The sequence below is a fragment of the Methylobacterium jeotgali genome, from assembly GCF_022179345.1.
Lineage (GTDB): Bacteria > Pseudomonadota > Alphaproteobacteria > Rhizobiales > Beijerinckiaceae > Methylobacterium > Methylobacterium jeotgali.
The window spans coordinates 1-56,189 of record NZ_BPQR01000030.1 but is presented as its reverse complement, the minus strand read 5'-3'; the positions used below and the strand labels follow the sequence as shown (position 1 = coordinate 56,189).

56 protein-coding genes and 1 tRNA gene (1 of these 57 running past the window's edge) are annotated in these 56,189 nt (G+C 69.5%); 38 read left to right on the top strand and 19 right to left on the bottom strand.

Annotation, left to right across the window (positions count from 1 at the left end):
* From MFF04_RS09195 to MFF04_RS09155, 9 genes are all read left to right on the top strand, one after another.
* Positions 1-190, top strand: the final stretch of a protein-coding gene (locus MFF04_RS09195; RefSeq protein WP_238275245.1) for an SPOR domain-containing protein. 1,205 nt of this gene lie to the left of the window's left edge; 190 of the gene's 1,395 nt are visible here — the last part of the coding sequence; its start codon lies off the left edge, out of view; its stop codon occupies positions 188-190.
* 36 nt (positions 191-226) lie between these two features.
* Positions 227-1,234: a beta-N-acetylhexosaminidase gene (gene nagZ, locus MFF04_RS09190; RefSeq protein WP_238275244.1), complete on the top strand. Its 1,008-nt coding sequence runs from the start codon at positions 227-229 to the stop codon at positions 1,232-1,234.
* 181 nt (positions 1,235-1,415) lie between these two features.
* Positions 1,416-1,685: a twin-arginine translocase TatA/TatE family subunit gene (locus MFF04_RS09185; protein WP_238275243.1), complete on the top strand. Its 270-nt coding sequence runs from the start codon at positions 1,416-1,418 to the stop codon at positions 1,683-1,685.
* Between the two features lie 96 nt (positions 1,686-1,781).
* A complete protein-coding gene (tatB, locus tag MFF04_RS09180; RefSeq protein WP_238275242.1) occupies positions 1,782-2,288 on the top strand; it encodes a Sec-independent protein translocase protein TatB in 507 nt (168 codons plus the stop codon).
* A 3-nt stretch (positions 2,289-2,291) separates the two neighbouring features.
* Positions 2,292-3,098 (top strand): twin-arginine translocase subunit TatC, encoded by an 807-nt coding sequence (gene tatC / locus MFF04_RS09175; protein WP_238275241.1) that lies wholly within the window; start codon positions 2,292-2,294, stop codon positions 3,096-3,098.
* Between the two features lie 66 nt (positions 3,099-3,164).
* Complete coding sequence (gene serS / locus MFF04_RS09170) at positions 3,165-4,463, top strand: serine--tRNA ligase (RefSeq protein WP_238275240.1); 1,299 nt, start codon at positions 3,165-3,167, stop codon at positions 4,461-4,463.
* Positions 4,463-5,227, top strand: a complete 765-nt coding sequence (gene surE, locus MFF04_RS09165) for a 5'/3'-nucleotidase SurE (RefSeq protein ID WP_238275239.1) — start codon at positions 4,463-4,465, stop codon at positions 5,225-5,227. The genes serS and surE overlap by 1 nt, the downstream gene beginning before the upstream one ends.
* 48 nt (positions 5,228-5,275) lie before the next feature.
* The gene (locus tag MFF04_RS09160; RefSeq protein ID WP_238275237.1) at positions 5,276-5,959 is read left to right on the top strand and encodes a protein-L-isoaspartate O-methyltransferase family protein; all 684 of its coding nucleotides are present in this window, start codon (positions 5,276-5,278) and stop codon (positions 5,957-5,959) included.
* Positions 5,960-6,225: 266 nt separating this feature from the next.
* Positions 6,226-7,629 carry a peptidoglycan DD-metalloendopeptidase family protein gene (locus MFF04_RS09155; protein WP_238275235.1) on the top strand — a complete coding sequence of 468 codons (1,404 nt, stop codon included), beginning with the start codon at positions 6,226-6,228 and terminating at the stop codon, positions 7,627-7,629.
* A gap of 59 nt (positions 7,630-7,688) precedes the next feature.
* Here the strand turns inward: MFF04_RS09155 and MFF04_RS09150 are convergent, their stop codons facing one another.
* On the bottom strand, positions 7,689-8,204 hold the full coding sequence (locus MFF04_RS09150; protein WP_502692901.1) for a YidB family protein: 516 nt from the start codon (positions 8,202-8,204) through the stop codon (positions 7,689-7,691).
* The gene (locus tag MFF04_RS09145) at positions 8,114-8,995 is read right to left on the bottom strand and encodes an ATP-binding protein (protein WP_238275232.1); all 882 of its coding nucleotides are present in this window, start codon (positions 8,993-8,995) and stop codon (positions 8,114-8,116) included. Before MFF04_RS09145 ends, MFF04_RS09150 begins: the two co-directional genes overlap by 91 nt.
* Before the next feature lie 156 nt (positions 8,996-9,151).
* On the opposite strand from MFF04_RS09145, the gene MFF04_RS09140 reads away from it, so the two are divergent.
* From MFF04_RS09140 to MFF04_RS09105, 8 genes are all read left to right on the top strand, one after another.
* Positions 9,152-9,904, top strand: coding sequence for a GGDEF domain-containing protein (locus tag MFF04_RS09140; RefSeq protein WP_238275231.1), 753 nt, complete (start codon positions 9,152-9,154; stop codon positions 9,902-9,904).
* 184 nt (positions 9,905-10,088) lie between these two features.
* On the top strand, positions 10,089-10,421 hold the full coding sequence (gene yajC, locus MFF04_RS09135; protein ID WP_238275230.1) for a preprotein translocase subunit YajC: 333 nt from the start codon (positions 10,089-10,091) through the stop codon (positions 10,419-10,421).
* Positions 10,422-10,486: 65 nt separating this feature from the next.
* Positions 10,487-12,094, top strand: a complete 1,608-nt coding sequence (gene secD, locus MFF04_RS09130; RefSeq protein ID WP_238275229.1) for a protein translocase subunit SecD — start codon at positions 10,487-10,489, stop codon at positions 12,092-12,094.
* Between the two features lie 53 nt (positions 12,095-12,147).
* Positions 12,148-13,089: a protein translocase subunit SecF gene (gene secF / locus MFF04_RS09125; protein WP_238275228.1), complete on the top strand. Its 942-nt coding sequence runs from the start codon at positions 12,148-12,150 to the stop codon at positions 13,087-13,089.
* Between the two features lie 25 nt (positions 13,090-13,114).
* A complete protein-coding gene (locus MFF04_RS09120; protein ID WP_238275227.1) occupies positions 13,115-13,507 on the top strand; it encodes an Mth938-like domain-containing protein in 393 nt (130 codons plus the stop codon).
* Positions 13,504-14,382, top strand: coding sequence for a phytoene/squalene synthase family protein (locus MFF04_RS09115; protein ID WP_238275226.1), 879 nt, complete (start codon positions 13,504-13,506; stop codon positions 14,380-14,382). Before MFF04_RS09120 ends, MFF04_RS09115 begins: the two co-directional genes overlap by 4 nt.
* 140 nt (positions 14,383-14,522) lie before the next feature.
* Positions 14,523-16,241 carry an L-lactate permease gene (locus MFF04_RS09110; protein WP_238275225.1) on the top strand — a complete coding sequence of 573 codons (1,719 nt, stop codon included), beginning with the start codon at positions 14,523-14,525 and terminating at the stop codon, positions 16,239-16,241.
* Between the two features lie 152 nt (positions 16,242-16,393).
* Complete coding sequence (locus tag MFF04_RS09105) at positions 16,394-16,921, top strand: GNAT family N-acetyltransferase (RefSeq protein WP_238275223.1); 528 nt, start codon at positions 16,394-16,396, stop codon at positions 16,919-16,921.
* 6 nt (positions 16,922-16,927) lie between these two features.
* Here the strand turns inward: MFF04_RS09105 and trmFO are convergent, their stop codons facing one another.
* The gene (gene trmFO / locus MFF04_RS09100; protein ID WP_238275221.1) at positions 16,928-18,355 is read right to left on the bottom strand and encodes a methylenetetrahydrofolate--tRNA-(uracil(54)-C(5))-methyltransferase (FADH(2)-oxidizing) TrmFO; all 1,428 of its coding nucleotides are present in this window, start codon (positions 18,353-18,355) and stop codon (positions 16,928-16,930) included.
* 152 nt (positions 18,356-18,507) lie between these two features.
* Here trmFO and MFF04_RS09095 point away from each other — a divergent pair, with 152 nt between their 5' ends.
* Both MFF04_RS09095 and MFF04_RS09090 read left to right on the top strand, forming a co-directional pair.
* Complete coding sequence (locus tag MFF04_RS09095) at positions 18,508-19,056, top strand: sigma-70 family RNA polymerase sigma factor (protein WP_238275219.1); 549 nt, start codon at positions 18,508-18,510, stop codon at positions 19,054-19,056.
* A complete protein-coding gene (locus tag MFF04_RS09090) occupies positions 19,053-19,769 on the top strand; it encodes an anti-sigma factor (RefSeq protein ID WP_238275217.1) in 717 nt (238 codons plus the stop codon). The genes MFF04_RS09095 and MFF04_RS09090 overlap by 4 nt, the downstream gene beginning before the upstream one ends.
* Before the next feature lie 74 nt (positions 19,770-19,843).
* Here the strand turns inward: MFF04_RS09090 and MFF04_RS09085 are convergent, their stop codons facing one another.
* The 3 genes from MFF04_RS09085 to uvrA all read right to left on the bottom strand — a co-directional run bounded on the left by MFF04_RS09085 (position 19,844) and on the right by uvrA (position 25,138).
* A complete protein-coding gene (locus tag MFF04_RS09085) occupies positions 19,844-20,410 on the bottom strand; it encodes a fasciclin domain-containing protein (protein ID WP_238275216.1) in 567 nt (188 codons plus the stop codon).
* Positions 20,411-20,593: 183 nt separating this feature from the next.
* On the bottom strand, positions 20,594-21,553 hold the full coding sequence (locus MFF04_RS09080) for a transporter family protein (RefSeq protein ID WP_238275214.1): 960 nt from the start codon (positions 21,551-21,553) through the stop codon (positions 20,594-20,596).
* Between the two features lie 453 nt (positions 21,554-22,006).
* Positions 22,007-25,138: an excinuclease ABC subunit UvrA gene (gene uvrA / locus MFF04_RS09075; RefSeq protein WP_441338606.1), complete on the bottom strand. Its 3,132-nt coding sequence runs from the start codon at positions 25,136-25,138 to the stop codon at positions 22,007-22,009.
* A 348-nt stretch (positions 25,139-25,486) separates the two neighbouring features.
* Here uvrA and MFF04_RS09070 point away from each other — a divergent pair, with 348 nt between their 5' ends.
* Positions 25,487-27,526 (top strand): methyl-accepting chemotaxis protein, encoded by a 2,040-nt coding sequence (locus tag MFF04_RS09070; RefSeq protein WP_238275212.1) that lies wholly within the window; start codon positions 25,487-25,489, stop codon positions 27,524-27,526.
* Positions 27,527-27,562: 36 nt separating this feature from the next.
* Here the strand turns inward: MFF04_RS09070 and MFF04_RS09065 are convergent, their stop codons facing one another.
* The gene (locus MFF04_RS09065) at positions 27,563-28,360 is read right to left on the bottom strand and encodes a Crp/Fnr family transcriptional regulator (RefSeq protein WP_238275210.1); all 798 of its coding nucleotides are present in this window, start codon (positions 28,358-28,360) and stop codon (positions 27,563-27,565) included.
* 166 nt (positions 28,361-28,526) lie between these two features.
* The gene (locus MFF04_RS09060; RefSeq protein ID WP_238275209.1) at positions 28,527-29,375 is read right to left on the bottom strand and encodes a glycoside hydrolase family 25 protein; all 849 of its coding nucleotides are present in this window, start codon (positions 29,373-29,375) and stop codon (positions 28,527-28,529) included.
* A gap of 193 nt (positions 29,376-29,568) precedes the next feature.
* Here MFF04_RS09060 and MFF04_RS09055 point away from each other — a divergent pair, with 193 nt between their 5' ends.
* A complete protein-coding gene (locus MFF04_RS09055) occupies positions 29,569-30,012 on the top strand; it encodes a DUF488 domain-containing protein (protein ID WP_238275208.1) in 444 nt (147 codons plus the stop codon).
* A 3-nt stretch (positions 30,013-30,015) separates the two neighbouring features.
* On the opposite strand, the gene MFF04_RS09050 is transcribed toward MFF04_RS09055, so the two are convergent.
* Complete coding sequence (locus tag MFF04_RS09050; RefSeq protein WP_238275207.1) at positions 30,016-30,207, bottom strand: hypothetical protein; 192 nt, start codon at positions 30,205-30,207, stop codon at positions 30,016-30,018.
* Between the two features lie 181 nt (positions 30,208-30,388).
* Here MFF04_RS09050 and MFF04_RS09045 point away from each other — a divergent pair, with 181 nt between their 5' ends.
* On the top strand, positions 30,389-30,661 hold the full coding sequence (locus tag MFF04_RS09045; protein ID WP_238275206.1) for a hypothetical protein: 273 nt from the start codon (positions 30,389-30,391) through the stop codon (positions 30,659-30,661).
* A gap of 34 nt (positions 30,662-30,695) precedes the next feature.
* Here MFF04_RS09045 and MFF04_RS09040 read toward each other — a convergent pair whose 3' ends face one another.
* Entirely contained in the window at positions 30,696-30,848 is a 153-nt protein-coding gene (locus tag MFF04_RS09040; RefSeq protein WP_238275205.1) for a hypothetical protein, read from the bottom strand.
* Between the two features lie 243 nt (positions 30,849-31,091).
* On the opposite strand from MFF04_RS09040, the gene MFF04_RS09035 reads away from it, so the two are divergent.
* Complete coding sequence (locus tag MFF04_RS09035) at positions 31,092-32,156, top strand: zinc-binding metallopeptidase family protein (RefSeq protein WP_238275204.1); 1,065 nt, start codon at positions 31,092-31,094, stop codon at positions 32,154-32,156.
* A gap of 25 nt (positions 32,157-32,181) precedes the next feature.
* Here the strand turns inward: MFF04_RS09035 and MFF04_RS09030 are convergent, their stop codons facing one another.
* The 3 genes from MFF04_RS09030 to MFF04_RS09020 form a co-directional block, all read right to left on the bottom strand.
* A complete protein-coding gene (locus MFF04_RS09030) occupies positions 32,182-32,640 on the bottom strand; it encodes a hypothetical protein (protein WP_238275203.1) in 459 nt (152 codons plus the stop codon).
* A 129-nt stretch (positions 32,641-32,769) separates the two neighbouring features.
* On the bottom strand, positions 32,770-33,012 hold the full coding sequence (locus tag MFF04_RS09025; protein WP_238275201.1) for a DUF6894 family protein: 243 nt from the start codon (positions 33,010-33,012) through the stop codon (positions 32,770-32,772).
* A 188-nt stretch (positions 33,013-33,200) separates the two neighbouring features.
* Entirely contained in the window at positions 33,201-33,578 is a 378-nt protein-coding gene (locus MFF04_RS09020; RefSeq protein WP_238275199.1) for a hypothetical protein, read from the bottom strand.
* Between the two features lie 624 nt (positions 33,579-34,202).
* Between MFF04_RS09020 and MFF04_RS09015 the strand changes: the two genes are divergently transcribed.
* From MFF04_RS09015 to MFF04_RS08950, 14 genes are all read left to right on the top strand, one after another.
* Positions 34,203-34,379, top strand: coding sequence for a hypothetical protein (locus MFF04_RS09015; protein ID WP_238275198.1), 177 nt, complete (start codon positions 34,203-34,205; stop codon positions 34,377-34,379).
* Positions 34,380-35,331: 952 nt separating this feature from the next.
* Positions 35,332-35,904 (top strand): recombinase family protein, encoded by a 573-nt coding sequence (locus MFF04_RS09010; protein WP_238275197.1) that lies wholly within the window; start codon positions 35,332-35,334, stop codon positions 35,902-35,904.
* Positions 35,905-35,987: 83 nt separating this feature from the next.
* Positions 35,988-38,444, top strand: coding sequence for an Ig-like domain-containing protein (locus MFF04_RS09005; RefSeq protein WP_238275195.1), 2,457 nt, complete (start codon positions 35,988-35,990; stop codon positions 38,442-38,444).
* Positions 38,445-38,894: 450 nt separating this feature from the next.
* On the top strand, positions 38,895-39,308 hold the full coding sequence (locus MFF04_RS09000) for a hypothetical protein (RefSeq protein ID WP_238275194.1): 414 nt from the start codon (positions 38,895-38,897) through the stop codon (positions 39,306-39,308).
* A gap of 52 nt (positions 39,309-39,360) precedes the next feature.
* A complete protein-coding gene (locus MFF04_RS08995; RefSeq protein ID WP_238275192.1) occupies positions 39,361-39,813 on the top strand; it encodes a Rha family transcriptional regulator in 453 nt (150 codons plus the stop codon).
* A gap of 212 nt (positions 39,814-40,025) precedes the next feature.
* Positions 40,026-40,226, top strand: a complete 201-nt coding sequence (locus tag MFF04_RS08990; RefSeq protein ID WP_238275190.1) for a hypothetical protein — start codon at positions 40,026-40,028, stop codon at positions 40,224-40,226.
* A gap of 203 nt (positions 40,227-40,429) precedes the next feature.
* Positions 40,430-40,816: a hypothetical protein gene (locus MFF04_RS08985; protein WP_238275189.1), complete on the top strand. Its 387-nt coding sequence runs from the start codon at positions 40,430-40,432 to the stop codon at positions 40,814-40,816.
* 241 nt (positions 40,817-41,057) lie between these two features.
* Complete coding sequence (locus MFF04_RS08980; RefSeq protein ID WP_238275188.1) at positions 41,058-42,182, top strand: hypothetical protein; 1,125 nt, start codon at positions 41,058-41,060, stop codon at positions 42,180-42,182.
* 145 nt (positions 42,183-42,327) lie between these two features.
* Positions 42,328-42,591 (top strand): hypothetical protein, encoded by a 264-nt coding sequence (locus MFF04_RS08975; protein ID WP_238275187.1) that lies wholly within the window; start codon positions 42,328-42,330, stop codon positions 42,589-42,591.
* A gap of 7 nt (positions 42,592-42,598) precedes the next feature.
* Positions 42,599-43,051, top strand: a complete 453-nt coding sequence (locus tag MFF04_RS08970; RefSeq protein ID WP_238275186.1) for a hypothetical protein — start codon at positions 42,599-42,601, stop codon at positions 43,049-43,051.
* A gap of 185 nt (positions 43,052-43,236) precedes the next feature.
* Positions 43,237-43,764: a virion core protein, T7 gp14 family gene (locus MFF04_RS08965; RefSeq protein WP_238275185.1), complete on the top strand. Its 528-nt coding sequence runs from the start codon at positions 43,237-43,239 to the stop codon at positions 43,762-43,764.
* A 137-nt stretch (positions 43,765-43,901) separates the two neighbouring features.
* On the top strand, positions 43,902-46,313 hold the full coding sequence (locus MFF04_RS08960; RefSeq protein WP_238275184.1) for a hypothetical protein: 2,412 nt from the start codon (positions 43,902-43,904) through the stop codon (positions 46,311-46,313).
* A 272-nt stretch (positions 46,314-46,585) separates the two neighbouring features.
* On the top strand, positions 46,586-50,380 hold the full coding sequence (locus tag MFF04_RS08955; protein ID WP_238275183.1) for a hypothetical protein: 3,795 nt from the start codon (positions 46,586-46,588) through the stop codon (positions 50,378-50,380).
* An 89-nt stretch (positions 50,381-50,469) separates the two neighbouring features.
* The gene (locus MFF04_RS08950) at positions 50,470-50,868 is read left to right on the top strand and encodes an RNase H family protein (RefSeq protein ID WP_238275182.1); all 399 of its coding nucleotides are present in this window, start codon (positions 50,470-50,472) and stop codon (positions 50,866-50,868) included.
* A gap of 16 nt (positions 50,869-50,884) precedes the next feature.
* Here MFF04_RS08950 and MFF04_RS08945 read toward each other — a convergent pair whose 3' ends face one another.
* From MFF04_RS08945 to MFF04_RS08930, 4 genes are all read right to left on the bottom strand, one after another.
* Positions 50,885-51,793 carry an AbiTii domain-containing protein gene (locus MFF04_RS08945; protein ID WP_238275180.1) on the bottom strand — a complete coding sequence of 303 codons (909 nt, stop codon included), beginning with the start codon at positions 51,791-51,793 and terminating at the stop codon, positions 50,885-50,887.
* A gap of 33 nt (positions 51,794-51,826) precedes the next feature.
* On the bottom strand, positions 51,827-53,410 hold the full coding sequence (locus MFF04_RS08940; protein ID WP_238275178.1) for a site-specific integrase: 1,584 nt from the start codon (positions 53,408-53,410) through the stop codon (positions 51,827-51,829).
* Between the two features lie 82 nt (positions 53,411-53,492).
* Positions 53,493-53,577, bottom strand: a tRNA-Leu gene (locus MFF04_RS08935).
* A gap of 83 nt (positions 53,578-53,660) precedes the next feature.
* On the bottom strand, positions 53,661-53,963 hold the full coding sequence (locus tag MFF04_RS08930) for a FliM/FliN family flagellar motor switch protein (protein ID WP_238275176.1): 303 nt from the start codon (positions 53,961-53,963) through the stop codon (positions 53,661-53,663).
* A 66-nt stretch (positions 53,964-54,029) separates the two neighbouring features.
* Between MFF04_RS08930 and lipB the strand changes: the two genes are divergently transcribed.
* Entirely contained in the window at positions 54,030-54,749 is a 720-nt protein-coding gene (lipB, locus tag MFF04_RS08925) for a lipoyl(octanoyl) transferase LipB (RefSeq protein ID WP_238275174.1), read from the top strand.
* Positions 54,750-54,831: 82 nt separating this feature from the next.
* Here the strand turns inward: lipB and MFF04_RS08920 are convergent, their stop codons facing one another.
* Positions 54,832-55,719: a cation diffusion facilitator family transporter gene (locus MFF04_RS08920; protein ID WP_238275173.1), complete on the bottom strand. Its 888-nt coding sequence runs from the start codon at positions 55,717-55,719 to the stop codon at positions 54,832-54,834.
* 81 nt (positions 55,720-55,800) lie between these two features.
* Positions 55,801-56,025, bottom strand: a complete 225-nt coding sequence (locus MFF04_RS08915; protein ID WP_238275171.1) for a hypothetical protein — start codon at positions 56,023-56,025, stop codon at positions 55,801-55,803.
* Between the last annotated feature and the right edge of the window lie 164 nt (positions 56,026-56,189).

Below are 56,189 nucleotides of genomic sequence, written 5' to 3'. Positions count from 1 at the left end.
GGCCGCCTTCAGGCAGATGCAGGCGAAGTATACGCAGCTCGCCGGCAAGCCCGCCCTGATCCGCGAGGCCGAGGTCAACGGCAAGACCATCTTCCGCGTCCGCGTCGGGCCGCTGGAGAAGGCCGAGGCGACGAGCCTCTGCGCCCAGTTGCAGGGCCAGGGCGGCCAGTGCTTCGTCGCCAAGAACTGACGGGCCATCGGTCGTGACCGTGACCGGAGGACGCCGATGACCGTCTCCGCCCTGATCCTCGGCTGCTCCGGCAGGAGCCTGACGGCCGAGGAGACCGCCTTCTTCCGCGCCGTGAAGCCCTGGGGCTTCATCCTGTTCCGCCGCAACATCGGCACGCCGGACGAGGTCCGCGCCCTGACCGCGGCGCTTCGCGACACGGTCGGGCGCGCGGATGCGCCGGTCCTCGTCGATCAGGAGGGCGGCCGGGTGCAGCGGATGGGCCCGCCGCACTGGCCGGTCTACCCGCCGGGGGGCCGCTTCGCCGGGTTCGGCCGCGAGGCCGCCGCCATGGCCCGCCTCGGCGCGCGGCTGATGGCCCACGACCTCGCCGAGGTCGGCATCAACGTCGACTGCGCCCCCGTCCTCGACGTGCCCTCCGAGGGCTCCCACGACATCATCGGCGACCGGGCCTACGGCCGCGAGCCCGACGCGGTGGCCGAGATCGGTCGCGCGGTGGCCGAGGGGCTGATGGAGGGCGGCGTCCTGCCCGTCGTCAAGCACATGCCCGGCCACGGCCGCGCCGCGTGCGACAGCCACAAGGATCTGCCCGTCGTCGACGCGCCCCGCGACGCCCTGGAGGCGCGGGACTTCCGCCCCTTCCGGGCCCTCGCCGACCTGCCGCTGGCGATGAGCGCGCATGTCGTGTTCACGGCGATCGATCCGGAGCGTCCGGCGACCCAGTCGGCGACGGTGATCCGCGAGATCGTGCGCGGCGCCATCGGCTTCGACGGTCTCCTGATGACCGACGACCTCTCGATGCACGCCCTGACCGGACCGTTCCGGGCCCGCACGGAGGCCGCCTTCCGGGCCGGCATCGACGTGGCGCTCCATTGCAACGGCGAGCGCGCCGAGATGGAGGCGGTGGCCGAGGGCGCGCCCGCGCTCGCCGGCGAGAGCCTGCGGCGGGCCGAGCGGGCGCTGGCGCTCCTCGCGACGCGGGCGAAGGGGTTCGACGTCGCGCAGGCCCGCGCCCGGTTCGAGGCGGGACTTTCCGCCGCGGCCTGAGCCGCCCTACGCAGAATGGCTTAAAGGCGCGGGGTGACAGAGGCGGGATGGCGCGGCCGCCTCCGCTTGTGTTCATGCGCGCCCGTCCCTAGGTTCCCCGGACCCTTTTATGGACGACGGCCCCGTGAGAGGAGCGCCGAGCCGACGCGCTCAGGCCTCCGGGACGTCAGGAGAATTCGTCATGGGTACCTGGGGTATCGGGCACTGGATCGTCGTCGCGGTCGTGGTGATGCTGCTGTTCGGCCGCGGCAAGATCTCCGAGCTGATGGGCGATGCCGCCAAGGGCATCAAGGCCTTCAAGAAGGGCATGGCCGAGGACGACACGCCGCCGGCGCGCCCGGCGGCGAGCGAGCCGGTCCGCACCATCCCGCACGCCGAGACCGCGCCGGGCACCGCGATCCCCGCGAGCCACGTCGCCCCGCAGCCGCAGGGCGCCGACAAGCCGGTCTGAGGGCGGGGTTCTCCCACGCCCGCGATGGTGTAAGGCGGGGCAGGGGGCCTGGAGCGGGCCGCCCGATCTCCGAGCACGGCGAGGCCGTCGAAGACCATGCTGGACATGAGCTGGGGCGAGGTGATGCTGATCGGCGGCGTCGCCCTCATCGTCATCGGGCCGAAGGACCTGCCCAAGGCCCTGCGCACCATGGGCCAGGTGACGGGCAAGCTGCGGCGCATGGCCGGCGAGTTCCGCGTCCAGTTCGACGAGGCGGTCCGCGAGGCCGACCTTGAGGAGGTCCGCAAGGAGGTGGACGGCCTGCGCCGCACGACCTCCAGCGCCGCCTCCGGCTTCAATCCGGTCCAGACCATCCGCGACGAGCTGAAGGGCGCCGTCGAGGCCCGCCAGGCCCCGCCGGCCGCCGCTGCGCCGGAGCCTTCCGCGTCCTCGATCCTGGCCGAGGCGGACGCGACGCCCGCCGATCCGCCGCCCGCCCCGGCGCCCCGCCGCAGCCTCGCCGACGCGATGGCCGGGCTGAAGGCGCAGGAGGCCGCATCCGGCGGCCGCTACGACATCCCGAGGCCGGGTCCCGGTACGGCCGTCGCCCCCACGGACGCCTGAGAGATGCCCGCAGTGGACGAGGCCGACGAGGCCGACATCGAGGCCTCGCGCGCGCCGCTGATCGAGCATCTGATCGAGCTGCGCTCCCGGCTGATCAAGTCGCTCATCGCCTTCCTGGCGATGTTCTTCGCGTGCTTCTTCTTCTCGCGGCCGATCTACAACATCCTCGTCCACCCCTACGTCTCGGTGGTGGGCGCCCAGAACGCCGAGCTGATCGCCACGCACTTCCTCGAGCAGGTGTTCACGAACATCAAGCTCAGCGCCTTCGGGGCGGGCTTCCTCGCCTTTCCGGTGATCGCGACGCAGCTCTACGCCTTCGTGGCGCCGGGGCTCTACCGCAACGAGCGGCAGGCCTTCCTGCCCTACCTCATCGCCACGCCGGTGTTCTTCTTGCTGGGCGCGCTCGTCGTCTACTTCCTGGCGATGCCGCTGCTGATCCAGTTCTCAGTCTCGCTCCAGCAGATCGGGCAGCCGGGCGAGGCCACCATCAAGCTCCTGCCGAAGGTGGACGAGTACCTCTCGCTCATCATGGCGCTGATCTTCGCCTTCGGCCTCGCCTTCCAGATGCCGGTGATCCTGACGCTGCTCGGCCAGATCGGCATCATCGACGCGAAGTTCCTGCGGGAGAAGCGGCGCTACGCCATCGTCGCGGTCTTTGTGGTCGCCGCGGTGCTGACGCCGCCGGACGTGATCTCGCAGCTCGCGCTCGCCGTGCCCATGGTGCTCCTCTACGAGGCCTCGGTGTTCTCGGTGGCCCGCGTCGAGCGCCTGCGCGCCGCCCGCCGCGCCGCGATGGGGCTCGACCCCTAAGGGCGCGGCCTTGCCCGGCCCGGCCCGATGCGGCAAAGCGGACCGCCCGCCCCACCGAGCCGCCTCATGCACGACATCCGCGCCATCCGCGAGAACCCGGACGCCTTCGACCGCGACCTGAAGCGGCGCGGCCTCGACCCGCTGGCGGCGGAGCTGATCGCGCTCGACGACGCGCGCAAGGGCGCCGTCTCGGCGGCGCAGGCCAACCAGGAGCGCCGGAACGCGCTGGCCAAGGAGATCGGCGGCGCCAAGAAGGCCAGGGACGAGGCGCGGGCCGCCGAACTCATGGCCGAGGTCGCCCGCCTCAAGGACGAGGGCCCGACCCTGGAGGCCGCGCAAGCCGAGGCCGGCAAGGCCCTGGACGACCGTCTCGCCGCCATCCCGAACCGGCCGCTCGACAGCGTGCCCGAGGGCGCCGACGAGCACGGCAACGTGGAGTACCGCCGCTTCGAGCCGGCGACGCCGTGGCTCACCGGCGGCAAGCAGCATTTCGAGATCGGCGAGGCCTCCGGCCTCATGGATTTCGAGGCGGCCGCCAGGCTCTCCGGCTCCCGCTTCGTGGTGCTGAAGGGCGGGCTTGCCCGGCTGGAGCGGGCGCTCGGCCAGTTCATGCTCGACACCCACACGAGCGAGCACGGCTACACCGAGGTGGCGCCGCCGATCCTCGTGCGGGACGAGGCGATGTTCGGCACGGCGCAGTTGCCGAAATTTCGCGACGATCAGTTCGCGGCCGGCGACGGCTTCTGGCTCATCCCAACCGCAGAGGTCCCTCTCACCAACCTCGTCCGCGAGAGCATCCTCGCGGAGGACGAGCTGCCCCTGCGCTTCACGGCGCTCACGCCCTGCTTCCGCGCGGAGGCCGGGGCGGCGGGGCGGGACACGCGGGGGATGCTGCGCCAGCACCAGTTCAACAAGGTCGAGCTGGTCTCGATCACCGCGCCGGAGCGCTCGGCCGAGGAGCACGAGCGGATGCTCGACTGCGCCGAGACCGTTCTGAAGCGGCTGGAGCTGCCCTTCCGCACCATGACGCTCTGCACCGGCGACATGGGATTTGCATCGCAGAAGACCTACGACATCGAGGTCTGGATGCCGGGACAGAACACCTTCCGCGAGATCTCCTCCTGCTCCGTCTGCGGCGACTTCCAGGCGCGGCGCATGAACGCGCGCTACCGGGGCAAGGACGGCAAGCCCGCCTTCGTGCACACGCTCAACGGCTCCGGCGTCGCCGTCGGCCGGGCGCTGATCGCGGTGATGGAGAACTACCAGAACCCGGACGGCAGCGTCACGATCCCGACGGTGCTCCAGCCCTACATGGGCGGCCTGAACCGCATCGAGGGAGCCAAGCTCCAGGAAGGATCGCGCTGATGCGCATTCTCGTCACCAACGACGACGGCATCCACGCGCCGGGCCTCGCGACGCTCGAGGAGATCGCCCAAAAGCTCTCCGACGACGTCTGGACGGTGGCGCCGGAGAGCGACCAGTCCGGCGTCTCGCACTCGCTCTCCCTCAACGATCCGCTGCGCCTGCGCCAGATCTCGGAGAAGCGCTTCGCCGTGAAGGGCACGCCTTCCGACTGCGTGATCATGGGCGTGCGCCACATCCTCAAGGATCACGGGCCCGATCTGATCCTGTCCGGCGTCAACCGCGGGCAGAACGTCGCCGAGGACGTGACCTATTCCGGCACCATCGCCGGGGCGATGGAGGGCACCATCCTCGGGGTGCGCTCGATCGCGATGAGCCAGGCCTACGGGCCGGGCGGGCGCACCGGCATCAAGTGGGCCTGCGCGGCCCATCACGGGCCGGCCGTCGTGCGGCGCATCCTGGAGGTCGGGATCGAGCCCGGCATCCTCGTCAACGTCAACTTCCCGGACTGCGAGCCCGGCGCGGTCGCAGGCATCGCGGTCGCCGCGCAGGGGCAGCGCAACCAGGCGCTGCTCGCCATCGACGCCCGCACGGACGGGCGCGGCAACCCCTATTTCTGGCTCGCCTTCGCCAAGGCCCGCTTCGAGCCCGGCAACGGCAGCGATCTCAAGGCCATCGCCGAGAACCGCATCTCGATCACGCCGCTGCGCCTCGACCTCACCGACGAGCCGACGCTGACGCGATTCGCGCAGGCCTTCGCGGAGTAGCGACGCGGTCCTGGCCTTCACCACGGCCTACGTGCCAAGCTCTCCCGCGTGAGCGACGACGCCAGCATCGACGGTCCGGCCTCCTACGACGAGGCAGAGGAGGACGCCGCCTTCGTGCTGGCGCTGCGCGAGCGGGGCGTGCGCGACACCGGCGTGCTGCGCGCCATGGAGCGGGTGCCCCGCGCCCGCTTCGCGCCGCCCGACCATCGCGACCTCGCCCGCCGTGACATGGCCCTGCCGCTGCCTTGCGGGGCGACGATGACGGCGCCGACGCTGGTCGCGACCATGCTGGTGATGCTGGGCCCGGTCGCGGGCGCCCGCATCCTGGAGATCGGGACCGGGTCGGGCTACGTCGCGGCGCTGCTCGCAGGGCTCGGCGCGGCCCAGGTCGTGAGCCTGGAGCGCTATGCGGGCCTCGCCGCGCAGGCGGCGCGGGCGCTCGCCGAGGAGCCCTCCGTCCGGGTGATGCAGGGCGACGGCCTCGCGCCGCTCGGAGCGCGCCACGGCACGGACGGCTTCGAGCGCATCCTCGCCAACGGCGCCGTCGAGCGGGTGCCGCAGACCTGGCTCGACGCGCTGGCGCCGGGCGGGCGCCTCGTGGCGCCGCTCGCCACCCGCAGCAGCAGCCGGCTGATCCTGATCGAGCGGGGGGAGGGGGGAAGCTTCCGCGAGACCCTCGGGCCGCCGCTGCGGCTGCCGCCGCTGTTGCCGGGGCTGGCGCGGGTGCTGTGAAACGAAGCGGCCCCGCCACGAGGGGCGTGGCGGGGCCGGTCGGTCTCGTCGCGGCCGATACGCAACGCGGCTCGCGAGACCGGCACCCTCGCAGGAAGAGGTTAGCTTAGTCTTGCCGCGCGCACGACGACCGCAGGTCGAAACGGGACCGCGGCGCGGCCGCATCAGTCGATCCGGCGCGGAAACGGCGATCTCGAAAACGGTTGCTTAACCTGAATCCCGTTTGAATGGCGCATCAAGGTTGCGTCAGGCAAACGGGTGCGTCGATGCGGGTTCGCGGAGCTAATCGGGGCTTGAGGACGCTGTCGCGTCTCGCGCTCGTCGGGGTGATCGGCAGCGCCGCCGCGGCCTGCTCCTCGGACGCCTCGCGTCTGAGCGACCCCTTCACCAATCCGTTCGCGTCGAACGAGCCGGCCGCCACGGGCAGCCTGCCCGACGCGACGCCGCCCTCGGCGCCGCCGATCCGCACCGGGCGCATCCAGTCCGAGGCGCTGGCGGCGCCCGCGCAGGTGGCGATCTCGCCGCGCCCGGTCGCGAGCGCGCCGAGCCTGGCGAGCCCCGCCCCGGCGACCCGCGTCGCCTCCGTCGGGCAGGCCGGCTGGAGCGCGCAGGGCGGCACCACCATCACCGTCGGCCCCGGCGACAGCCTGAACCAGATCTCGACCCGCTTCGGCGTGCCGGGCTCGGCGATCCTCTCGGCCAACGGGCTGAGCAACGCCTCGCAGGTCACTGCCGGCCGGCAGATCGTGGTGCCCGTCTACAACGCCTCCGGCATGAACCCCGGCGGCATGTCCGCCCGCGCCGTGCCGGCCGCCCCGCAGGAGCGCATCCAGGCGACGAAGGACGCCGCGAAGAAGCAGGCCGAGGAGCGCCGGGTCGCCGACAAGGCCTCCGACGACAAGCGCGCCCAGGCCAAGGCCACCGAGGAGCGGCTTCGCAAGGAGGCCGCCCGCAAGGAGGAGCCCAAGGACGAGGGCAAGCGCCACGTCCGTCCGGGCCAGACCGCCAAGGCCGAGGCAAAGACCGAGACGAAGACCGTCAAGACCGAGTCGAAGCCCGATCCGAAGGCCGAGGCCGCCCGCAAGAAGGAGGAGGCCCGCCTCGCCGAGGCCAAGGCCGCCAAGGAGAGCGCCAAGGCGGACGCCGCCAAGAAGCTCGCCGAGGCCAAGGCCGCCAAGGAGAACGCCCAGAAGGCCGCCAAGGCCGAGGCGGAGACGAAGGCCGAGCCCGTGAAGGCGGCGGCCGCCGCTCCGGCCAAGCCCGCCGAGCCCGTGAGCACCGGCTCGGTCGCGGCCGCCTCCGACCAGTCCTTCCGCTGGCCCGCCAAGGGCCGGGTGATCTCGGGCTACGGCTCCTCGGGCAACGAGGGCATCAACATCGCCGTGCCCGAGGGCACGCCGGTGAAGGCCGCCGAGGAGGGCACCGTCGCCTATGCCGGCTCCGACGTGAAGGGCTACGGCAAGCTCGTGCTCGTGCGCCACTCGAACGGCTACGTCTCGGCCTACGCCCATAACGGCGAGATCGACGTGAAGCCCGGCGAGAAGGTCAAGCGCGGCCAGACCATCGCCAAGTCCGGCGCCACGGGCAACGTGACGTCGCCGCAGATCCACTTCGAGATCCGCAAGGGCGGCGCGCCCATCGACCCGATGAGCCAGCTCGCCAGCAACTGAGCGGCGAACCGGCGCGAGGCTTCGGACGGCGGCCCGGCGACGGGCCGCCGTTTCCGCGTTCAGGCGGCGGGCTTCGGGGTCTGGAGCGTGCCCTCGGGGCTCTGCTGGTCCACCGCCTCGGGCAGCAGCTTGGCGAGAAGCGCCAGGAAGTCGTCCGGCGGGATGCCGAGCCTCTGGGCGATGGCCTGCGCCTGCTCGGTGCCGAGCACCCGGCGCAGGTCCTCGGTGGTGATCGGCTGGTTGGGGCCGCGACCGAGCCAGGAGTTCACCTGCTGGCCGTAGCCCGACTGCTGGAGCTTGTTCAGCAGCCCCTGCACGCCGCCCGGCAGCGCCGCCTCCAGGATGCCCGGCAGGGCCGAGGCGACGATGCCGCCGACGCTGCCGCCGAGCGAGTTCTTGATGGTGTCGATCAGGCTCATCGGGCCCCTCCGCTCACGCCTAGGGGCAGGAAGGTTAGGGCCGAACGCGCGCGCGGCGAGGGGCGTCAGTCGAGCCGCTGCCCGAGGCGTCCGGCGAGGTCCTGGATGAACTGGAAGGCGGTGCGGCCCGAGCGCGAGCCGCGGGTCGTCGACCATTCCAGCGCCTCGGCCCGCAGCCGGTCGGCATCGACGGCGAGCCCGTAGCGGGCGACGTAGGCGCGGATCATGGCGAGATACTCGTCCTGGCTGCACTTGTGGAAGCCGAGCCAGAGGCCGAATCGGTCGGAGAGCGAGACCTTCTCCTCCACCGCCTCGCCGGGGTTGATCGCCGTGGAGCGCTCGTTCTCGACCATCTCGCGGGCGAGGAGATGCCGCCGGTTCGAGGTCGCGTAGAACAGCACGTTGTCCGGCCTTCCCTCGATGCCGCCGTCGAGCGCCGTCTTCAGCGACTTGTAGGAGGTGTCGTCGGCGTCGAACGAGAGGTCGTCGCAGAACACCACCCAGCGGTGCGGATCGGCCCGCAGCAGCGCCATCAGGTCGGGCAGCGCCTCGATGTCCTCGCGATGGATCTCGACGAGCTTCATCGGCCGCGCGCCCTCGGGCCTCGCGGCGTTGATCTCGGCGTGCACCGCCTTCACGAGCGAGGACTTGCCCATGCCCCGCGCGCCCCAGAGGAGCGCGTTGTTGGCCGGCAGGCCGGCGGCGAAGCGGGCGGTGTTCTCGGCGAGCGTATCGCGGTTGCGGTCGATGCCGGTGAGGAGCCCCATCTCGACGCGGGAGACCTTCGGGACCGGCACGAGCCGCCGCTCCGGCCCCCAGAGGAAGGCATCGGCGGCCTCGGTGTCCACGACGGGCTCCGGCCGGGGCGCCGCCCGCTCCAGGGCGGTGGCGATGCGCTCGAGGAGCGGAAGCAGGGTGGCCAGGGCCGGGTCGTTCGATGCCGTCATCGTCGCGTGTCCTGAGAGCGGCGCCCGACCGCCGCGGGGGCTCCTTAGAGCAGGCTTGAGCAGCGGGAAACCTCGCGTTAGCGATCGGGCCGCGAGGGCGCTGCAACGCAGCCTTCACCGCGATCCGCTACGACGGAACGCCGCAGAGGGGCGGGGATGATCGCAGCGCTCAGAAAATCCGCGATCGAGACCGCCATGGCCATCGCCGGCTCCGTGACGATCGCGGCCGGCACGGTCACCCTGCTCGACCTCGGCGACCTGAGGATCACCGTGATCCTCTCGGTGCTCTGCCCGCTGATCCTCGCCCCGCCGATCTGCTTCTGGAACCACCGCCGGGCGGCGAAGACGGAGGAGCTCTACGCCCGGCTGGCGCTGGCCAATGCCGAGTTGACCCGGATGATGCGGCGCCTCGAGGACGCGGCGCACCGGGACGGCATGACCGGCCTCCTCAACCGGTCGGCGTTCTTCGCCGCGCTGGAGCCGCTCTGCGCGGAGACCGGCGGGGCGATGGTGATGATCGACGCCGACCGCTTCAAGGCCATCAACGACACCCACGGCCACGCGGCCGGCGACGCCGCGGTGATGGCGATCGCCCATGTGCTCGCCGCCCTCGCGAGAGAGGGGGCCCTGACGGCGCGGATCGGCGGCGAGGAGTTCGCGGTCTTCCTTCCGGAGGCCGGGGAGGGCGAGGCGGCCGAGCTCGCCGAGCGGGTCCGGGCCGCGATCGCGGCGGCCGGGCGCACCGGCTCCCTGGCCGCGGTGGGGCTGACGGTGAGCCTCGGCGTCGCAGCCGCGCGGGCCGGCGTCGGGGTCGACCGGCTCTACCGCGCCGCCGACGCCGCGCTCTACCGGTCGAAGCAGGCGGGTCGCGACCGCACGAGCCGCTTCGGCGGGGACCTCGCCGCCTGACGGCGGGCGGGTGGCGAAGCCCGGAGAAACGCGCGTCGCCGGGGACCGGCTGTTTCGACGCGTCCGCCGTCGTTGCTTTCGGGTCGCCCGTGGCTATAGTCCGCGCGCTTTTCGGCAGAGCCCCGATGACGCCCCGCGACCGGCGGCGGCGCGGGCCTGAACGCATCTTGAGGAGTCTCCACGCGTGATCACCCCCGCCTTCGCCCAGGGGGCCGGCGCTGCCGGCGGCATGGACGTCGCCCTTCAGCTGGTGCCGTTCGTCCTCATCTTCGTGATCATGTACTTCCTGATCCTCCGCCCGCAGCAGAAGCGGGTCAAGGACCATCAGGCGCTGGTCAAGGGCGTGCGCCGGGACGACACCGTCGTCACCAACGGCGGCCTCGTCGGGCGCGTCACCAAGGTCACCGACGATTCCTCCGAGATCGAGGTCGAGATCGCCCCGAACGTGCGGGTGCGCGTGGTGCGCACGATGATCTCCGAGGTCCGCGTCAAGGGCGGACCGGTCAAGGCCGCCTGAGGCCCGTATCGTAGGCGCCCGGGAGACGTGGAACCCGGGCCGACAGACCTCGTCAGGACCGGCGGATGCTGCGCTTCTCCAAGGCCAAGATCTTCGCGACGCTCGCCGTCATCCTCGTGGGCCTCAGCCTCGCGGTGCCGAGCTTCTTCTCGCCCGAGCAGCGCAAGGGCTTCATGGCGAGCCTGCCGGCCTGGGTGCCGCACTGGATCGTGCCGACCCGCGCCATCGTGCTCGGCCTCGATCTCCAGGGCGGCTCGCAGCTGCTGCTCGAGGTCGACCAGGGGGAGCTCGTCGCCTCCCAGGCGAAGGCGCTGCGCGACGACATCCGCCGCATCCTCCAGCAGGAGCAGGTGCGGGCCGACGGCGGCATCCAGCTCCAGCCCCGCGGCGCGCAGGTGCGCATCAGCGACGCGGCCGCCCGCGCCAAGGTGCTGCCGAAGCTCCAGGAGCTGGCGCAGCCGATCTCGAACCCCCTCGTCGGCCAGTCGGGCGGCCGCACCGTCGACGTCGCCGAGCAGCCGGACGGGCTGATCCGCCTGACGCTGACGGACGCCGGCATCAACGACCGCACCCGCCGGGCCGTCAGCCAGGGCATCGAGGTCATCCGGCGCCGCCTCGACTCGACGGGCACCACCGAGCCCTCGATCCAGCAGCAGGGCGCCGAGCGCATCCTGATCCAGGTGCCAGGCGAGCAGAACCCGGAGCGCCTCGAGAAGCTCCTCGGCTCGACGGCGAAGCTCGAGTTCCGGATGCTCTCCGACTCCGCCTCCGGCGACGTCGACCTGCTACCCTCGCGGGACGAGAAGGGCGCCAAGGTGCCCGTGGAGCGCCGGGTGATGGCCGATGGCGGCGACCTCACGGACGCTCAGCCTGCCTTCGACCAGCAGTCCCACGAGCCGATGGTGAGCTTCAAGTTCAACCTGAAGGGCGCCCAGCGCTTCGGGCAGGCGACCTCGGAGAACGTCGGCCGCCGCATGGCGATCGTACTCGACAACGAGGTGATCTCGGCCCCCGTGATCCGCACCGCCATCACCGGCGGCTCCGGCCAGATCACCGGGAACTTCTCGGTCCAGCAGGCCAACGACCTCTCGGTGCTGCTGCGGGCCGGCGCGCTGCCGGCGAAGTTCACCGTGGTCGAGCGCCGCGTCGTCGGCCCGGGCCTCGGGCGCGACTCGATCGAGGCCGGCAAGATGGCGACGCTGGTGGCCGCCGGCCTCGTCGTCGCCTTCATGTTCGCGACCTACGGCACCTTCGGCTTCATCGCCAACATCGCCCTCATGGTCCATGTCGGCCTCATCCTCGGCCTGATGTCGGTGCTGGAGGCGACGATGACGCTGCCCGGCATCGCCGGCATCGTGCTCACCATCGGCACGGCCGTCGACTCGAACGTGCTGATCTACGAGCGCATGCGCGAGGAGAGCCGCGCCGGCCGCTCGCTGATCTCGGCGCTGCAAGCCGGCTTCGACCGTGCCTTCGCGACGATCATCGACTCGAACTCCACCATGGCGATCGCCGCGCTGATCCTGTTCTTCCTCGGCTCCGGTCCGGTGAAGGGCTTCGCGGTGGTCTTCATCCTCGGCATCCTCACCACCGTGATCACGGCGGTGACTCTGACCCGGATGATGATCGCCCTGTGGTACAGGTACGCCCGGCCGAAGGCCCTGCCGTTCTAGAGCGCTCACGCCGCTCCGAACCTGGCCCGCCCGAGAGACACCGAGACCCGATCATGCGCCTGCTCCGCCTCTGGCCCGACGAGTCGCACTTCGACTTCATGCGATTCCGTCACCTGACCTTCCCGCTCTCGGCGGCGATCTCGGTGGCGACGGTGGTGCTGTTCCTGACGATGGGCCTCAACTTCGGCATCGACTTCAAGGGCGGCACGCTCGTCGAGCTGCAGGCGAAGTCCGGCCAGGCGGACGTGGCCTCCGTGCGCCACACCGCCAACGGCTTCGGCTTCGGCGAGTCCGAGGTTCAGGAGCTCGGCGGCCAGGGCAACATCCTGGTGCGCTTCCCCCTCCAGCCCGGCGAGCAGGGCCAGACGGCGGTGATGAACAAGGCGCATGCCGCCTTCGACGCCGACTACGAGTTCCGCCGCACCGAGACGGTCGGGCCCCGCGTCTCCGGCGAGCTGGTGCAGTCGGGCACGCTCGGCGTCGTGCTCTCGGTGGTGGCGGTGTTCCTCTACCTCTGGTTCCGCTTCGAACGGGAGCTGGCGCTCGGCGCCATCGTCGGCACGCTCCACGACATCGTGCTCACGGTCGGGATCTTCATCATCACCCGCATCGAGTTCAACATGACCTCGATCGCCGCGATCCTGACCATCGTCGGCTACTCGCTCAACGAGACCGTGGTGGTCTTCGACCGCACCCGCGAGCTGATGCGCCGCTACAAGAGCATCCCCGTGGTCGAGCTGCTCAACCTCTCGATCAACTCCACCATGTCGCGCACGGTGATGACCTCGATCTCCACCGCCCTGTCGCTGGCCGCCCTGGTGCTGTTCGGCGGCGAGGCGATCCGGGGCTTCGCGGTGGTGATGCTCTGCGGCGTCGTGATCTGCACCTACTCGGCGATCTTCGTCTCGACGCCGGTGCTGATCTATCTCGGCCTTCAGCTCTCCGGCGCCCGCAGCGCGGCGGGCCGGGCCGGCGTGCCGCAGCCGGCCGAGTAGCTCAAACGCGATCGAGCCCCGCCGCATGGCCGAGCCCACCCACGGCGATCTCCAGGGATTCGTCCCCGGCCGCTACCCGATCGACACCTACGGCGCCGGCGGCTTCCGCTTCGCCGACATGTCGCATCGCGGCTCGATCCTGGCGATGCCCCATGGCATCCAGGCGTGGAGTCCCGAGAGCGCGGCCGAGATCGACCGCGCGTCCCTGCGGGCGGTGCGCGAGGCGGCCGGCGGCGTCGAGCTGCTCCTTCTCGGCACCGGCCTCGACATCGTGCCGCTGCCCGCGGAGCTGCGCGCCTGGCTCAAGGAGGCCGGCATCGGCCTCGACGTGATGCAGACGGGGGCGGCCGCGCGCACCTACAACATCCTCATGGCGGAGAACCGCAAGGTCGCCGCCGCCCTGATCGCCGTCGCGTGAGCGAGGGCGCGGCGTCCCCCGGCAGGGACCTCGGCTTCGCCCTCGCCCATTGCGAGGCTCTGGTGCGCGAGGGCGACCCGGACCGCTACGTCGCGACGCTGTTCGCCCCGGCCGCGTTCCGCCCGCACCTCTTCGCGCTCACCGCCTTCAGCCTGACGATCGCGCGGGTGCGGGAGGCCGCCTCCAACCCGATGGCCGGCGAGATCCGCCTGCAATGGTGGCGCGACGCCCTCCAGGGCGAGGCCCGCGGCGACGTGCGGGCGAACCCCGTCGCGGCGGCGCTGGAGGACGCCATCGTCCGGCGCCGGCTCGGCCGCCGCCCCTTCGTCGACCTGATCGACGCCCGCGTCTTCGACCTCTACGACGACCCGATGCCGAGGCTGAACGACCTCGAGGGCTACTGCGGCGAGACCGCCTCGGCGCTGTTCCGCCTGGGCGCCCTGGTGCTCTGCGACGGCAGCGAGCCGGGCGGTGCGGCCGCCGCCGGGCACGCGGGCGTCGCCTACGGGCTCACCGGGCTCCTCCGGGCGCTGCCCTGGCACGCCCGCTCCGGCCAGGTCTACCTGCCGGCCGACCTGCTCGCCCGCTACGGGGTCACCCGCGAGGACATCGTCACCGGCCGCGGCGGACCGGGCTTGAAGGGCGCCTGCACGGAGCTGAGGACCATCGCCCGCCGGCATCTGGCCGCCTACGAGGCCGCCCGCGACACGATCGCGCCCGCCGCCCGCGCCGCTTTCCTGCCGCTCGCTCTTGTGCCGGCGTATCTCGATGCCATGGACCGTGCCGGATACGACCCGCTGTCGAGCGTCGTCGAGATCCCCCGCTGGCGCCGGGCCTGGCGGCTGTGGCGCGCCTGGCGCCGGCGGGGCCCCTGAGACCTCGCCGCACCGGTGAGACAGAAACCGCGGTTTCCAATGCATTCAGAATGGGATCGCGTTGAGCGCCCCAAGGCCCTCTGTTAGCAGAGCTTGACCGCTCCCCGCCAAGAGGGAGCCGCTCAGGAGGAGCCGCGCCCGTGGAAACCTGGAACCAAGTCTACGATCCATTCGGCAACGTGTGGCTGTCCACGTTCGCCGCCTCGATCCCGGTCATCGCCCTGCTCGGCATGATCGCCAGCGGCAAGGTGAAGGCGCATATCGCCGCCGTCCTCTCGCTGGTCATCGCGCTGCTCGTGGCCATCGTCGGTTTCGGCATGCCCACGGGCCTCGCCACCCGCGCCGCCATCCTCGGCATGGTAACGGGCTTCTTCCCGATCGGCTGGATCATCCTCAACGTCATCTTCCTCTACCGCCTGACGGTGGAGAAGGGCTGGTTCGCCATCCTCCAGCAGTCGGTCGCCGGCATTACGGCGGACCGGCGAATCCAGCTTCTGCTCGTGGCCTTCGCCTTCGGCGCCTTCTTCGAGGGCGCGGGCGGCTTCGGAACCCCCGTGGCGGTGACGGGCGCCATCCTGATCGGCCTCGGCTTCTCGCCGCTCGCGGCCTCGGGCCTCTCGCTGATCGCCAACACCGCGCCGGTGGCCTACGGGGCGCTCGGCGCGCCGATCCAGGGCCTCGCCTCGGTGACGGGGTACGACCCCTACATCCTCGGCGCGATGATCGGCCGGCAGCTGCCGTTCTTCTCAGTGATCGTGCCGTTCTGGCTGATCTGGGTGTTCGCGGGCTTCCGCGGCATGATGAAGATCTGGCCGCCGATCCTGGTCTGCGGCGCCTCCTTCGCGCTGGCCCAGTTCCTGATCTCGAACTACGTCAACCCGTGGATCGTCGACATCGGCGCCTCGCTGGTCTCGATGGGCGCGCTGGTGCTGTTCCTGAAGTTCTGGCAGCCCGCCGAGGTCTGGACCTCGCCCGCGCTGCGTGGCAACGACCCCTCGATCGGCTACCTCGAGCGGAACCGCCCCCAGGCGCTCGGCGCCGGCGTGCCCGGCGACATGCCCCCGGTCCATGTCGGCGGCCGCACCGCCTCCTCCCACGAGATCATGATGGCCTGGGTGCCGTGGATCATCCTCTCGGTGGTGGTCGCGATCTGGGGCACCGGCTGGTTCAAGGGCATCGTGAACCCGATCTTCACCTGGAAGTACGAGGTGCCCGGCCTGCACAACGTCATCATGAAGGTGCCCCCGGTGGAGGCGAAGCCCAAGGCCGAGGCCGCGGTCTTCATGTTCACCTACATGTCCTACACCGGCACCGGCGTGCTGATCGCGGCGATCATCTCGGGCTTCATCATGAAGTTCTCGCCGGCGCGCCTGTTCAAGGCCTACATCGAGACGATCTGGGTGCTGCGCTACTCGCTCATCACCATCGCCGCGATGCTGGCGCTCGGCGTGCTCACCCGCTACGCGGGCGTCGACGCCACCCTCGGCCTCGCCTTCGCCGGAACGGGCATCCTCTACCCGTTCTTCGGGACCCTGCTCGGCTGGCTCGGCGTGGCGCTGACGGGCTCGGACACGGCCTCGAACGTGCTCTTCGGCGGTCTGCAGAAGATCACCTCCGAGCAGCTCGGCCTATCCGGCATCCTGATGGCCTCGGCGAACTCCTCGGGCGGCGTCATGGGCAAGATGATCGACGCCCAGTCGATCGTCGTGGCCTCGACCGCCACCGGCTATTTCGGCCAGGAAGGCAAGATCCTGCGCTTCGTGTTCTGGCACTCGATCGTGCTGGCGAGCCTCGTGGGCGGCCTGGTGATGCTCCAGGCCTACGTCTCGCCCTTCACGAAGATGGTCATCCATCCCTGATCGCGCGCCGGCCGTCCGGCCGGCTCGCCCACCAAGACGCGCCCTCGGACCCCGGTCCGGGGGCGCTTGCGTTTTTGGGACGGCCTCCCGGGATGAAAGGCGCGTCGCCGGCGTGCCTACACGCCCGCGGCCGGCGCCCCACCTGTTCGAGAATGATCTTCCGCCGCGCGCGCCCCGACAGCCTCGCAGACCTGCCGCCGGTCGAGACCCTGCGCCTGACGGTTCGACCCCTCGCGGCTGAGGATGCCGAGGTCCTGCGCCGCCTCACCGACGACCCGGCCATCACCGGCGCCGTCGACTTCCTGCCCGCCCCCTTCACCCTCGAGGACGCGCAGGGACTCATCGCCAGCGGCCGGCGGGGCACCGACGTCTTCCTCGGTGCCCGCGCGCGGAAGGACGGCACCCTGGTCGGCGTCGTCGGAGCGCATCTGCGCGGTCCCGGAACGATCGAGATCGGCTACTGGATCGGCGGGGCCGCGCGGGGGCGCGGCTACGGCACGGAGGCCGTGGCGGGGGTTCTGGTGGCGCTGCGCCAGCGCTTCCCGAAGCGGGGCGTGCTCGCCGAGTGCCGGCCCGAGAACACCGCCTCCTGGGGCCTTCTGACGAAGCTCGGCTTCCACGAGACCGGCGCCGAGGGCCACCGGCCGGGCCGGCGCGTGCTCGCCCTCGAAGGAACGTGAGAGGGCCTACTCCGCGGCCGCCGGCAGCACGCCCTGCGCCGCCATCCAGGCGGCGAGATCCTCCCGCGCCCGGTCGGTGAGGGCCCGCTTCTTCAGCGCCGCCTTCTCAGGGCCGCGCAGGCGCCGGCCGGTCTCGTTGCGTGGCGCCCGCTCCAGGGGCGGGAAGAGGCCGAAGTTGACGTTCATAGGCTGGAAGGAGCGGGGCGTCCCCTCGTCCTCGACGGCGATGTGGCCGCCGGTGATGTGGGCAAGCAGCGCCCCGAGGGCCGTGGTCTGCGGCAGGGGATCGAGCGCCTGCCCCCGTGCCTCGGCGAGCGCGTAGCGGCCGGCCATCAGCCCGACGGCGGCGCTCTCCACGTAGCCCTCGCAGCCGGTGATCTGCCCGGCGAAGCGCAAGGACGGCCGCGCCTTCAGCCGCAGCCCTGCGTCGAGGAGGCGGGGGCTGTCGAGATAGGTGTTGCGGTGGAGGCCCCCGAGCCGCGCGAACTCGGCGTTCTCCAGGCCCGGGATCGTGCGGAAGATGCGGGTCTGCTCGCCGTAGGTCAGCTTCGTCTGGAAGCCGACCATGTTGTAGAGGGTGCCCAGCGCGTTGTCCTGGCGGAGCTGGACGATGGCGCAGGCCTTCACGGTCGGGTCGTGCGGGTTGGTGAGGCCGACGGGCTTCATCGGCCCGTGCCGAAGCGTCTCGGGGCCGCGCTCGGCCATGACCTCGATCGGCAGGCAGCCGTCGAAGTAGGGGGTCGAGGCCTCCCACTCCTTGAAGCGCGTCTTCTCGCCGGCCACGAGAGCCGCGACGAAGGCGTCGTACTGCTCCCGATCGAGGGGGCAGTTGATGTAGTCCGCCCCCGAGCCGCCCGGCCCCGCCTTGTCGTAGCGGGACTGGAACCAAGCCTTGCCCATGTCGATCGAGTCGCGATGCACGATCGGCGCGATGGCATCGAAGAAGGCGAGCGATTCCGCCCCCGTCAGCCCGCGGATCGCCTCGGCCAGCGCCGGGGCGGTGAGGGGGCCGGTGGCGACGATGCACGGCCCCCATTCCTCCGGCGGCAGGCCCTCGACCTCCCCGCGGGCGATCGTCACCAGCGGATGGTCCTCGAGCGCCTTCGTCACGGCCCGGGAGAAGCCGTCGCGGTCGACGGCGAGGGCGCCGCCGGCCGGCACCTGATGCCGGTCGGCGCAGGCGAGGATCAGCGAGCCGAGGCTGCGCATCTCCTGATGCAGCAGGCCCACGGCGTTGCCGTTGGCATCGTCGGAGCGGAAGGAGTTCGAGCAGACGAGCTCGGCCAGCCCGTCCGTCCGGTGGGCGTCGGTGCGCCGCTCGGGGCGCATCTCGTGTAGGATCACGGCATGGCCGCCCCCGGCGAGCTGCCAGGCGGCCTCGGACCCCGCAAGGCCGCCGCCGACGACATGGATGGGTTCGCGCGCGCTCGTCATCGGGCAGGGATAGTCCCCGCCGCCGGCCCGATCAACGCGCCGAGCGGGCCGCATCCGCGAGGCGGGATATGACTCGGCGTGCGAATGCTGGTTAAAAAGCGCGCGAAGCCGAGCGGAAGATCGGTACGGGCGGGGGAGCGCAGGTGGCGTCCGTGAGCGGAGACGACGAGTTCGCACGCCTTCTCGGCGCTGTCGCGAGCGGCGATCAGGCGGCGCTGCGGGCGCTCTACGATGGCGCCGGCCCGAAACTGTTCGGGGTGATCCTGCGTATCCAACGGGACAGGCGCGCGGCCGAGGACGTGCTCCAGGAGGTGTTCCTGGCGGTCTGGCAGAGTGCGGGTGGCTACCGGCCCGAGGGAGGCCGCGCGCTCTCCTGGCTCTGCGCGATCGCACGCAATCGCGCCATCGACTCGGTGCGCCGTCGCGACGCGACGCAGGCGCCCGCCCCGGACGAGGAGGATTGGTTGGAACGGCTGGCGGATCCGAGCGACGGAGAGCGGTCCTTCCTCGATCGCGACGCGCTCTCCGCGTGCCTCGCCCGGCTGGAGCCCCGGCAGCGGGACTGCGTCGTGCTGGCCTATTGCGAGGGCTACTCCCGCGAGGAGCTGGCGCAGCGCTTCGGCAGCCCCGTCAACACCGTGAAGACCTGGCTGCACCGCTCGCTGGCCGCCCTCAAGGATTGTCTCGGAGCGATCGCATGAGCGATCCCGACGATCTCGCCGCCGCCGAGTACGTGCTCGGCACGCTTTCGCCCGAGGAGCGAGCGTCCTTCGTGCGGCGCCTCGCGGCCGATCCCCATGCCCGCGCCGAGGTCCGCGCCTGGGAGGCGCGGCTGACGCCGCTCGCGGAGGCGGTCCCGGCGGCGGACCCGCCGTCCGGCGTCTGGGACAGGATCGCGGCGGCGCTCGCGGCATCCCCCGTCCCAGCCCCTATGCCTGCCCCCATGCCCGCCAACGACAACCGCGTCGCGGCCCTGTCGCGGCAGGTGCGGACCTGGAGGCTCGCCGCCTTCGCTTCGGCGATCGCGGCGGCCTGCTTGGCGATCACCCTCGGGCTCGATCTCGCCCGCCGGCCCGAGACCGGCGGCGCGCGCTACGTCGCCGTCGTGACCCCGGCCGGCGAGGCACCGGCGCTGATCGTCAGCCTCGACACGGCGACCGGCAGCGTTCAGGTGCGCCCCGTGGCGGCGACGGCGCCCGCGGGCCGGGCGCTTCAGCTCTGGTTCGTCGGCGCGGAGGGTGGGCCGAAGCCCATGGGCGTGATCGGGTCGGAGGCCGAGCGGATGAGCCTGCCGGTCGGCACCGCCCGAGGCGGCGAAGGGAGCTTCGCCGTTTCCGTCGAGCCGCCGGGCGGCTCCCCGACGGGCCTGCCGACGGGGCCCGTGATCTACTCCGGCAAGCTGATCCGCGAGTAGCGCGCCTCGCCCGGCTCACGAGAAAGCCCCGGCGCACACGGCGCCGGGGCGATGGACGGTTCCGTTCGGACCGATCAGGGCTGGAGCACGCCGTTGATGACGTGGATGACGCCGTTCGACTGCATCACGTTGGCGATGGTCACGGTCGCGGTGTTGCCCTTGGCGTCGGTCACGTAGACCTTCTTGCCGCGGCTGGTGACGGTGAGGGGCGTGCCCTGCACGGTCTTGATCGTCGCCTGGCCGCCACCCTCCTTCACGGCGGCCATCAGGTCGCGCGCGGTCAGGGTGCCGGGCACGACGTGGTAGGTGAGGATGCTCGTCAGCGTCGCCTTGTTCTGCGGCTGCACGAGCGTCTCGACGGTGCCCGGCGGGAGCTTGGCGAAGGCGGCGTTGGTGGGCGCGAACACCGTGAAGGGGCCGGGGCCGCTCAGCGTCTCGACGAGGCCCGCGGCCTTCACCGCGGCGACGAGCGTGGTGTGATCCTTCGAGTTGACCGCGTTCTCGACGATGGTCTTGCTGGCATACATCGGCGCGCCGCCGACCATCGGGTTCTTGGCCAGCGCGGGAGCTGCGGCGAGCGACAGGCCGAGCGCGGCGATGGCGGCATGGGCGCCGAGGCGGCGGGTGAACGATCCGAGCATGGCATTTCCTCTCAAGCGAGCCCGCGGGACGCGCGCTGCTGGCGGCGGTTACGGGCGCGCCCGGAGGAAAGTTTCGGCTCGTGCGAAGGAAAGGGCGGCCGGAACGCGAAAGGCCGCCCATCTTGCGATGGACGGCCTCGACGGAGCGATTCGGGCCGGGGATGCCGGCCCGAAGCTTGGTTCTCAGTACTTGCGGACCAGCGGGGCCGGCGGCGGAGCGGCGGCGGCCGGGGTGTAGAGCGGGGCCACGACGCGGAACCAGCCCTCGGTCGAGTAGGCCTCGCGGTTGGTGACGACCGGGAGACCGGCGACCAGAACGGTCTGGCGGGCGGTGGTCACGACGTCGCGGGCGATCCAGGCCTGGACCGTGAAGGGCCCGAAGTCGTAGCCGATGAGGCCGCCGAGGGCGAACCGGCCACCGCCGTTGAGAGCGGGGACGCGGGCGTTCGGCAGGTTGGTGGTGCCGTAACCGATGGCGCCGATCTCGAACTTGCCGAACTTCTTCGTCGCGGTCAGGTCGAGGTTGAGGGCGTCGGACGGGAACTGGGCGCCGTAGAAGCCCGGGATGCCATTACGGCCGCTGAAGCGGGCCGGAACGTCGTAGAAGTTGTAGGTCAGGTTCGCGGTCAGGTTCCAGCCGTCGCCGGTGTAGCTGATGGCGACGCCCTGGCGGTAGGTGTTGGAGGCCAGGATCGGCAGGCCGCCGCCGCGGCCAGCATTGGCCTCGTTCAGGTAGACACCGGCCAGGTAGCTGATGCCGACGTTGCTGCCGAGATCCCAGGCGAAGATGCCGCCGACGAAGGTGCCGACGTTGATCGAGGTGTCACGGCCACCGGCAGCGCGGTTGAAGGTGAACACGGTCGGGGGGGCGATGGCGAGCTCGACGCGCGCGCCGAGGATCTGCCACGGGGTCGACCACAGCAGGATCGGAACGTTCACGGCCGTGTCGACCGAGGTCGCGTTCGGGCCGTCCGGGCTGCGGTAGGTGAAGGTGTTGATCGCGTACACACCCTCGGGCAGCGGCGCGCCGACCGCAAGGCCGACCTGCTCGCCGGGGACGGTGGTGGTCTGGGCAAAGGCGGCCGTCGCGGACATGCCGACGGAGAGCGCCACCGCGCCGGCGGTGAGCCAGGTCTTCATCATGTTATCGTTCCTTCCCAAGGATCTCAGCCGTTCGCCCCGTGCGTCCTGCGATGGGTTGCCGAGGTCGTTCTCGACCGCCGTTCCAAACCTTCGCCGAGCGCCCCCTTTACGAACGGGCCTCAAGTCTCAACGTCGAGAACTATTCTACACCTGCCCGTTTAATGACAGCGGGTTGCCTGCATTCACGGCGCTTCCGGAAGCACCGTTGCTGAAAAGCCGCATTCTTGCGGCGGCGCAACACAGCACCCGAGCACGGGCACGAAGCATTGCCCGCCACCGAATTTTCAAGTGTGACAGTCCCTTGGCGCCGCCGGCGGATGGGACGATTGCGCAAGTCGACGGCGACCATCGCGCAGGCGCGCCCGGCTTTCCGAGGCGCCCGCCGCGGTCCCGGCGACCGCATCCGGGCCGGCCGGGCGCTGGAATCGCCCATCGGTGCCTACGAATCAGGCCTCAGACGGCGGCTGCACGATTCTTCCCAGCTGGTCGGATTTTGCCGGGTGGGGATTTCTTGCCGGGCGGGGATTTCTCGCCGCCTGCCGTCCGTGCGGCGGCACCGGTTTCCGCCGGAGCCTCGGCGACGCGGCGCGGCGGCGCCGTCTTCGCCGCCGCCGGTCCGGCGGGGCGCCGCGCCAGAACCTCGCGCAGGAAGCGGCCGGTATGGCTCGCGGCCGAGGCAGCGATCTGCTCGGGCGTGCCCTCGGCGACCACGGTGCCGCCGCCGTCGCCGCCCTCCGGCCCCATGTCGATCACCCAGTCGGCGGTCTTGATGACCTCGAGGTTGTGCTCGATCACCACGACGGTGTTGCCCTGGTCGACGAGCTCGTGGAGCACCTCCATCAGCTTGGCGACGTCGTGGAAGTGCAGGCCGGTGGTCGGCTCGTCGAGGATGTAGAGGGTGCGGCCGGTGGCGCGCTTCGAGAGTTCTTTGGAGAGCTTCACCCGCTGCGCCTCGCCGCCGGACAGCGTCGTCGCCTGCTGGCCGACGCGGACGTACTCGAGCCCGACGCGGGCGAGCGTCTCCATCTTCTCGCGGATCGAGGGCACTGCCTTGAACAGTTCGGCGGCCTCCTCGACGGTCATGTCGAGCACGTCGGCGATGGACTTGCCGCGGTACTTCACCTCCAGGGTCTCGCGGTCGTAGCGGCGCCCCTTGCAGACGTCGCAGGTCACGTAGACGTCCGGCAGGAAGTGCATCTCGATCTTGATGACGCCGTCGCCGGAGCAGGCCTCGCAGCGCCCCCCCTTCACGTTGAAGGAGAAGCGGCCCGGCTGGTAGCCGCGGGCCTTGGCCTCGGGCAGCCCCGCGAACCAGTCGCGGATCGGGGTGAAGGCGCCGGTGTAGGTCGCGGGGTTCGAGCGCGGCGTGCGCCCGATCGGCGACTGGTCGATGTCGATGACCTTGTCGAGGTTCTCCAGCCCGTCGAGGCCCTCGAAGGGGGAGGGGTGCTCAAGCGCGCCGTTCAGCTTCTTGGCGACCGCCTTGTAGAGCGTGTCGATGACGAGCGTGGACTTGCCGCCTCCCGAGACGCCGGTGACGCAGGTGAAGGTGCCGAGCGGGATCTCGACGGTGACGTCCTTCAGGTTATTCCCGCGCGCGCCCGCGAGGCGGAGCGTCCCCCGGCGCGCCTTGCGGCGGGCGGCGGGCATGCGCACGCTCCTCTCGCCGGTGAGGTACTTCGCGGTCATCGAGTCCGGGTGTGCCAGAAGCTCGGCAGGCGTGCCCTGCGCGACGATCTCGCCACCGTGGATGCCCGCGCCGGGGCCGACATCGACCACGTAGTCGGCCTGGAGGATCGCGTCCTCGTCGTGCTCGACGACGATCACCGAGTTGCCGAGGTCGCGCAGGCGCTTCAGCGTGCCGAGCAGACGCTCGTTGTCCCTCTGGTGCAGGCCGATCGAGGGCTCGTCGAGCACGTAGAGCACGCCGGTCAGGCCGGAGCCGATCTGCGAGGCGAGGCGGATGCGCTGGCTCTCGCCGCCCGAGAGCGAGCCGGAGCCGCGGGCGAGCGTCAGGTATTCGAGCCCGACATCGACGAGGAAGGTGAGCCGGTCGCGGATCTCCTTGAGGATGCGCACCGCGATCTCGTTCTGCTTGTCCGTAAGCTTCGGCCCCAGCTCCCCGAACCAGCGATGCGCGTCCCGCACGGAGAGCGCGGTGACGTCGCCGATGTCCTGCATCGCGACCTTCACCGCGAGCGCCTCGGGCTTGAGGCGCTTGCCACCGCAGGCCGCGCAAGGGGTGGCGCTCATGAAGCGGCCGATATCCTCTCGGGAGGATTCGCTCTCGGTCTCCCGGTAGCGACGCTCCAGGTTCGGGATCACCCCCTCGAAGGCCTTGGTGACGCTGTAGCCGCGCAGGCCGTCATTGTAGTCGAAGCGCACCCGGTCCTGGCCGGTGCCGTAGAGGACCACCATCTGCGCGCTCGCCGGCAGCGCCGACCAGGGAACGTTCGTCTTGAAGTCGTAGTGGCGGGCGAGCGCCTCCAGCGTCTGCTCGTAGTAGGGCGAGGTCGACTTCGCCCAGGGCGCGACGGCGCCCCGCTTCAGAGTGAGGGCGGGGTCGGTGATAACGAGATCGGCGTCGACCCGCATCTCGTGGCCGATGCCGCCGCAGGCGGGGCAGGCGCCGAACGGGTTGTTGAACGAGAACAGCCGCGGCTCGATCTCGGGGATCGTGAAGCCGGAGACGGGACAGGCGAAGCGCGACGAGAAGGTAATTTTTTTGGGCGCCTCGCCTTCCGGCGCATCGGCGAACTCGATGTCGGCAATGCCGTCGGCGAGCTCCAGCGCCGTCTCGAAGGATTCGGCGAGGCGCGAGGCCATGTCGGCGCGCACCACGACGCGGTCCACCACCACGTCGATGTCGTGCTTGAGCTTCTTGTCGAGCTTCGGCGCGTCGTCGATGGCGTAGTATTCGCCGTCGATCCGCAGCCGCTGGAAACCCTTCTTCTGGAACTCGGCGATCTCCTTGCGGTACTCGCCCTTGCGGCCGCGCACCACGGGCGCGAGCAGGTAGAGGCGGCTCTTCTCCGGCAGCGCCAGAACCCGGTCGACCATCTGGCTCACCGTCTGGCTCTCGATGGGCAGGCCGGTGGCGGGTGAATAGGGGATGCCGACCCGCGCCCAGAGCAGGCGCATGTAGTCGTAGATCTCGGTGACGGTGCCCACCGTCGAGCGGGGGTTCTTCGAGGTGGTCTTCTGCTCGATGGAGATCGCCGGCGAGAGCCCGTCGATCTGGTCGACGTCGGGCTTCGACATCATCTCGAGGAACTGGCGGGCATAGGCCGAGAGCGACTCGACGTAGCGCCGCTGGCCCTCGGCGTAGATCGTGTCGAAGGCGAGCGAGGACTTGCCGGAGCCCGAGAGGCCGGTGAACACCACGAGCTTGTCGCGGGGAATCGTCAGGTCGACGTTTTTGAGGTTGTGCTCGCGGGCGCCGCGCACGGAGATGACGCGCGCCCCGTCGAACATCCGCTCCAGGCGGCCGATGGCGTCGTCCTCCGCCGACGCATCCCGCGCCCGGCCCGCCGCCGTCTTCGCTCTCGCCATCTTGGCTCCTGCCGTGACCTTGGCTCCCGCCATGCGCGCGCATCCCCGCCGTCCCGCGACCCGTGGCGCGATCCGGACCTCTGCTAGAACAAACATGGTACAGCGGCAACACGTCCGGCGACCGTTCGGCGCACTGCGTGAGACCTCACGCAGGATGTAAGGATGGGCCGCGGAAATCCAATGCGGGCCGGCGGCGCCAGGACGCTCGATCGACGCGCCCGAAAGCGCGCCTGCCTGCACAAAAACTCATCAGAACATGCATAAATAGTATTCTATTGATCGTATATGAATACGTTCAACCCAGAGTAAACCGAACTGTAACTCGCAATCCGCAACACCAGCCCCGGGGGCATGATTGTCGTCCGAGGACTCGATTTGCCGATGTTGTTCCGTTCACTCAAGGGCCGGATCCTGGCCGTCGCTCTGGCGCCCTGCCTGGCCTTCGCAGCGGTCTCGGGGATCGCCGTCGTCGACAAGACATCGCAGCGGACGGAGCTCGTTGGCGTCGAGAAGCTCGCGGGGCTGGCGGCCCGGCTGAGCGCCTTCATCCACGAGGCGCAACGGGAGCGGGGCGCCTCGAGCCTGTTCCTCGGCTCGAAAGGCACGCAGTTTCGCGAGGAGCTCTCCGCCCAGCGCGCCCGCACCGACGCCGTGCTGAAGGGCCTGACCGGCATCGGCGAGGAGGCGAGAGCCTACGGCGACGGCTTCGCCAAGCGCAGCACCGCCTTCGAGGCGGCCCTCGCCGGCATCGCCGCCCAGCGTCAGGCCGTCGACGCCCTCACGGTTACGCCTCCCCAGGTCATCGCCTTCTACACCGGCCTGATCGGGCAGGGGCTCGGAATCATCGGCGAGATGGCGACCATCACCCGCGACGTCGGGATCGCCAACCGCGTCGCCGCCTACTCCTCCCTTCTCGCCCTCAAGGAGGCCGCGGGACAGGAGCGGGCCGTCGGCTCCGCCGCCTTCGCCGCCGGCCGGTTCGAGCTTCCCGGCCTGATGCGCTTCTCGAACCTCGTCGCGGCGCAGGGCATCCACGAGGGCCGGTTCCGGCTGCGGGCGGAGGCCGGCGAGGTCACCGCGCTGGAGGCCGCCGAAGCGGTGCCCGCCGCCCAGGAGATCGCCAAGCTGCGCACGCTCGCCCTCGGCACCCAGCCCGGCGAGGCCCTCGCCTTTCGGGACGGCCCGGCCTGGTTCGGCCTCGCCACCAAGCGGATCGACGCCCTGAAGGGCGTGGAGGACCGGCTCGGCACGGCGCTCGTGGAGCAGGCCGCGACCCTGCGCGGAGCCGCCGACCGCAGCCTGATGCTGTGGTCGGTGCTCGGCCTCGGCATCTTCGGCCTGTCGGGCGCGCTCGCGGTCGGCCTCGGCGGAGCCATCGCCCGGCCGCTCACCCGCATGGCCCAGGCGCTCTCCGCCATCGGCCGGGGCGAGACGGAGGTCGCGATCCCCCAGGGCGGCCCGCAGGAGGTCCGCGCCATCGCCGCCGCAGCGGTCGATTTCCGCGACAGTGTCGTCGAGCGCCGCCGCATCCGAGCGGAGCAGGAGCGGATGGCCGAGGCCAACGCCAGTTCCCAGCGCGCCGCGATGCACGCCGTCGCGGACGCCTTCGAGAGCCGCGTCGGGGGCATCGTCGGCGCCGTCTCGGCGGCGGCGACGGAACTCGAGGCGTCCGCCCGCGAGATGTCCCGCGCCGCCGAGGACGTCGCCAGCCTCAGCGAGAGCGTCGCCGGTGCCTCGCAGGAGGCCGCGCTCTCCGCCGACACCGTCGCCGCGGCGACCGAGGAGCTTTCGGCCTCCGTGCAGGAGATCGGCACCCAGGTGACGAGCTCGGCGGACCTCGCCGCGACCGCCGAGCGCGACGCGCAGGCCATGGCCGGCGAGGTGCAGAGGCTCGCGACCGCCGCCGCCAGCATCGGCGAGATCGTCGGCCTGATCTCGACGATCGCCGGCCAGACCAACCTGCTCGCCCTCAACGCCACCATCGAGGCGGCCCGCGCCGGGGAGGCGGGCCGCGGCTTCGCCGTGGTCGCCTCGGAGGTGAAGGAGCTTGCCGGCCAGACGGCGCGGGCGACGGAGGAGATCTCCGCCAAGGTCGGCGAGATCACCGCCTCCACCGAGGCCTCGGTCGCGGGCATCGGCGGCGTCGTCAGCGTGATCCAGCGTCTTGCCCGGATCGGCGGGGACATCGCCGCGGCCGTGGAGGAGCAGGGGGCCGCGACCGGCGAGATCGCCCGGACCACCGCCCGCACCTCGGAGGGCACCCGCGCCGTGTCGAGCCACATCGCCGGCGTCGCACAGGCGGCGGGAACGACGAGCAGCGGCTCCGAGCAGGTCCTCTCGGCGGCGAGCGAGCTGTCCCAGCAGGCCGGCGCCCTGCGCAACGAGCTCGACCGCTTCCTCGGAACCGTGCGGGCCGCCTGAGCGCGGCCCCTCGGAACGCCGGACCCGCGTCCGGCCTCAGCGCCCGCGCGCGACGCGGGCGCCGCCGCGGGCGGGATCGCGCGGCGGCTCGACGCCCACGATCCGCCCCTGCGCGCCGTAGACCGCCCCGAGCACGCTGGTGAAGTGACGCTTCACCGTGGCGTGGCACTCGCAGGCGGCGTTCTCCGCCTCGCTCGGGTCGACGATGGTGATGCGCCCCCGCCCCACCGAGACGAGGCCGTTCTCCTGAAGGGTGCGCAGGATGCGCGTCAGATAGGTGCGCTGCACGCCGAGCATCGCGGCGAGAAGCTCGTGCGTCACCGGCAGCGCCTCGGAGCCGATCCGGTCCTGGAGCGTCAGCAGCCAGCGGAGGCAGCGCTGCTCGATCGGGTGCAGGGCGTTGCAGGCGACCGACTGGAGCACCTGCGCCAGCAGGCAGTCCGAGTAGCGGGTGAAGAGGTTGCGCAGGGCCGGCGCCTGCTGCAGCACTTCCTGGAGCCGGCTCGCCTCCATACGCAGGACCGGGCCGGGGATCTGGATCACCGCATGGGTCGAGGCCGGGAGGCTGCCGTCGCTGACGACGCCCCCGACCGCCCCTTCTCGCCCGATGGTGGCCGTTTCCGCCGTGCGGCCGTCGCGCATGGCGATGAGCAGGGTTGCCACGGCCTGATCGCAGGGGAAGTGGATCGCCCCGACCTCGCTGCCCGTCTCGAACAGGGTGTCGCCCTTCCGGACCGTCAGAAGGTCGAGATGGGGGGCGAGGAGCGCCCGATCGTCGGCATGGAGAGACTTCAGGAGGAGGTTGCCCTCCATCTGCGAAACGGAAACGGACATCGGCGGGAGTGTTCTGCGTTGGTTCGCGGTCTCCCTAGACTACGGCCGCGACGGCGGTCTGTTCATTATCAGACATCAAAGAAAAGATTCCGCAGGGAAAAAATTCTCGTCCGGGGATTCGGGGCCGTCCGGCGACCGGAATGCACGCCGCGGTTGCGCCCGGCGGCTACTTGCCGGTGCAGAGCCCCTGCCGCGACAGCACGCCGTGGACGCGCGGATCGCAGTCGGTGGCGAGGAACGAGGCCCACTCGGCCTGCGTGCCGTAGAAGGCGTTGCGGTCGACGTCGCCGCGCACGCCAGGCACGCGCCCCGTCGAGGTGAACTGCCAGAGCATCCACTGGCGGTTGGCGAAGCGCTGCTCCGGCTCAGCGGCGGTGGAGCGCAGCCAGTGCGGATAGTCGGGCAGCTCGCCCTCCAGCACGTCCTTGTGGAAGGTGATGTCGGTGTAGATGATCGGCCGCTTGCCGGTGTAGGCCTCCATCTCGGCGAGCATCACCCGCATCATGGCGAGCGCCTCGGCCTTGGGCAGGCGCTTCGGGCATTTCTGCGAGTGGCCGTTCCACTCGACGTCGAGGACCGGCGGCAGGGCGCTCGGGTCGGCGGGCACGTTGCGCTTGAACCACTCCACCTGCTCGCGGGCCGAGCGGCACCAGAACACGAAGTGGTAGGCGCCCCGCGGCACGCCGGCGCGGGCGGCCCCGTCCCAGTTCTCCCGGAAGCGCTCGTCGACGTGGTCGCCGCCCTCGGTCGCCTTGATGAAGGCGAACTGGGTGCCGGCGCCGCGCACGGAGGCCCAGTCGATCGGGCCCTGCCACTTCGAGATGTCGATGCCGTGGATCGGGTGCCGCTTGGCCTTGGCGACGCCGGGATGGGGCTTCACGTCGCCCTTGGTCGGGTAGAAATCGTTGTTGGAGGCGCAGGCGGCGAGGCCGGCGAGCAGAGCCGCCGCCGCGAGCTTGCGGGCGAGGGCGCCGAACGTCCGGGCCGGCGCGTGCCGTGCGTGCGTCTGCGACATCGATGCCAGGCCCGCTCTTCCCGTACGCCACATTACCTGGGCCCATCGATGCCCCCGAGGCGGTTAACAGAGCTTTGACGGCTTTGCGGCGGATTTCCGATCGCTGTTGCAGGCCAGCGACATCGCCCTCGCGCGGCGCGTCATCACCTCCTAACATCCCGCTGAAGGGACACGCCTTTTCGACGGAGAACCCATGGGCAACACACTGTTCACCATCGGCTACGAGGGGCTCGACCAGGAGCGGCTCGTCGCCGCGCTTCAGGCGGCCGGCGTCCTGGTGCTGGCCGACGTCCGCGCGGTCGCGAACTCGCGCAAGCGCGGCTTCTCGAAGGGCGTGCTCGCGGCGGGCCTCGCCGAGGCCGGCCTCGGGTACACGCATCTGCGGACGCTCGGCACGCCGAAGGCCGGGCGCGAGGCGGCCCGCGCCGATGACGCCGCGCTGATGCGCAGGATCTACTGCGAGGAGGTGCTCGATACCGCCGATGGCGACCTCGCCCTCGACGCGCTGGCAGTAACCGCGGCGCAGGCGCCGACCTGCCTGCTCTGCTTCGAGCGCGATCCGGCGCGATGCCACCGGCGCGTCCTCGCCGAGCGGCTGGCGCCGCGGGGCTTCACCACGATCGACCTGTTCGGCTGAACCTCAGGCGGCGTCGCGGCCGGGCTCCGCGGCCGGCGGCGCGAAGGCGTCCGCGAGCCGGGCGAGACGCTGGGCGAGATCGCGCACCTCGTTGAGGGCGATGGCCTTCTGCCCCTCCTTCACCGCGCGGGTGATGTCGGCGACCTGCACCGAGGCGAGGCGCTTCAGCTCGACGGCGAGCTGGTCCTTGCTCATGACCGGGGCCGTTCTGGCGACCTGGGCTCGGGCGGGGGGAATCGGTGTCTCCATGCGCCGATCCTTGGCGGGCGAGGATTACCGGACGGTTTCCGCGCCGGGCTGCCTCGCGGCCGAAACGGACGGGGCCGCGAACCGCCCCGCCTCCGGCACGTTGGCCCCGTGAACAGGAGGCCCCTCCGTGATCCAGTCCCGTCTTCGAATTCCGCCCTACGGTCTCGCCCTCACGCTGGTCCTCGGCATCGCGGGCGCGTCCGCCCAGCCCGCCGCGTCGACGGGCACGGGCGGCGGTCCCGCCTCGACCTCGACCGCGCCAAACACCTCCACGGTCGGACGTACCATGCCGCCGGCCGGCGCGGGCGGCACGGAGCGCGGCACGCCCGAGCGGACCGAGATGCAGAAGAAGGATGATGGCATCCAGAAGGGGATCTGCATCGGCTGCGGCCCGAAGTGACGGGCTGCAGCGCGACGCGTGACCCCCTGTTCGCTCAGAGCCGCCGGGAGATCGCCTCGGGCATGCGCTTGGCCCGCTCGTGCCAGGCCGGGCGGCCGATATTCGCGTCGGGCCGGTCGACGGCCGTGACGGACCGCCACGTGTCCGGACGACCGAAATCCGGAAAATCGTCCTCCGTCGCGTCCATCGGAACGAGAGTTCCGTGGAACGGTCCGGGGCTCGGCGTCGAAACGAGAGTCTGCATGGCTCGGCGCGCTCCCTGCCGCAGCGGGTTCTCGGCGATGAACGCGGACCCGCTCTCAGGGATGACGGCCGAGCCTGACATTCGTTCCCGTCGGCGGCCGGCCTCTTTCGGAACCGGAGAAGACGACTCGGATTGAGCACGGTCGATGCATGGCGGTGCCGAACGCGCCATCCGACGGGGACCCCCATGAAGCTGTTCCAGTGCCAATCCTGCGGCAACGTCCTGTATTTCGAGAACCGCACCTGCGGGCGCTGCGGGCACCGTCTGGCCTACCTGCCGGAGATCGACGCGCTCTCGGCACTGGAGCCTTCGGGCGACGGCTGGACGGCACTCGCCGCCCCCGGCCCCACGCGCTTCCTCTGCGCCAACGCCGCGCACGACGCCTGCAACTGGCTGACGCCGCCCGAGAGCGGCGAGCCCTTCTGCCGGGCCTGCCGCCACAACGGCATCATCCCCGACGTGAGCACGCCGGAGAATCTCGAGCGCTGGCGGCTGATGGAGTTCGCAAAGCACCAGCTCTTCTACGCCCTGCTGCGCTGGAACCTGCCCCTCGCCACCCGCGCCGAGGACCCGGAGCACGGGCTGATCTTCAACTTCCTCTCCGACCCGCCGGAGGCCGACGGACCGAAGGTGATGACCGGCCACGAGAACGGCGTCATCACCATCGCCCTGATCGAGGCGGACGACGCCGAGCGCGAATCGCGCCGGCGCGGCATGGGCGAGCCCTACCGCACCCTCGTCGGCCATTTCCGCCACGAGGTCGGCCATCACTACTGGGACCTCTTGGTGCGCGACGCCGGCCTCCTCGACGCCTGCCGGGCGGTGTTCGGCGACGACAGCCAGGACTACGAGGCCGCCCTCAAGCGCCACTACGAGGAGGGCACGCCGCCCGACTGGCAGCAGCACTCGGTCTCGGCCTACGCGACCACGCATCCCTGGGAGGACTTCGCCGAGACCTGGGCGCACTACCTCCACATCGTCGACACGCTGGAGATGGCGAGCGCCTTCGGCATGGAGGTGAAGCCGCTTCTCGACGCGGAGGGCGGGCTCGCCGCGCGCATCGACTTCGACCCCTACGCCGCCGTGAGCATCGACCAGATCGTCGCCGCCTGGCTGCCCTTCGTCTTCGCGATGAACAGCGTCTCACGGGCGATGGGGCAGGGGGACCTCTACCCCTTCGTGCTCTCGCCCGCCGTCATCGCCAAGCTCGGCTTCATCCACCGCCTCGTCCACGGGCAGGTGAAAGGGTAGGTGGCCGCATCGGAGGGAGAGCGCCTCAGACCTTGAGGCGCTTGTTGCACTCGGCGTAGTAGCCGCCGCCCTTCTGGATCCAGTTCATGCCGCCATTGGCGGAGCCGCCGGCGGCCTTGTTGGCATTGTACTGGTCGAGGCAGGTCTTCTGGCGGCCCTTGCCGGCGCTCTCCTTGGCGTATTTCGGATCGACCGCCTTCGGATAGACGGCGCTGCCGGCGACGGCGGGCGTGGTGGAGGGCGTGGCCGGCGCGGCCGCCTTGGCGGCGGGAGCGGCGGCCGGCTCGGCCGCGGCGGCATCCCCGCACTGGGCCTTGCGGAAGTCGTTCCAGCTCTGGCCCTTGAGGGTGTCGGCCTTCTTGGCAGCCTGATACTTCGCCGAGCAATCCTGCGCGGAGAGGGCGCTCGCCGGCGTGGCGAGGCCGAGCGCGAGGCCGGCGGCGAGACCGGTCGCGAGACAGGACAGGAGCGGGGCGCGGGACATCGAGGCCTCCCTTCGCCGCCGGATCGGCGGACATCCGATCCTAGGCGCGCGGCCGGCGCCTGCGCCAGAGGCCGGCGGCGTCGCCCACAAGCCGCTCGCGGGTTCGTGTCCGCGCCGGCGTGCGAGCGGTCAGGCGGTCTCGATGCGCTCGACGTCGAGGGAGAGATGGACGCGCATCACCACCCGGCCGTCCGCGTCGCGGATGGCGGCGAGGTAGTCCTCGCGCTCGGCAGTGCCCGGAAACCCCTGCGCGATCTTCGCCATAATGCGGATGGCGCGTTCCTGCGCAGCCGCGTGGTCGGGCAGATCGAACCCTTCCGTGTCCTTGACGAAGTTCGAGCCGTCATGAAGATCAATGAAGAACCGCGGCATTTCGGGCCATTTCAGGTGGGACGATATCCCACGCCCTTAGCATTTCGATAACCTTATGAATACGGAATAAGCATCACGGTCACGTGCCGTCGAGGGGGCGCGACGATCGGGCGGCGGACCACGCCCTCAGGGCGCCCGAGGCTCCCGCGCGCCGCACGCGGCATCGCGGGAGCGGATCGCGCGACGGCTCACCAGCCGCCGTATCCGTAGGGGCGATCCCAGTCGCGGTGCCAGCGCACCGGGGCGGGACGGTAGCCGTAGCCGACCGGCACGCGCTCGTAGGAGACCACGCGACGGGTCTCGTAGACGGGCGCCTCGTACTCCTCCACCCGCACCACCGGCGCCGGCCGGTAGATCGGCCGCGGCGGAGGGACGTAGTCGTAGCCGTACCCGTAGGCCGGGGCGGCGCGGGACTCGGAGACCGCGGCGCCGAGGAGCGCGCCGGCCGCCAGACCGCCGATGACGCCGGCGGCGATCGCGCCGCCGTCGCGCGCCTGCGCGGCCGAGTTCGTCACGAGACCGCCGGCGACGAGCGCGGCGGCCGAGAGGAGAGCGATGTTGCGCATGACCGTTTTCCTGTCTCTCACCGGGGCGACAACCGGAGCCGCCGCCTCCTGCGGAATGGCCGCCGGGCGGCCACGGACACACCCTCGCAGAGCGCGGCTTGCGCGAGGCTGAAGGACGCGGACAGGAACCGTTCAGCTTCGCCGCGCGGGGCGTGCGGCGGGCGAAGCCTCTCCTTGGAGCGGCAGCCGCCGGTCCTGGTGGCTCCTCGTCGCCGTCGTTGTAGGCGATCACGACCCGATCTCCGGACACGCTCTGGATGACACCCGAAAACCGGTAGGCGCCGCCTTTGTGGCGGGCCGGGACCCAATCCCCAGCCTTCTGCGCCGTCTGCGCCGCCGACGAAGGCGAGGAGCCCGACGCCTGCGCCGATCAGGCCGGATCCGATCGAACCCGCGATCTCGAGAACCATGGCGTCTCATCCGCGAACCGGCCTTGAGGCGGGGCCGAGGATTTCACCTCATCAATTCCCGGATCGGGCCAACAGGTCGTCGCGAAGGTGGTTCATCGACGAGATCGAGCGTTCTCGAGCCTCTGCGGTCGACCGATCGGCACGCAGCCAAAGCGTGCGAGCGGCGTTGACCCGCCGACGACGGATCGAGGCGGCTGCGATGAAGAATCCCGCGATGAGCCTGTGGCTGTCCACCGCGAACCGCGCCGCCGGATGGTGGATGGGCATGGCGACGGCCGCGATGCGCCGTCAGCAGCGCGCAGCCGTCGCGGAGATGAGCAGGGCCGTCACCGGCAAGAAGGCGGCACGAAAGCGCAAGGCCAAGACCAAGCGTCCGTCCGCGAAGCGCTAGGCCACGCCGGCGAGCAGGCCGGCCCGCGCGTCATCGCGCATACAGGCGCCATCGTTGGCGAAGATCGTCTGCAAAAGGTTCTGCCAAAACCCGGCCGGCTCGGGCGCCGGATCATCGGATCTCAGAACGAAAACACCAACTCGAACGAGTTGGTGCGGCCAAGAGGACTCGAACCTCCACGGAACGACGTACTCTAAGCCAGAACAATGACTTATGGACAACGCTTGGTCATATTGTGTGAGAGCGGAATGTGACCGTCAAGGCCGCTAAGGGGGTCCCTAGGTTTTACCCGAAAAATCCGTGGAGGCATCGACAGATTGGCAAAGCGGATTTCCCCCCGTGCCCCCCGGCCAGACGCGCGCCCAGTACCCCGCGCGGTATCGCGCCCAGGTGCACGAGATGAGGTACGCGAGGGCGCCCGGAGGATGCAGCCGGGCGTCCCCAGGATGCCGTCAGTGGTCCGACCTAGCGGCCACCGCTCGCGCCACCCGCAGCCCCCGGCGTTGACCCTGAGCCCGCATCGTTGGCGCCCGTGCTGTTGGACGTGCCCGACCGGCTTTTGTCGCCCGTCGAGGGACCGCTTCCCGCCGCACCGGGGGAGGAGCCCGAGCCGGCATCGTTCGGGCCGGTGCTGTTCATGGTCCCGGAGCGCGTCGTCCCGGAGCCAGTCGCAGGGCTACCCTCGGCGGCGTAGGCTGCGGTGCCGAGCGCGAAGGTAGCAGCGATGGCGAACACTGCGGCTTTCATGGAAACCTCCCAAGGTTCGTGACACGGGGCCAACCTTGGGTTCAGGCTAGCCGTTCCGTTCCCGCGCCTTCCCGTCCCAGTAGGGCCTGCTCCAGCGGAACGTTCCAAGAGGCATCCGTAGCGGTTCCAGAAGAGTGGTCTTGCGTTTCGGAACGAGCCATGGTCTATCTTCCTAGAACCTACTGGAACGAACGGACCGCCCGCCATGCTCATCGGCTACGCCCGCACCTCGACCCTGGAACAGGAGGCCGGGCTCGATGCCCAGCTCCGGGACCTCGCCGCGCTCGGGTGCGAGAAGGTCTTCAAGGAACAGGTCTCCTCCGTGGCCCCTCGGTGTCAGCTCGATGCCGCCCTGGAGTTCGCCCGCCAGGGTGACACCCTCGTGGTGACCAAGCTCGACAGGCTGGCCCGCAGCGTCGTCCACGTGGGCAAGATCATCGAGGCGTTGGAGGCCAAGGGCGTGGCGCTTCGCATCGTAAACCTCGGCGTAGACACCGCGACGCCCACCGGCCGGCTGATGCTGAACGTCCTCGGGGGTGTGGCGCAGTTCGAACGGGAGATGATGCTGGAGCGCCAGCGGGAGGGGATTGCCAAGGCCAAGGCGGAAGGGGCCTACAAGGGCCGCAAGCCGACCGTGAGGCTCCGCGCCGATGAGATACGGGGGCTGTCCGCTCAAGGGCTCAGCATGGGCGAGATCGCGGAGCAGATGGGCATCGGCAAGGGTTCGGTGCATCGGGTGCTAAGCGGAGCGAAGGGCGAAGGTACTATTTCCAGTTGATGCGGTGAGGGCAGCGTGATTGGTTGCCTGCACGCAACCGCCGAGGTCGTCGTTCGGTCTGAGCGACGACACAGGAGCCGTCCGTGGCCGTCACCGCGACCTTGACCCCCAACGCCGACACCGTCCTCCCCAGCGACGAGGACCAAATCGTCTACGCCACGGCCCTGACGTTCAACCCATCCGACTCCCTTGAGGGCGGCGCTGGGTTCGACACGCTTGCCCTTTCGGGTAGCGGAACCTTCGATCTCGGAAGCCCGCTGCGCTTCACGGGTTTCGAGGCTGTCACCCTCACGAACGAGACCACCGCCGCGGCGACCTTGAGGCTCGGCAACAGCTCGACGGCGGTGACTCTCGGGCGCGGCGCGTCGACCGCGACAACGGACGCGAACGGCAACGCACTCGTGAATGTCTTTCTCGGTACAGGGAGCAATAGCATAATTGGGGGCGTTGAAAAGGACGCCTTCTATGTTGCCTCGCCGTCCAATATTCGCGCGGGAGATAGTATCTCCGGTGGTGGGGGCGGAGACACGCTTATTCTTTCCGGCCCCGGAAGATTTGGCGGCTATCGATACGATCTAACGAACGTATCCCTTACTGGCATTCCGAACTTATATGTAAGCGCACCTAATATGGGTGCGACAACAGTGCGCGTATCAAGTACGACGCTGCAAGATTTCTCTTCAATAAATGGGGGCTATTCAATGCTTGCGAGTGTGAGGATTTTTACCTCAGACTCCAATCTATTCATTGGCAATCTGACTGTTGGGCTTCCGGGGACGGTTTACCAGAGCCTTTCGTTATTCACGACTGATAACGCCGCAGGTACGACCTTTCATGTCGGGGGCGCTACTCAGGCCGGGTATGTCTCTGGAGGTGTGGGACCGGACGCTCTTATCAGTGAGACGGTCCTGGCTTTCGCCGCCCGCGAAAACATCCTCTCCCGGTCCATCGAAAGCGTGACCGACCCGAGCGGGACCTATCAGCGATTGGTCAGCATCAGCACAACCGACCGTGGCCTCAACACGTCAACCACCACGATCTCCGGGCGCGTCGATGCCAGCGCCAGGGGAGTGGTCAGCATCTACGAGGGATCGACGCTCGTCGGCACCGGCACGATCAATGCCGACCGCACCTGGACTGCCAACGTCAGCCTTCAGAATGACGGCACGCATACTCTGTCCGCTCAGGCTCAGGACGGTGCGGGCAATATCGGCACCAGCAACCCTGTTCGACTGACCCTCGACACCTCCCCGCCGGTCGTGACCATCAGCACGGCCGGAAGCGACGTGGTGGATCGGTACGTCACGCTCTCCGGGAGCGCGGTGACGCAGACGGCCGGCGGCATCAATCAGTACGGTGAGGTTGGAGCGACCATCACGGTCTACGAGGGGAGCACGGCTCTCGGGTCTGCGACGGTCGATGGCCAGGGGCGGTGGTCCCTGGGCGTCACGCTGGCCGGTCCCGGCAATCACGCCCTCGTGGCCGTCGAGACCGATGTGGGCGGCAATGTCGGTCGCAGCAACACGGTGGTCTTCAACGCGCTCCCCGCCGACCCTGGCAACAACACCTACGGTGTCGGCGCGGGGACCCATGTCCTCGACGCTGGCGCGGGGGATGACACGGTGGTCTTCGGTTTCGCCCTTCCAGAAGCGCGCCTTAGCTATGACGCCGCCGGACACACGGTCATCGATGGACCGAACGGCACGCACGCTGTGCTCTCGGGCTTCGAGCACTACCGCTTCGCGGACGGCACCGTAAATCAACAGACCGGGTCGGCGCTCGTTGATGACCTCTTCTACTACGTCCGCAATCTTGATGTCTGGAACGCCCGCGTCGATGCGGAGACGCACTACAACGCCAATGGCTGGCAGGAGGGCCGTGACCCATCTGCCTACTTCTCGACCAGCGGCTATCTTGCCGCCAACGGTGACGTGAAGGCGGCCGGAATCAACCCGCTCACGCACTACGATACGAACGGCTGGCGGGAGGGCCGCGACCCGTCCGCTACGTTCGACAACGAGCTTTACCTCGCGCGCAACCCGGACGTGAAGGCGGCCGGCATCGACCCCCTGTCACACTTCCTCGCCAACGGCCAAGCGGAAGGCCGGCAGGCCTACGCGGCGATTGGGCGTCCAGGCGATGTCAGCGCTGCCCACGGCTTCGACGCCGAATTCTATCTTCTCAGCAACCCGGACGTGGCTCGGGCGGCACTCGGCGCGGGCGGAGATGCCTTTGCCTTCGCTGCGTCCCACTACCAGCAGCACGGCTGGCATGAGGGTCGCAACCCGAACGCGGTGTTCGATACGAAGGGCTATCTGGCCGCGTATGCGGATGTGCGGGCGGCCAACGTGGACCCACTCCTTCACTACGATACGAACGGCTGGCGGGAAGGCCGCGACCCCTCTGCTGCGTTCGATACGCGGGCCTACGAGGCCACCTACGGGGACGTAGCCGCCGCCAACGTCAACCCCCTGACGCACTACCTTACGAATGGTGCCTTGGAGGGCCGCAGCGCCTTCGCTGACGGCCACTTTGGATAACGATCGACACCAACCGTCCCAGATTACTCAAAGGCACTCCCGGTCCTGGTCCAGTTGCCGCAACAGCTCGGCCAGCCGGGGGTCTAGCGGCTCATCGATAATGGGATCGTAGAGGGCCTGGAGTTGCCGCCCGAGGCGCACACGGGTCAGGTCGTTGAGGGTCGGGCCGCGAGCCTCAGGCGCCCGCAGTGCGGCTCCTCCCTGATTGTCGTTCAAGATCGTCCGCCCTCAGCCTCGGGGGCCAACGCAAGGACCGTCTACAGGTTCACGGTCGATCCCGAGCCGTAGGCTTCTCGGGCCTTACCGATGCCGGTCCGCCACACTGCGCTTTCGCTGGCGCGCGCGGAGAGGCCACTTACGCCGACAGTCTCGACGCCCCCTCACCTGACTCTAGATGCGTCGAGTCACGGCTACGCTTGGCTTCCCCGTGATGCGTCCCTGAGGGTCCCGATGCACGGCCGGTTGCTGCCTCCGCTCCAGCTCCACGAGTTCACCGCCGAGGTGCTGGAGGAGGCGATAGAGCACCACCTCGGGCGGCTTCGGCGGACGGCTCGGGAGGAGCGCGATAAGGCCGACCGGATGGCCTGGGCGTTGGCCGAGCGTCAGCGGACGGCGCTGCATTCGGTGTGGTCTTGGCTGGGCTCGGAGAGGGCTCTCATGGGCGCGATGCCGGCCGCTGCGGTGGAGGATATCGACAACGCTCTCCAACGCCTTGCGTCGAAGATGCCCCGGTCCGCTGCGAATGCGGACATGCTGAAGGCGCAACGTACCGAGCGGGTGAAGGCAGAGGATGCCCGGAAGGCCGAGAGGCGTGAGAGTCGTGCGCGGCACAAGCGGATGATGGGGCTGGGGCCGGAGGAGTGACGAGGGAAGCCCACGAACGCGAGCCCGCCGGGCCGCTGAAAGGACCCCTGCCATGTTCTCCAAGGGACCTAAGACCGTCATCTCCGAGACCGGCCGCGCGGTGGCCCTGTCCATCACCCCCTACGAGGGCGAGCCGCGGGTTCTGGACACGGCGCTTGCCGCCCAACTCGGGATGGCCCGGCCGACCAACATCCGAGGCGTCATCGAGACGCATCGCGACGAGCTGCAAGCGTTCGGCGGTTTGCATTCGGCGCGTGCAAACCTCGGAGCCCAAGGAGGGCGCCCTGCCGAAGCCTTCTACCTCAACCGCCAGCAAGCCCTTCTCGTCTGCATCCTGTCGAAGACCGACAAGGCCAAGGCGGTGCGCGCCGAGGTCATCCGCCGCTTCGACGCCTACGAGGAGCTGACGCGGCCCGCTCCGGTGCCCGCTACGCCGGTCTTCCAGGTGCCCCAGACGTTCTCTGAGGCCCTCCGTCTGGTTGTCACAACGAGGCATGAAGGCTAAACAAAAATCCAGCTTCTCGAATAGACGAACACGTCACGTAATCGTTCCGGAAGCGTGATAGTCACGGTATCGGAAGTATTAGATGCATTTTCAGTTGTATTGTTGCTACAGACTCAGCCATTGAAGCGACGTATTTGACTTGTGCGCTCGCTTCGGCGCGTAGGGCTTAGACGATGAAGATCGCTGTGAAAGTGCTGGGCAAGCGGTTTGACATGGACCTGTGGTGGGGCAGCTTCAGCGTGACGCTGGGCCGGCTCATAGAAGTTCTCTACTCGGGCGACGATGGCACGCGGGGACATCAGTGGTTCGACTGGCTCGACCACGGAAACGGCTATCACGAGGTGTGGCTCGGACGCCGATACCTCTCGTTCACCTGGGGGCCGACCTGGGAGCGGGCTCGTTCGGCGGCGTAGCGGCGAGCACCCCGGAGCGTCGGGCCGGGTCGAATACCCGCCACCTATACGTGGTCGATTACCCGCCACCAGTGAATAACCCGAGGCGCTACCTCGTGGCCGGACGCATCCATTGTTTTCCGAGCATGTAGCGCCTCGGGTCTTCTCCCACGTTCGGGGCCGCTCCCGTGGCCCTGAACACCCTCCTTCACCGAACTCTTCCCATGACCTTGGCTGTCCTCCACAGCCGGGACGATGACGGCCGTTCGGTTGTCGGGGTCCCGCTCACCAATCGCCCAGGCGCTCACGCTTGGCTCTACGAGACCGACCACGCGGCCATCGTTGCCGAGTACGGCCACCGGGCGTGGTTCGTGAACGACAACGGCAAGGGCCAGCTCTACGTCCGCCTCCGCGGCCTGGGGCGCCGCCGCCTCGTGATGGTCGCCCGCCTCGTTGTCGCTGACCCGCTGGTCCGCCTCATCCGCTACCGGGACGGCGACCGCCTCAACCTGCGCTCCCGGAACCTCGACGTTCTCACGGCCAGGGAGCTGACCACCCGTCGAACCCTCCGAGCCACCCACGTGGCCCCTTCCGCGTCCCCTCTCCCCTAACCCTGCGAGGCCCGGTCCGATGAACCTCAGCCTTGCTCTGCCCCTCCCGTCGAAGCGTCCCCGCATCGCGCCCGCCCGGCACCGTCCGTTTGACGACTGGCGGGGAGCCTCGGGGCCTGCCCTGCGCCGCCTCGTAGAGGACACCGTGGCCCTTCTCGCTCAGCATGAGGCCGAGACCGGAGCCCGCCTTCGCAAGCGCCGTGAGACGGACCAGCGGCACCACCTCACCGCCGTGGAGGCCGTGGTCGCGAACCTCGCCCATGCCGTGCTGATGCCCGCCGACTCAGGACGCCTCGCGGTCTTCCTGAAGCACGGCGAGAAGGGCCGCACCCGGTATGACAACCCGGCCTTCGGGAAGCCCTTCTCCGGTCTCCTCGACCGGATGGACGAGCTGGGCATCCTCTCCATCCGCGCCCCGGCCTGTCAGTGGCGGGAGGCATCCTCCATCGCGCCTACGCCCGCGTTCGCGGCGAAGGTCCGGGAGACCGGCATCACCCTGACGGACTTCGGGAGGCTCGCCGGGGAAGAGCCCATCATCCTGCGGAGGCGCGCTCAACGGCCTGGAGCGTCCGCCTCGGGCTACTCTGGGAGACTCGTGGACTACCCAGATACGGCCGGCACGGTCGCGATGCGCTCGACCGTCCAGGGCCTCAACGCCTACCTGGGGGCCGCAGACGTGGCCTTCCGAGACGATGGCCGTGGGCTCGTAGACCATCGGCACCGGCACATGAGCCGATGCTTCGTCCTGCACGCGGATGACGAGGGGCCCCGCTTCGACCGCTCTGGGCGCCTCTACGGCGGCTTCTGGCAGAACCTTGAGCGCAGTCGGCGGAGCCGCATCAGGGTCGAAGGCGAGCCCGTCGAGGACCTGGACTTCGCCTCCATGTTCCCGAGGCTGGCCTACGCGAGCACTGGAAGGGTTCCTCCCGAGGGCGACCTCTACGCCGTCGACGGGCTGGGCCCGGAGCACCGCTCAGCGCTAAAGCTGGCGATGAACACCATCCTCTTCGATGCCTACCGCCGGACCTCTTGGCCTGTCCCCGAAAAGGAGGATGATCCCCGGTTACCGGCCGAGTGGACGGTGGCACGGACCAAGGCCGCCATCCTGAAGCGTCACCCGGCTCTCAAGTCCTGCTTCGGGGTCGGCCTGGGCTTCTCCCTCATGCACACCGAGAGCGTCATCCTCGTCCACGTTCTGGAGGAGATGCGTGCTCGGGGCATCGTGGGGCTGGGTCTCCATAATGGTCTTCTCCTCCCTCGCTCCCGTGTCGAGGAAGGCAGGATCATCATGGAAGCTGTCGCTCGGGATGTGACAGGTCAGTCCCTCCCGGTGGTCCTGAAGGCCAGAGCCTCGGTCAGCTCCTAGAGCCCCCCTCACCTCCCACTCAGGAGACCCGTAAGCCGGGGAGCCCCTGAAACCCTCTCACCACCCCGCCGCGCTGGCCTTCACCGGTCCGCGTGAACGGCTTCCCCATGCCTGCACCGCGCGGGCTCAACACCAGGAACCCACCATGACGAAGAACGACACCCCCGCGCACCTCCAGTTCGCCGGCATCGAGCCCCGCGCCCACAGCCTCGTTGCCCCCGTCGAGGGGACGCCCTCGGACCTCTTCGTCCTGGAGCATCGGCGGGACGGCGAAAGCCTTCACGTGTTCCTGACCATCGCCAACCCGGACGGCACCTCGAAGCCTGTCACGGTGTCCGTGGCGATCCCCGCGGCCCTGGTGCGGGACCTTCTCGACCGTGTGCCCGAGGCGGCCCAGGCGGGGGAGTGAGGCGGCCATGACGAGCGCCCTTCAGCCAAGCGCCGGCAACACCCTCGCCCCTGCGGAGGCCACCGTCCAGGACCTCAAGCTTGCCGAGGCCCTGGGCTACGCCCGGCCGACCGACATTCGCAAGCTCATCAATCGCCACCTCCCCATGCTGGAGGTGATGGGTTTGGTGCGCCACCGTGGCGTGCCAATCGTATCCGGCAAGGGGCGTGTCTCGACGGTCACCGAGTACCACCTCACTAAGGCCCAGGCCGCGTTCATCACGGCCAAGGCGGGCACGAAGCTGGCCGACAGTCTGACGGTCTTCATGGCCGAGACGTTCGCGATGGTCTCGGACGGCAAGCTCGTGGCCGTCGATGAGAGCGCCGCCGAGGAGTTGGCCGCCGCCCAGACGCGAAAAGCCCGTAGGCGCCACGAGGAGGAGCGGGACGCTCGTTCCGAAGCCTTCGCTTTCCTGCGGTAGCGCGCCGCTCCACGGGCCCTCCTAGCCCCTGCTATCGGCGTCCAATCGGGACCCATCTCACCCAACTGGGCCCCATCCCAACCGAACCCGACGCGCGGACCCTCACCGGCCCGCGTGAAGGTCCCCTCACGTCCAAGCCACAGGGCACCGTAGTGTGTGAACCTCTCTCCGCGGCTCTCGCCGCCATGTCCTTCGTCACCAACGCCGGCTCGGCAGTGGTTGGCCACATCGGCGCATCCGAGAGCGCCAGGACCCAGAACCTCTCGAACCGTCTGAGCCGTGAAGCGGCTATTGCCGAGTACGGCCGGCAGGACGCCGCCCTCGGTAAGCGCCAGGGACAGGAAGCCGATGCTGCCTCCGCGAGGAAGGCTGACGTTGCCCTCCAGGCCCGTTCAGCGCGCGCCACGAACGCCGTAGCGGCCGGTGAGGCGGGCATCGCCGGGTTCACCGTCGATAGCCTGATGCAGGACATCATCGCCCAGGAAGGCCGCTTCAACGAGCGCACGGACACGAACCTCGATTGGACCGTGGACCAGCTCCAGGAGTCCAAGAAGGGCGCTCAGGCCCAGATGCGAGACCGCATCAACTCCCTCCGGGATGTGACCCCGCCGTCCTTCGTGGAGACGGGCCTGAAGATCGGCTCCGCCGCCGTCAACGCAGGCACAACCTACCTCAATCTCGCGGAGCGCCGCTCCCGTCCTAGCAGCGTCTGAGAGGGCACCCCATGGCACTGACTCCTGGGCTTCGGCCCTTCCAAGAGGATGCCCCGGATACCTCGCGTGCTCGCGGCGCGGTCGCTCAACAGGACCCTGGTCTGAAGGCATCCGGGCTCAATCCGGTCGCGGCTCCCGTGTCCCAGTTCGTGCGCGCCATGACGGCGCCTCAGGACGACTCGGCCGACCGGTTGGCGCGTGCTCTGTCCGACTGGAGCCCGGCCCTCCAGCGGTTTGCTGAAGCCCATACTCGGGACGACGCCGAGGAGCGGCAGGCTCGCATCGCCCAGGCTTATGGCGGCCTCGATAGCGCGCAAATCCTAGAGAAGATGAAGTCCGACCCGGACGTGGAAACGAAGATGGGTCAGAGGCTCATCGCCAAGTACCACGGGCGGGCCGCGGCGGAGGAGGCCGGTCGCGCCGTTGCAGCCTACTACGCCAACGACTTCGACAAGGACGGCGGGGACCTTCCAGGCTACCTCAAGGGCGTCCGGGAGAACGCCGTCAAGGCAAACGGCGGCAACCCCTACTTCGCCGGGGAGTTCGACAGCGCGTTCCACAACACCGCTCAACAGGTCCAGGCGCAACAGGTCCGGTATCGCGCCGAGCGTTCCGCCGAGGCCACGCAGGAGACCGTCCAGGCCGGCTGGCTCGGCACCGTGGACCAGGGCATCAAGGCCGGCAGCTCCCCAGAGGCCATCGCGGCGGCCGTCCGGCAGTCCTACGAGACCAACCGACACATCCTGAAGGTCTCCTTCCCGGACCAGGACAGGGCGCTTCTCGGCGTCATCGGCGCCATGAAGGGCAAGCTGGAGGCCGACCCGGCGAACGCGGACCAGTACCTCGCCGTGGTGAAGGCCCTTGCCGGCACCGACCGGGTGGACGCCCAGGGCAAGAAGCTCGGGACGCTGGAGGGGTCGTCCACCATCGGCCCTCAGGTATCCGCCGCGGTGGCCTCGTTCGAGGCCGCCTACGGTCAGCGGCGGGACCGCGCCACCGTAGACGCCAAGCACGGCTTCTGGTCACAGGCGGACCGCGGCGAGCTGGACGAGAAGAGCCTCCGCACGTTCTTCGATGAGCCCCGTAACAAGGGCGCCATGACGGAGGGCGAGTACCAGGGCTACCTCAGGCTGAACGAGAGGAGCCGCGCGAGCCTCGCCGCCGAGCGCGCCAAGCAGGCCGCGAAGGAGTTGGAGAAGGACCAGCGGAAGCTTCTCGACTCTCAGGCCCTCGATGCGGGCGACCGTGGGTCTCTCTGGACCCTGAAGGACCAGGACATCACCGCGGCTAACGGCGAGGCGAAAACAGTCTCCGCGAAGGACCAGCAGGACGCCGCCGTGTCCGGCTTCCTCGACCGGGAGCAGTTCGTGGCGTCCCGTGGTGCGGGCACCCCGGCGCAGCGTGAGGCGGCCTCCTTCGCCCGCAAGGTGGAGTGGTTCAGCCGCAACGGGCAGGAGAACCCGGAGTGGTCCGACGTGATGAAGCGCGGGGCCGTCGCCGGCAACAGCGTTATGGTCGGGGGAGAGCTGCCCCAGGTGCTTCGCGAGGGCTTCCAGACCTATCGCAGGCTCGCCGCCGCGGCACCGCAGCTCGCCCTTGCCCAGGCCGGGAGCGAGGCGGCCAAGTTCTACGACGTGGCGGACACCCTCGTGTCCTCCGGCGTCCAGGACGAGGGCACCGCGCTCGCCACCGCCGTGGCCTACCACCGGGACCCGTCGAAGTTCGAGAGCGTCACCGCACGGGTGCGCTCGGAGGAGGTCCGTTCGCGCATCGCCGGCATCGCCTCCAATCCGCTCGGGCTCGGCTTCAACCGGCTCGCCGGGGTCTCCAATATTGAGGCGATGAGCACGGAGACCCAGAAGCTCGCGGACATCTACGTGAAGGTGGGCGGCATGGGCGCGGACGAGGCCGTGAAGCGGGCCGCGGCGCGGGTGGAGCAGAACTTCACCAACGTGAACGGCCACGCCGTACGCACCGCCGACCGTCGCGTCCCTCCGGACTTCGGGAGCCTCGCTGGCGAGTACCTGAAGCGCTACGCGGAGGAACGCGGCGCCACAGTCGGCCGGGAGGTGGGGGACCTGTCCATCGCCCCCATGCCGAACTCGGCCACCAACTGGATGGTGGTGGACCGGATCACGGGGCTTCCCGTCGAGATGGGGCCCCGTGCCGCCCTCACCCTCGATGACCTCCGCGCCGTCCAGGAAGTGCGTGCCGACAAGGCCCGCCTGCGCGCCGAACGGGCCAGTGCCGACCGCCTGAAGCCCCTCGTGGTGATTCCCGGCACGGGCCTCGGTGTCAGCAAGCCGAGCCTGCGCGGCTACTCCCCCGAAGAGGTCGCGGGGATCAACCTCAACATCGACGCGGAGAGTACCGCCCAGGCCGAGCGCATCCGCGAAGGTTCGCTCAAGCGGTCTGAGGAGCGCGCCAAGACGGAGGCTGCGGAGGATAAGGCACGAGCCGAAGCCCCGACTGTCGAGCCGTCCAACCCGTTCAAGCCTTCGATCCTCCTGAGGGACAGCAAGCGGGCCCGGAAGCAGCCCCGCGAGTAGCCCTCCGAGGCGTCACCTCCCGCGACCCCATCGCCACCCAACGACGACGTGCGGACCACCCGGCCCGCGCGAACGAGAACCCATGCCCAGGACCTAGCATGAACCCTGAGACCGAGACCCCGGAAGCGCCCCTTCCGGCCGCACCGAACACCCCCGTGACGACGCCTCCTGCCGAACCGCCCATGACGCCCCCGCCCAGCGTCGCGGTTGCCCCCGTAAGGGCCCAGAGAGCCCCGCCAGCGCCCGCCAAGCTTCCGCCCTGGTGGAACACCGTGGAGCAGACGAGCGCGACTCTGGGCGTGGATACGGGCTTCCTGCGCAAGGTCGGCGGGGCCGAGTCCGGCTTCCGCAACGTGGACAACGCTTCGGGCCCCGGAGGCGCCCCGACGAGTTCCGCCACGGGGCCCTTCCAGATCACGGAAGGAACCTTCGACGGGCTCGCTCGGCGCTATCCCCAGTACGGCCTGAACAACCGCCGCGACCCCGCGCAACAGGCCATCGCCGCGCCGCTCTACGCCCGCGAGGTGGCGGACTTCATCGCCAGCAAGACGGGCCGCACCCCGGATGATGGCGAGAAGCACCTCGGGTGGTTCCTCGGCCCTCAGGACGCGGCGAAGGTCATCACCGCGGACCCCGGTGCGCCCATCCGCATGGTGGTCAGCCCCCGTTCCATTGCGGCAAACCCCGGCGTGTTCGGCTCGATCACCACGGTAGGCGAGATGCTGGCGTGGTCGGCCCGGAAGATGGGCGCCACCGCGAGCCCGAGCGGCACGGTGAAGTACGGCGCCGGCCCCCAGTTCCCCGAGGGCAAGGCACGCTTCGCGGATGCGGTCCCGGCCGACCCCTATACGGACCTGGAGCTGTCCGCCCAGGCCAAGCGCCGAGGGGACGAGGCGTTCAGCATCACGCGGGGCGCCATCGAGGCGATGAGGCAGGAGAGCGCCCTTCGCTGGGCCTTCGAGAACGAGGGCGCTCAGGCCCCGGACCCGGCCTTCAAGGTCACCTCGGCTCTCCTCAAGGAGCGCGCTGCTGACGTGCCGGACCGCTTCGTGTCGTACCTGGGCGAGGCGCACTCGGCGGAGAACTTCGACTGGCGCTTGGGCCAGCTCCGGCGGGACCTGGAGACGGACCGCAGGCTGGACGCGATGGGCCTGAAGGGCACAGCGCTCCGCATCGGGGTCAGCATCGTGGACCCGGCCGGCTGGCTCGTCACCGCGGGGCTCGCTCCGGTCGGCGGGGCGCTTCGTCTGGGACGCCTCGGGCGCATCGCTGCGGGGGCCGTCGAGGGCGCTGCGGGCAACCTCGTGGCGGAGGTCCCCATGGCCCTGAACAAGCCCACCTGGGAGGCCGACTCGCTCGTCTACGCGGGGGCCGGCGGCCTCATCTTCGGGTCCGCCTTCGGCGCGCTCGGCCGAAGCAACCCTGCCGTGGCCCGCGAGATGGGCGAGATGCAGACGGCGGCGAAGGCCCTGATGACCCATCAGGAGCAGCGCTACGCCCCCGTGTCGTCCGGCGAGAGCACGGCCGGTGCGATGGCGACCCCCGGCCGCGTCGATCCCGTGCGGGGCGACGTGAGCGACTTCCTGGACCGCAACTTCCGGGACGCCTGGGACGTGGGCGCCTTCAGCCGTGTCCGCTTCGACACCACGGGCCGCCTGAAGGCCAGCGAGAACCCCCTCGTGCGGGCCCTCGGCAACCTCCTGGGAGAGGAGACCGTGAGTCAGGCGGACAAGGGCAAGGCCACCTTCCGGGCCATCACCGAGGACCAGACCATCCTCCAGCGCCGCTATGACATCGCCTGGAGCCGGGACTATCGGGCCGCCTGGGCGGACTACCGGAGCCGGAACGAGGTCGGATGGTTCGCCGGGATGAACGGTGAGGAGACCCGCTTCCGCCAGCTCGTGACGGCCTACGTGCGCAACACGGACGGGACCGTGGAGTGGGACCCTGCGGTGTCCCGGATGGGCGAGACCTGGAAGCGGCTCAACGGGGAGTACCTGAAGCTTGCCCAGGGGGACCACCGCGCCCTCGACGGGACCATGCGGCCTCCCCTGCGAGGCTTCGAGAACGTGGACCCGAGCGCGGCCTACGTGCCCCGCATCGTCCACTGGGAGCGCTGGAACGCCCTGCATACCGAGTTCGGCACGCGGGAGATGGAACGGCTGGTCTCCTCCGCGATCCGCGGCATGAACCCGGACATGGAGGCGGAGCTGGCCGAGAAGATCGGCCGGGGCTACGTGAAGCGCCTCCACACGGTCAGCGCCGGGCAGGAGCTATCGACCAGCCGCATGTTCTCCTCCCTCGACGTGGAGCAGATGCGGGCTTCCCTGCGCGATGCCGGCCTGATGGACGACGAGGTGGAGGCGGCCCTCTACCGTGCCACGGCCCGCGACGGTGCCAAGGCGGCGAACGCCCGCGGCAAGCCTCGCCAGCTCCTGGACGAGAACTTCCGCATGGACCTAACGGGCAAGGCCGGGTCCCGCGAGGTCGCCATCGCGGAGCTGTTCCACGATGACGCCCAGCTCCTCTTCACGCTCTACAACAGGCAGATGAGCGGGACCGTGGCGATGTCCCGCCTGCGTGTCGAGAACCCCCGCTGGCGGCCGGGCGAGGACGACATCCACCCCCGCTACCTCGTGGACGGCATCCACGGGGCCTCCGACTGGGAGACCCTGGTCAAGCGGGTGCGGGCCGTGGCGGCGGACCCCGAGGCGAGCCCGAAGGCGCGCGAGAGCGTGGACGCGGACGTGTCCCGCCTCCAGTTCATGTTCAACGGCATCACGGGCATCCCCTCCGACTTCGACCGAACGAAGCTCGCTCAGGCCGTCCGGCTGGTCCGGGACTACAACTTCGTCCGGGTCATGAACCAAGTCGGGTTCGCCCAGGTGGCCGAGATCGGCATGATTACCGGGGGCCTCGGGCTGCGGACCGCCATCTCCGCCATGCCCTCCCTCCGGTCCCTCCTCCGGGATGCCCGAACGGGTCACCTGAAGGACGAGCTGGCCCACGAGCTGGAGTGGATCAGCACGGCCGGCACGGACACCCTGCGGGGCATCGGCCACGTCGTCACCGACGACTTCGGCTCCCCCGTCACGCATCTCGGCCGCAGTCCCCGGATGGTCCAGGCCGAAGGGCTCCTCCAGCGGGGCGCGAGGGTCACCACGCAAATCTCCGGCATGGCGGCCATCAACGCCTACCTCCAGCGCTGGGCGGCCAAGGGCGTGCTCTACAAGTTCGTGGACATGAGCGCCGAGGGTGCCAGCGTGAACCGCCAGCGGATGCGCGTCCTGGGCCTCCCCGACGACATGCAGGAGCGCATCTTCGCGGAGCTGCGGACGAAGCCTTCCTTCGTGGAGGGGGAGCGGACGGGATCGCGACTGCAACGCCTCAACTTGGAGGACTGGGACCCGGAGACCCGCGGGGCCTTCGAGCACGCCATCTTCCGGTGGACCCGCAAGGTGATCCAGGAGAACGACCTGGGGCAGACCAACACCGTGCTCGGGTCCAGCCTCGGCAAGCTCTTCTTCCAGTTCCGCAGCTTCATGCTGGGGGCCTGGACCAAGAACACCCTCCACAACGCCCACATGCGGGACTGGGAAAGCCTCTCGATGCTCATCGGCACGATGACCTTCGGGGGCCTCGCCTACGCCGCCCAGACGCACCTCCAGAGCCTCGGCCGGGAGGACCGGGAGAAGTTCCTGGAGAAGCGCCTGGAGCCCCGGAAGCTCGCTGCGGCGGCCTTCCAGCGGGCGGGCTTCTCGTCCCTCCTGCCGGGCGCCTGGGACAACGCGATGTTCCTCGGCGGCATGGACCCGCTGTTTGACACGCGGGTGACCGGGACGCCCTCACAGGGGCTCACCTCGTTTGCCGCGACCGCGCTCCTGGACAGCGGCATGAAGGGTGTCCGAGGGGTCGCAGGCTCCCTCACAGGAGACCCGTACTCGCAGCGGGACTTCCGGGCCCTCGTCAGCGCCCTGCCGTTCGGGAACGCCCTGCCGATGTCCTGGCTGGCGAACGCGCTGGCCTCCGGGTTGCCGGAGAAGGACGCCCCGCGGGCCCGTCACTGAGCCCCGGCGGGCTCTCCACTACCACCACCACAACGCACCGGGAGGGGCCTCGCAAGGGGCTCTCCCGGCTTGCCTGAAGGGAACTCGGGATGACCGACGACGATCACACGACCACGTACTACGTCGCTCTCTACGGCCGCTGTCAGGGTAACACCGGGCCGGGCTTCTTCACGGCCACGATCCACGACACGCGAACCAAGGAAGAGTGGAGCGTCAGCGGCAACGTGGAGGACACCACGGCCAACCGCATGGAGCAGGTTGCGGCGCTCCGGGCCCTAGAGACGCTGGAGCCCGGCCAGAGCGTGACCATGGGCTCCGGTAGCGAGTACCTCATCAAGGGGATGCGGGACTGGCTCCCCGGCTGGAAGGCGAAGGGCTGGCGCGGGGCGAACCGGAAGCAGGTCCTGAACGCGGACCTCTGGCGGGACCTGGACGAGGCTGTGGAGCGGCAGGGAGAGGTGCGCTGGGAGATAGGGAAACGGGGGTGAGAATTGAGGCTGCGTATCAAGTCAAGTCCAGGAAATTTGTGATAGCAGCTGTCAAAGTTTTTGATGCAACTTCGATGCCGACCTTCGCTCCCCCTCTACTGACATAACCCAACGCGGTTCCAAGCCAACTCGCAGTTTTTGGCCCGATACCATCAGTCATGCTGGCATTCGCGTCTTCGTCTATCGCCTGCTTCAATTCTGCGATGTGACTATCTGAGAAACCCAGCGATGACACAATGTCAGCAAGCGCGCACCAGTCTTGCGAAGAAACATTGCTCTCTGCTCGGTATATAATATCCCTAGAATTACCGGACATTATGTTGTTATTACCATATATTATATTTGTCACAGATTTAGTGACCTCGCTTTTTGGCATGGATTTGACGTCCTCTCCGTAGCCAGACAATGTCTCATCTACTTCGAGTGCAAAATCAATAACCCGATTGCGTACCGTGTCGCAAAGAGTAGTAAGGGAACTCATCGGGAGCACTTGCCATGCTTCAGCAAGCGTATATCCGCGATAAAAATCGCTTTGCACATAGAGCACTAAGTCCTGCGGCCAGGGAATCTTTAAAGGGTCCTGACTACCCGACTTTACAGCTGCATCATACGCGGCAACACCTTGGGTGAGCTTTGCCAGATTTCCCCAATGCCTAAATTCTTCAGGCATAATCATGGGGGGCAATGTTGCGTTATTTACTCCACTGCCTGCTGGGCCATGGAATGTTCCCTTGGCGTGAATATTGATTAGTCTATAGTCAGGTAGTTTGTCATCGCTATCATAGCCATTAAGTTCTTTATTGAGCCATGTCTTTAAAGTATCGTTTTTAAGACTGGCATTCAATATCAGACATTTCCGGAGCACGTTAGTCAAAGGCTCTTGGCTGCTCACCGCAAGCTCTGCAATCTCTCTGAGAAGCCGCATCAGGTTGCCCTAAGGAATAAAAGGGTAGAATAGTCAGATTTGATATCGTGGAAATGCCCCTATCGCGGCTGCTAACATCATCATTGAAGGCGCTTCATATTTCCGTCCCACGGACGCGACCCGGTGCCCCGTCACAGCATCCCGTAGCCTCTCCTCGATCCCCGCTCCAAGCGCTCTGGTCTTCCAAGTGTGCCTCCAGCCGTGATTCGGGTCTACGTCGGGGTCCAACTTCGCAACCTCTCTCACCCACTTCGCGACCTTGTGCCCGCGCATCTCTGCGGGCGGCGTCGAGGATGCCTTTCCGTGGCGCTTGGGGTCGTAGAAGAGCGGCCCTGGGGCGGACGCCTCCACGAACGCCAGGAAGCCCTGCTCGATGAGGTGAGCGTGAAGGGGCACCGTGCGGGGCTCGCCCGTCTTCGTCACCCGGAGGTCCATTACGAGGATGCCGGCTTCAGTACGAACGTCACGCTTCTCCAGATGTGTTAGCTCCGCGATGCGCGCGCCCGAGTAGGCCGCGAGCCACGGGCACCATCGGCGGGCTGCGGCGAAGGTGGGGTTGGCATCGTCAGGCTTGACCGCTGAGGCCGCTGATAGGATCGCCGCTATCTCGGCATCCCGGAACGTGCGCTCCCGCTTGGCGACCCTCCTAGGCTCATCCAGCCGCACGCCACGGACGGGGTTCTCGGGAAGGAGCAGCTTCCCCTGCCGGCTTGCGGCCCAGCCGAACACGGAGCTGACAGCCACGAGGTCGTTCTTGTTGATGGCCCTGGGCGTGACGCCCTCAGTGTCCCGACGATGCTCAGCCCAGGCGAAGAGATCGTCCGGCGTCAGGGAGCGAATGTCCCGGTCCTTGGCGAAGGCCGCGAGGGACCTGAAGCTGCCGCGGTAACGCTTGATGGTGTTGGCGGCCTTCTTGTCCTCCGCGTAGGCGGCCCAGCGGTCGAAGAGGCCATCCACGCTCACGGCCTCGGAAGGGGCCGGGGAGGGGGCCTCAGGACGGGTCCAGGCGGGGAAGCGCGCGCCTGTCGAGTCGGGGCTGTAGTCGCCCCCGGCCATCCGATAGAGGCCCAGCGTGGCATCCCCTCGTGCCTTTGCCACGGCATCCACCAGCCGAGTTCGACTGTCAGCGTCTACGACCAAGCCCTCTCGCGTCAGAAGCCCGTCCGCAAGCTTGCCGAAGCGCTCCTCACGGGCGGAACGACGCCTCGTGTCATCCCCGTTCATGAATGCGATGATGTCGTCCCGGTGCTCATTGAACCAACGATCCGCGTCGCCGGGATCATCGTCATGCGCCGCCGTGAACTCTCGGAAGAGGACGCCAGCGAGGGCCAAAGCCTGCTTCTGGGTCAGCCGTGCTGGTCCCTGTCGCTCTGCCTCCAGCCGCCGCTTCAGGGCCGCATCAGCCACCGCGTGCCGCTGCTTGGCTTCCCGAGCGTCCTTCGTACGAAGCGAAGCTTGGATGATGTCACCGACCCGCACCGTGGCGAACTCGTCGGCAATCGGAAGGGACACGGTGGTGCCCTTCAGCCGCGCGAGGAGATCACGCGGAGTGCGCTGACGAAGGTGATAGACCCCCGTCTTCGGGTCTTTCCAGGGTCGGGCTGTCATGAGGGCCATGTGGGGCACCGCTGTGTGAGAGCGCGGTCACCCGTAAGCCACTGTATTGCACCAACTCTTTGCCCTTCAAGAGCAATTAGGTTGGTGCGGCCAAGAGGACTCGAACCTCCACCCCTCTCGGGACTAGCACCTCAAGCTAGCGCGTCTACCAATTCCGCCATGGCCGCGTCGCCGTCCGTCGGTCGACGTCGGGAACGGCGTGGCGGATAACAGATCGAATCCGCCCCGACAAGCGTTCCGTCGCCGAATCCTACTCCAGCCCCATCGGCTCCAGCACCGGAACCGCGCCCTCGCCGATGGTGACGCCGGGCGTGCGCAGCACCTCGGCCTTGCGGATCAGCTCCGTCACCTCCACGGAGATGCGGTTGCCCGTCACCACGATCTGGCCGCGGGCGATCGGGTGGTCGTTGGCGAGAATCTCGACCATATCCGTCTCGGTGGACTCGAGCGCGATCACCGCGCCGCGGCCCATGCGCAGCAGCATGTGCAGGGGCATGTGGCTGCGCCCCAGCACCACCGTGAGATCGACCTTGAGATCCTCGAGAATGGCCACGCGCCGTCCGCCTCCCGCCGCGAGTCGCGGCATCGGCCGGCAGATTCGGCGCAACAGGGTGAAGCCTTGGTAAACGCGGGCTCCGATCGGCTGTCTTCGAACCCGGACGGCTTTCTTCCGGCGCCGGGCTCGGAGCCGGTGGAATGGGTGGTGGCGGACGGGCTCACCGGCTACGCCGAGGCCGTCGCCGCCATGGAGGCGCGTGCCGAGGCCATCGCGCAGGGGCGCGCGGCCGAGCGCGTCTGGCTCGTGGAGCATCCGCCGCTCTACACGGCGGGTACCTCGGCGCGGCCGGAGGACCTCGTGGCGCCGGACCGGTTCCCGGTGCATGCGAGCGGGCGGGGCGGGCAGTACACCTATCACGGGCCCGGCCAGCGGGTGGCCTACGCCATGCTCGACCTCGGCCGGCGGCGGAGGGACCTGCGCGCCTACGTCTCGGCGCTCGAGGCCTGGCTGATCGCCACTCTCGACGCCTTCAACGTCGCCGGCGAGCGCCGGGAGGAACGGGTCGGCGTCTGGGTACGGCGGCCGGAGCGGGGGGAGGGCGTCGAGGACAAGATCGCCGCCATCGGCATTCGGGTGCGCCGCTGGGTGAGCTTCCACGGGATCAGCCTCAACGTCGAGCCCGACCTCTCGCACTTCTCCGGCATCGTGCCCTGCGGGGTCTCCGCCCACGGGGTGACGAGCCTCGCCGATCTCGGGCGCATCGTCAGCCTCGCGGAGGTCGACATGCAGCTGCGCGCCGCCTTCGAACCGATCTTCGGCGAGACGGTGCTCGTGGATTAGCCGTCCCGATGGGAGCGCGGCGCTTCCCCGGCAAGCCCGAACGGGCGCCCATGTCCACGCCCGGACCGCGCGTCTGAGACAATCAGATCACCGGCACGCCGCAGGCCTTGGCGTGCTCGCCCGGCTCGACATGGATGACGACGACCGCGCCCTCCACGGCGGCCTCGATGGCCGATTCGAGCCGGTCGCAGATGTCGTGGCTCTCCTTCACCGTCATCTCGCCGGGCACGACGAGATGGAAATCGATGAAAGTCGCCTGCCCGGCGTGGCGGGTGCGCACGTCGTGGGCCTCCAGCGCGCCGACGCCGTTCTCGGAGATGAGGCGGCGGATCTCGGCGACGAGATCGTTGGGGGCGGCCCGGTCCATCAGCCCGTCGACGGAGCCGCGCACCATGCCCCAGCCGGACCAGAGGATGTTGAGCGCCACCAGACCCGCCACCGCCGGGTCGAGCACCAGGATGCCCGTCACCGCGACGAGGCCGAAGCCGGCGAGCACGCCGACCGAGGTGAACACGTCGGCGAGCACGTGGCGGGCATCGGCGATCAGGGCCGGCGAGCGCCAGGCCCGCCCCTGCCGCAGCAGGTAGGTCGCCCAGGCGCCGTTGATCACCGTCGCGACGCCGTTGACCGCGAGGCCGAGATAGGGCGCGTCCACGGGCTGCGGCGCGAGGATGCCCATCGCCGCCTCCCGCAGGATCAGCAGGGCGGCGACGATGATGAGCGCCCCCTCGACAACGGCCGAGAGATACTCCGCCTTGTGATGGCCGTAGGGGTGCTCGGCATCCGCCGGCCGCGCGGCGACGCGCAGCGCCAGGAAGGCGCCGCCGGCGGCCACCACGTTGATGATGCTTTCCAGGGCGTCGGAGTAGAGCGCGACGCTGCCCGTCAGCCACCAGGCGCCGAACTTGAGAGCCGTGACGAGCACGCCGATCCCGGCGCTGGCGAGCGCGGCCTTCTGGGTGCGTTCCATGGGGAGGGGCCTCGGGTGGATGGCCCGCGCTGCTTAGAGGCAGGCCCTACCGGAAGGCCACGGCAAAGGTCTTAGCGGGCGCTATACCGCCGCGCTTGGATCGCCCGCGCGGCCGCGGGCCTCGTCGCGGGCGCGGCTGCGGGCGCTCTGGGCGCGGGCGCGCTCGGCTTGGCGGGCATAGCGCCGGGCCATCCAGCCGAAGGTGGCGCCGGCCGCGAGCCGGTCGAGGCGAGCGGCCTCGCGCTCCCAGTAGCGGATCAGCTGCGAATCGAGGGTGTCGCGCTTCGAGCCCGCTTCCGCCGCCATCCGGCTCCTCCCCGCCGCGCCCCATCGGCGCGCCGGGGATTAGGTGAGGCCGGCTCGCGCGCGATCAAGCCCGTGAGCGGCCGGGCCGGGCGGCGGAGATCGGCGAGACCGTCCCGCTCTTCGAAGGACCGCTCGGCACGATGTCCTTCACGGTGTCGACGATG

Coding starts and splice junctions, on each gene's coding strand:
- nagZ (WP_238275244.1), top strand. CDS start 227: ATGACCGTCTCCGCCCTGATCCTCGGCTGCTCCGGCAGGAGCCTGACG.
- MFF04_RS09185 (WP_238275243.1), top strand. CDS start 1,416: ATGGGTACCTGGGGTATCGGGCACTGGATCGTCGTCGCGGTCGTGGTG.
- tatB (WP_238275242.1), top strand. CDS start 1,782: ATGCTGGACATGAGCTGGGGCGAGGTGATGCTGATCGGCGGCGTCGCC.
- tatC (WP_238275241.1), top strand. CDS start 2,292: ATGCCCGCAGTGGACGAGGCCGACGAGGCCGACATCGAGGCCTCGCGC.
- serS (WP_238275240.1), top strand. CDS start 3,165: ATGCACGACATCCGCGCCATCCGCGAGAACCCGGACGCCTTCGACCGC.
- surE (WP_238275239.1), top strand. CDS start 4,463: ATGCGCATTCTCGTCACCAACGACGACGGCATCCACGCGCCGGGCCTC.
- MFF04_RS09155 (WP_238275235.1), top strand. CDS start 6,226: ATGCGGGTTCGCGGAGCTAATCGGGGCTTGAGGACGCTGTCGCGTCTC.
- MFF04_RS09150 (WP_502692901.1), bottom strand. CDS start 8,204: ATGGTCGACGACCCGCGGCTCGCGCTCGGGCCGCACCGCCTTCCAGTT.
- MFF04_RS09145 (WP_238275232.1), bottom strand. CDS start 8,995: ATGACGGCATCGAACGACCCGGCCCTGGCCACCCTGCTTCCGCTCCTC.
- MFF04_RS09140 (WP_238275231.1), top strand. CDS start 9,152: ATGATCGCAGCGCTCAGAAAATCCGCGATCGAGACCGCCATGGCCATC.
- secD (WP_238275229.1), top strand. CDS start 10,487: ATGCTGCGCTTCTCCAAGGCCAAGATCTTCGCGACGCTCGCCGTCATC.
- secF (WP_238275228.1), top strand. CDS start 12,148: ATGCGCCTGCTCCGCCTCTGGCCCGACGAGTCGCACTTCGACTTCATG.
- MFF04_RS09120 (WP_238275227.1), top strand. CDS start 13,115: ATGGCCGAGCCCACCCACGGCGATCTCCAGGGATTCGTCCCCGGCCGC.
- MFF04_RS09105 (WP_238275223.1), top strand. CDS start 16,394: ATGATCTTCCGCCGCGCGCGCCCCGACAGCCTCGCAGACCTGCCGCCG.
- trmFO (WP_238275221.1), bottom strand. CDS start 18,355: ATGACGAGCGCGCGCGAACCCATCCATGTCGTCGGCGGCGGCCTTGCG.
- MFF04_RS09090 (WP_238275217.1), top strand. CDS start 19,053: ATGAGCGATCCCGACGATCTCGCCGCCGCCGAGTACGTGCTCGGCACG.
- MFF04_RS09085 (WP_238275216.1), bottom strand. CDS start 20,410: ATGCTCGGATCGTTCACCCGCCGCCTCGGCGCCCATGCCGCCATCGCC.
- MFF04_RS09080 (WP_238275214.1), bottom strand. CDS start 21,553: ATGATGAAGACCTGGCTCACCGCCGGCGCGGTGGCGCTCTCCGTCGGC.
- uvrA (WP_441338606.1), bottom strand. CDS start 25,138: ATGGCGGGAGCCAAGGTCACGGCAGGAGCCAAGATGGCGAGAGCGAAG.
- MFF04_RS09070 (WP_238275212.1), top strand. CDS start 25,487: ATGTTGTTCCGTTCACTCAAGGGCCGGATCCTGGCCGTCGCTCTGGCG.
- MFF04_RS09065 (WP_238275210.1), bottom strand. CDS start 28,360: ATGTCCGTTTCCGTTTCGCAGATGGAGGGCAACCTCCTCCTGAAGTCT.
- MFF04_RS09060 (WP_238275209.1), bottom strand. CDS start 29,375: ATGTCGCAGACGCACGCACGGCACGCGCCGGCCCGGACGTTCGGCGCC.
- MFF04_RS09055 (WP_238275208.1), top strand. CDS start 29,569: ATGGGCAACACACTGTTCACCATCGGCTACGAGGGGCTCGACCAGGAG.
- MFF04_RS09050 (WP_238275207.1), bottom strand. CDS start 30,207: ATGAGCAAGGACCAGCTCGCCGTCGAGCTGAAGCGCCTCGCCTCGGTG.
- MFF04_RS09040 (WP_238275205.1), bottom strand. CDS start 30,848: ATGGACGCGACGGAGGACGATTTTCCGGATTTCGGTCGTCCGGACACG.
- MFF04_RS09035 (WP_238275204.1), top strand. CDS start 31,092: ATGAAGCTGTTCCAGTGCCAATCCTGCGGCAACGTCCTGTATTTCGAG.
- MFF04_RS09030 (WP_238275203.1), bottom strand. CDS start 32,640: ATGTCCCGCGCCCCGCTCCTGTCCTGTCTCGCGACCGGTCTCGCCGCC.
- MFF04_RS09025 (WP_238275201.1), bottom strand. CDS start 33,012: ATGCCGCGGTTCTTCATTGATCTTCATGACGGCTCGAACTTCGTCAAG.
- MFF04_RS09020 (WP_238275199.1), bottom strand. CDS start 33,578: ATGCGCAACATCGCTCTCCTCTCGGCCGCCGCGCTCGTCGCCGGCGGT.
- MFF04_RS09015 (WP_238275198.1), top strand. CDS start 34,203: ATGAGCCTGTGGCTGTCCACCGCGAACCGCGCCGCCGGATGGTGGATG.
- MFF04_RS09010 (WP_238275197.1), top strand. CDS start 35,332: ATGCTCATCGGCTACGCCCGCACCTCGACCCTGGAACAGGAGGCCGGG.
- MFF04_RS09000 (WP_238275194.1), top strand. CDS start 38,895: ATGCACGGCCGGTTGCTGCCTCCGCTCCAGCTCCACGAGTTCACCGCC.
- MFF04_RS08995 (WP_238275192.1), top strand. CDS start 39,361: ATGTTCTCCAAGGGACCTAAGACCGTCATCTCCGAGACCGGCCGCGCG.
- MFF04_RS08990 (WP_238275190.1), top strand. CDS start 40,026: ATGGACCTGTGGTGGGGCAGCTTCAGCGTGACGCTGGGCCGGCTCATA.
- MFF04_RS08985 (WP_238275189.1), top strand. CDS start 40,430: ATGACCTTGGCTGTCCTCCACAGCCGGGACGATGACGGCCGTTCGGTT.
- MFF04_RS08975 (WP_238275187.1), top strand. CDS start 42,328: ATGACGAAGAACGACACCCCCGCGCACCTCCAGTTCGCCGGCATCGAG.
- MFF04_RS08970 (WP_238275186.1), top strand. CDS start 42,599: ATGACGAGCGCCCTTCAGCCAAGCGCCGGCAACACCCTCGCCCCTGCG.
- MFF04_RS08965 (WP_238275185.1), top strand. CDS start 43,237: ATGTCCTTCGTCACCAACGCCGGCTCGGCAGTGGTTGGCCACATCGGC.
- MFF04_RS08950 (WP_238275182.1), top strand. CDS start 50,470: ATGACCGACGACGATCACACGACCACGTACTACGTCGCTCTCTACGGC.
- MFF04_RS08945 (WP_238275180.1), bottom strand. CDS start 51,793: ATGCGGCTTCTCAGAGAGATTGCAGAGCTTGCGGTGAGCAGCCAAGAG.
- MFF04_RS08940 (WP_238275178.1), bottom strand. CDS start 53,410: ATGGCCCTCATGACAGCCCGACCCTGGAAAGACCCGAAGACGGGGGTC.
- MFF04_RS08920 (WP_238275173.1), bottom strand. CDS start 55,719: ATGGAACGCACCCAGAAGGCCGCGCTCGCCAGCGCCGGGATCGGCGTG.
- MFF04_RS08915 (WP_238275171.1), bottom strand. CDS start 56,025: ATGGCGGCGGAAGCGGGCTCGAAGCGCGACACCCTCGATTCGCAGCTG.